Here is a 50,989-nt window from a genome sequence, read left to right on the forward strand (position 1 = left end):
TACAAGCTACAAGTGCCTTTCGGAACATAGCGCAGCTACTTGTAGCTTGTAGCTGGTAGCTCGTAACTAATACATTACGAATTACCCCCTCTCCCCACGTTTACAAATCTTAATCTTCTGCAAGCGAGACAAAAAAGATGTTTCATTTCAAGATTATTACGTATATTTGCAAGCTAAACAAGAGAATGGAAAGCGCCGCTACGGACTGAAATGAAATAAAAACAGCTTCGAGTTATTAACAAAATAGGCGACTTATCAACAGATTTTGCAATCTTTCTCTTTTTTAGTAGGCGCAATACGGAATTATCACTTATTTCGCTGCCAATAAACACTAAGAATATGGGAAAAATTATTGCTTTGGCAAATCAAAAAGGTGGTGTAGGAAAAACAACGACTACGATTAACCTCGCAGCCTCCCTCGCCACCCTGGAAAAGAAAGTGCTCGTTGTGGACGCAGACCCGCAGGCAAACGCCTCTTCCGGTTTGGGTGTCGACATCAAGCAGGCGGAATGTACTATTTACGAGTGCATTATTGACCGTGCCGATGTCCGCGAAGCTATCCATGACACGGAGATTGATACACTGAAAGTGATCTCCTCCCACATAAACTTGGTAGGCGCCGAGATAGAGATGCTCAACTTGAAAAACAGGGAAAAGATATTGAAGGAAGTGCTTGCACCGTTGAAGGAAGAGTTTGATTATATCTTGATAGACTGCTCACCTTCACTGGGACTGATTACCATCAATGCCCTCACCGCAGCCGATTCTGTGATTATCCCCGTACAAGCGGAGTATTTTGCATTGGAAGGTATCAGTAAGCTGCTGAATACCATCAAGATTATCAAGTCGAAACTGAACCCGGCACTCGAAATCGAAGGTTTCCTGCTGACGATGTACGACTCGCGCCTGCGCCAGGCCAACCAGATTTACGACGAAGTGAAACGCCACTTCCAGGAATTGGTGTTCAATACCGTCGTGCAGCGCAACGTCAAACTGAGCGAGGCTCCCAGCTACGGTCTGCCCACCATCTTGTATGATGCGGACTCCACCGGGGCCAAGAACCATATGTCGCTTGCCAAAGAACTGATTAGCCGTAACAATTAAATTTAAAACGAAGAACCATGGCACAAAAAAGAAATGCATTAGGACGCGGGCTGGACGCCCTGCTCTCAATGGACGAAGTGCAGACCGAAGGCTCTTCTTCCATCAACGAAATAGAGTTGTCGAAGATTGTCGTCAACCCTAACCAGCCTCGTCACGAATTTGACGAGACTGCCCTTCAGGAACTTGCCGACTCAATCTCTGAAATAGGTATCATTCAACCCATTACCCTGCGCAAGCTGTCGGACGATGAGTATCAAATCATTGCCGGAGAGCGCCGTTTCCGCGCTTCGCAACGGGCCGGTCTGGCAAGTATCCCCGCTTATATCCGCACTGCCGACGACGAAAACGTCATGGAAATGGCGCTCATCGAGAACATACAGCGCGAGGACCTGAACTCGGTGGAAATAGCCCTTGCCTACCAGCATCTGCTGGAACAGTACGGTCTGACACAGGAACGCCTCAGCGAACGCGTAGGTAAAAAGCGTACCACTATCGCAAACTATCTGCGTCTGTTGAAGTTGCCCGCCCCTATCCAGATGGCAATACAGAACAAGCAGATAGATATGGGACATGCCCGTGCGCTTGTCACCCTGGGTGACCCAAAACTGCAAGTGAAAATATTCGAAGAAATCATTGAGCACGGGTACTCCGTACGCAAGGTAGAAGAAATAGTAAAATCCCTGAACGAAGGCGAAACCGTGAAAAGCGGCGGACGCAAAATCGCTCCCAAACGGGCCAAACTGCCGGAAGAATTCAACATGCTGAAACAACAGCTATCGGGCTTCTTCAGCACCAAAGTGCAGTTGACTTGTTCGGAGAAAGGAAAAGGTAAAATCAGTATCCCGTTCAATAACGAAGAGGATTTGGAACGTATTATCGGTATACTCGATACTCTAAAAAAATAAATGACGAAAGGAACAAGAACATATCAATGGTGTATCGCCCTGCTGCTTTGCCTCGTGCAGACGGCAGGGATTGCTATGTATGGGCAAGACCGCCCGCGCGCCGCTGCCAAACGCCAACAAGCACAACAGGCAGATTCGCTACGGAAGCTGCCACAGATAGCATTGGATAGTCTGGATTCGCAAGCCGCCCCCGCTCTGCAACGGGGTTCGGCAGCCGTAGACAGCATTGCCGTAGCCGACAGCATTGCTGCCGAAAACAAAAAACGCCTGTTGGAGATGACCACTACTGCCACCCCGCAAGTGCCGCCCACACCGGCGGACAGTCTGCACGAGGCAGTCAACAAGAAAGTATTCATTCCCAATCCGACCAAGGCGACATGGCTCGCTCTCGTCATTCCCGGCGGCGGACAAATCTATAACCGGAAATACTGGAAGCTGCCTATTATATATGGCGGTTTTGCCGGATGTGCATATGCGCTCACGTGGAATGGCAAAATGTATAAAGACTATATGCAGGCCTACAAGGATGCCGCCCAAGGAAATTGGGAAGCCAGCAGTATCAATGACCTCCTGCCTCCCGGATACGTTGACCGTGTTTCCAAAACCCAGATAACAGAAACCCTCCGGAAGCGAAAAGACACATACCGTCGGTATCGTGACCTGAGTATCTTCGCCTTCATAGGCGTCTATCTGATATCGGTAATCGATGCTTATGTAGATGCAGAGTTATCTAATTTCGACATCACCCCCGACCTTAGCATGCGGATAGAGCCGGCTGTAATCAACAACCAATACAGTAGCGGCACCTCCAACAAGTCGGTCGGGCTGCAATGTAGTTTCCGTTTTTAATGAATAAATAAGCTATACCAAAGAATAATCACACATGAAAAATAAATCTGTAAACATGAAGAAGTTTATCGCTACTCCGTTCCTGTTTTGTCTATCACTTTTCACCTTTCACGTACAAGCGCAGGAAAGTGTGGATGTGCTCATCCGCGACAACGGAACAGAACGAAAGGAAAGTATCGAGCTTCCCCAAAGTATGACATATCCGCTGGACAGCTTGCTCAACGACTGGAAAGCGAAGAATTATATCGACCTGAGCAAAGATTGCAGCACTTCTACAGAGAATCCTCTTTTCAGCGACTCTGTCTATATCGACCGCCTGAGCCGCATTCCAGCCGTAATGGAAATGCCATACAATGAAATTGTACGCAAATTTATTGATATGTACACCGGACGCCTGCGCAATAATGTAGCATTTATGCTGAGCGCCTGCAACTTCTACATGCCTATCTTTGAAGAAGCACTCGATACCTACGGTCTGCCGCTCGAACTCAGGTATCTGCCCATTATCGAGTCCGCCCTCAACCCTTCCGCCAGGTCGCGCGTAGGCGCCTCCGGCTTGTGGCAGTTTATGCTGGCTACCGGAAAGATGTACGGGCTGGAAAGCAACAGCCTCGTTGACGAACGCTGCGACCCGATAAAAGCCACTTGGGCAGCCGCCCGCTACCTGAAGGATTTGTATGCCATTTATCAGGACTGGAACTTGGTGATTGCCGCCTACAACTGTGGACCGGGCACCATCAACAAGGCTATACGCCGCGCCGGAGGGAAAACGGACTATTGGGAAATCTACAACTTCCTGCCAAAGGAAACCCGAGGATATGTGCCTGCATTTATTGCAGCCAACTATGTTATGACGTATTACTGCAAGCACAACATCTGCCCCATGGAAACCAATATTCCTGAGGCAACGGACACCGTTCTGGTGACAAAAAACTTACACTTCGAACAACTTGCCGATATCTGTGGCGTCAGCCTGGAAGAAGTCAAAAGCCTTAACCCCCAGTACAAAAAGAGCATTATTCCCGGTGAAAGCAAAGCACAGACTCTCCGCCTGCCGATGAACTCCATCAGTACATTTATCGACAACCAAGATACAATCTATGCCCATCGTTCTAACGAACTGTTCAAGAACCGCCGAACGGTAGCCATCTCCGAAACCCGTTCTACAGGACGGCGCGCCACCACTGGCAGCGGCAACCTGACGCGTCATAAGATACGAAACGGAGAAACACTGGGAAGCATCGCACGCCGTTATGGTGTCACCGTCAAACAACTTCAAAGTTGGAACGGACTGCGCAACACCAACATTTCCGCCGGAAAGCAACTGAAGATATATAAATAAACCCACAAACGCTTGCGTGATGTTGAAATTTGCTTATTTTTGCAGCAATTGAAGAAAGGAGAACAGGTTATGGAAGAGAATGTGAGCCAGAAAGATAAAGAAAAAGTCGAAGAGGAAATGATAGAACAGGCTTTCCAGCAACTGTTGAACGACTATTTGGCAACCAAACACCGTAAGCGTATTGAGATTATTACAAAAGCATTCAACTTTGCCAACCAGGCGCATAAGGGCATCAAACGCCGTTCGGGCGAGCCTTACATTATGCACCCGCTTGCTGTGGCACAGATTGTATGCACCGAAATAGGTTTGGGCTCTACGTCCATTTGTGCCGCCCTGCTGCACGATGTGGTAGAGGACACAGACTATACCGTAGAAGACATAGAAAATATATTCGGCCCGAAGATTGCCCAGATTGTGGACGGGCTGACTAAAATATCCGGTGGTATCTTCGGTGACCGCGCTTCGGCACAGGCAGAGAACTTCAAAAAGTTACTGCTGACGATGTCTGATGATATACGTGTGATTCTTATCAAAATAGCCGACCGTCTGCATAATATGCGCACGTTAGGTTCCATGCTGCCCAACAAGCAATTCAAGATTGCAGGTGAGACATTGTATATCTATGCCCCCCTTGCCAACCGCCTGGGGCTTTATAAAATAAAAACTGAACTGGAAAACCTGAGTTTCAGATACGAACATCCCGAAGAATATCACGAAATCGAAGAAAAGCTGGCGGCCACAGCTACCGAGCGTGACAAGGTATTCAAGGAGTTCACCGCCCCGATTCGTGCCCAACTGGACAAAATGGGGTTGAAATACCGTATTCTTGCACGTGTAAAATCCATCTTCTCCATCTGGAACAAGATGCAGACCAAGCATGTGCCGTTCGAGGAAATCTACGACCTGCTTGCCGTACGCATCATTTTCGAACCACGCAATACGGACGAGGAACTGAACGATTGTTTCGACATCTACGTCTCCATCTCCAAAATATACAAGCCCCATCCCGACCGCCTGCGCGACTGGGTGAGCCACCCCAAAGCAAACGGTTATCAAGCCCTGCACGTCACCCTCATGGGCAACAACGGACAGTGGATTGAAGTGCAAATCCGCAGCGAGCGCATGAACGACGTGGCCGAACAAGGCTTTGCTGCACACTGGAAATACAAAGAAGGAGGTGGCGGTGAAGACGAAGGCGAACTGGATAAATGGCTACGCACCATCAAGGAAATTCTCGATGACCCACAACCGGACGCTATCGACTTCCTCGATACCATCAAACTGAACCTGTTTGCATCGGAGATATTCGTGTTTACTCCGAAAGGTGAAATCAAAACCATGCCGCAGAATTCTACAGCACTGGACTTTGCTTTCTCCCTGCACACAGACATCGGTAGCCACTGCATCGGTGCAAAGGTAAACCATAAGCTTGTACCATTGAGCCACAAATTGCAGAGCGGTGACCAGGTGGAGGTACTGACATCCAAATCTCAACGCGTACAACCGGAATGGGAAGTATTTGCAACGACTGCCCGTGCCCGTGCCAAAATAGCCGCCATCCTGCGCAAAGAGCAAAGAACAAGCCAGAAAGAAGGCGAAAACCTCCTGAACGAATTCTTCAAAAAGGAAGAACTGCGACCGGATGACATACTGGTAGACAAACTGGTAAAGGCTCATAACATGAAAAGCCGTGACGAATTACTCATAGCCATCGGCAACAAGAAAATCGTACTCGGAGATCTGGATAAAAACGCCTTGAAAGAAAAGCAGGGAACCAACTGGAAGAAGTTCCTCACATTCTCGTTCGGCAGCAATAAAGATAATAAAGAACCGGTCGAAGAGAAGGTGCCGCAAGAAAAGGAGAAAATCAATACGAAGCAAATTCTGAAACTGACGGAAGAGAATATCCAGAAGAACTATATCATGGCAGAATGCTGTCACCCTATACCCGGTGATGACGTGCTGGGTTACATTGACGAGAATGACCGGATCATCATTCATAAACGCCAATGCCCCGTTGCCGCCCGATTGAAGAGTAGCTACGGAAACCGCATTCTTGCCACAGAATGGGACACACACAAGGAGCTCTCTTTCTTGGTGAATATATATATAAAAGGTATAGATGCCATGGGATTGCTGAACGAAGTGACCCAAGTCATCTCCCGCCAGTTGAATGTGAATATCCGTAAACTGACAATTGAAACAACGGACGGCATCTTTGAAGGCAACCTGCAATTGTATGTACATGATGTGGACGACGTGAAAACCATTTGCAATAATCTGAAACAGATACAGAACATCAAGCAGGTGACCCGTGTAGAGGCGTAAATGGAATGAAAGTCAAACAATAAAAGCACACTATAATATGTTTAACTCTAAAAAAGGAATAGACGATAAAGTTAGTAACCAGTTAACCACCCTTTCCAACCAAAGTTTAATCAAGGGTGACTGTTCCATAGAAGGAGATATGCGTATCGATGGAACGATAGAAGGCAATATCCGATGCACCGGAAAAATAGTGATTGGTCCTGAAGGAAGAATAAACGGAAACATTTCCTGTACGCACGCCTGCCTGCACGGCACTATCATTGGCGATGCATACGTGAAGGAAGAACTCACCCTGAAAGCCAACTGTGTGATGCAAGGCAACATCTATACCACGAAACTGGAAATAGAATCGCAAGCCAAGTTCAACGGAAGCTGTAGTACAAATGACATGAATCATGAGGTAAAATTACTGGGAGCTATTACTGAATAACATTATTTACAATAGATTTAAGCTTCCCAAAACCATTCCGCTAATAAAAGTTTTATTTTGCATAGACATCTATTATTGATATAAAATAGCTATTTTTGCAGTCTATATCAATGAAGTATACTATGATAGTCGGCAAATATATAAATTTAGAGATACTCCGAAGGATACTATTTAATGATGAAGAAATAATAATTTCCGATGAATGTATCCAAGAAGTAGATAAAAGTTTTCACTTCTTAAGAGAGTTCTCAAGCGATAAAATTATTTACGGAATCAATACAGGATTCGGTCCTATGGCGCAATATAGAATCGAAGACAAGTCATTAAGAGAACTACAATATAATATTATCAGAAGCCACTCTACCGGAGCCGGACAACCATTGCCTTCACTCTATGTAAAAGCAGCAATGATTGCCAGATTATTCACCTTTCTACAAGGGAAATCAGGAATACACACGGAACTGGTAGAGTTACTCGTTAAGTTCATTAACCTGAATATTTTTCCATATATACCGGAACATGGCAGCGTAGGTGCCAGTGGTGACTTGGTGCAACTTGCTCACATGGCATTAGCACTGATAGGAGAAGGCGAAGTCTTCTATAAAGGAGAGCTACAACCTACCGCCCAGGTACTTGAGAAGAATCACCTCGAGCCTTTTTCCATACACATACGCGAAGGGCTCTCGGTAACCAATGGCACTTCTGTCATGACAGGCATTGGCATTGTGAATTTGCTTTATGCCCGCCAATTGCTCAATTGGTCGGTTTGTGCATCGGTAATGATGAATGAGATTGCTGCATCGTATGACGATTTTATCTCCCAGCCGCTCAATGATGCCAAACTCCACAAAGGCCAGCAGAAAATAGCTGAGGCCATGAGAAAACAAATGGCAGACAGCAAGTGCACACTCAAAAGGGAAATTGAATTGTACGGACAAAAACATGAGGAGAAGATTTTTGAACATAAAGTACAACCTTATTATTCATTAAGATGTACTCCGCAGATTCTGGGGCCGGTATATGATGCTTTAGCCAATGTGGAAGAAGTGCTCATCAATGAAATCAACTCTGCTTGTGATAACCCGATTGTCGATCCTGAGACACAGAATGTATACCATGGTGGTAACTTCCATGGAGATTATATATCTTTTGAGATGGATAAACTGAAAATAGCCATCACGAAACTAACTATGCTCAGCGAGCGTCAATTGAACTATCTGTTTCATGATAGAATCAATGGCATCCTCCCTCCTTTTGTCAACTTAGGAGTATTAGGATTGAATTATGGACTGCAAGCCTCACAATTCACGGCAACCTCTACAACTGCCGAATGCCAGACTTTGTCTAATCCGATGTATGTGCATAGCATTCCCAACAACAACGATAACCAGGATATTGTGAGCATGGGAACCAACTCTGCATTAATGGCAAAAACGGTTATTGAGAATTCTTATCAAGTCATGAGTATTCTGTTTATGGGTATTGTACAGGCAGTGGATTATTTAAAGATACAGGAGAAGTTGAGCACAGAGTCACGTTGTGTATACAATGAAATCCGGGCATTTTTCCCCGTATTTACCCAGGACACTCCCAAATACAAAGAGATAGAAGCAATGGGTAAGTACTTGAAGAATAAGAAATTTAATTTATAAATGAAATACGCGTTAATAACAGGCGGAAGCCGGGGTATAGGACGTACTGTCAGCATAAAGTTGGCAGAGATGGGATATACAGTGCTGATTAATTATCAAAGTAACGATAAGGAAGCAGCAAAGACCCTACAATTGGTTCGTGAAAAAGGAGGAGACGGAGAGTTATTGAAGTTTGACGTCACCAACCCGAATGCAGTAACCGAAGCCATAAACTCCTGGAGTACCCGACACCCGGAAGAATATATCGAAGTACTGATAAATAATGCAGGCATACGTAAAGACAACCTTATGCTCTGGATGACCGGAGAAGAATGGAATAGTGTATTGGATACCAGCCTGAACGGATTCTTCCACGTTACTCAGGCATTACTTAAAAACATGTTAGTCAAACGCTTCGGACGTATAGTCAACGTAGTTTCACTATCAGGCATCAAAGGCATGCCCGGACAGACCAACTATTCTGCAGCTAAAGGCGGTGTCATTGCCGCTACCAAGGCATTGGCCCAGGAGGTAGCAAAGAAACATGTGACAGTCAATGCCGTAGCACCGGGATTCATCCGTACGGAAATGACTGAGGATATCAATGAAAACGAGTGGAAAAAACACATCCCTGCCGGACGCTTCGGTGAACCGGAAGAAGTGGCAGCTCTTGTTGGCTTCTTGGTATCCCCCAACGCCTCTTACATTACGGGTGAAGTGATTTCAATCAATGGAGGACTGTATACATGAGAAGAGTTGTCATCACAGGAATGGGAATCTACTCGTGCATCGGTAAAAACCTGGACGAGGTAACCGACTCCTTATACAATGGAAAATCAGGGATTGGCATTGATCCTGAACGAAAAAAAATGGGATATTTATCCTCATTGACAGGCCTGTTGGAACGCCCTGAGCTCAAAAAACTACTGGACAGGCGGAAACGTCTCTGTCTGCCCGAACAGGGTGAATATGCATATATGGCAACAGTAGAAGCATTCAGAAACGCTGGTATAGATGAGGCATTTCTGGAAGCAAACGAGGTAGGAGTTCTTTTTGGAAATGACAGCAGTACTGCACCCATTATCAATGCGGTAGATATTATACGGGAAAAGAAAAATACGGTTCTGGTAGGTTCCGGTTCTATCTTCCAGTCCATGAACTCGACTGTATCCATGAACCTGTCAGTCATATTCAAGCTCAGAGGGGTAAACTTCACCATCTCCGGTGCCTGTGCAAGCGGATCACACGCCATTGGCATGGGATACTTGCTCATCAAATCGGGATTGCAGGATTGCATATTATGCGGAGGTGCGCAAGAAGTGAATCCTTTCTCCGTAGGTAGTTTTGATGGGCTAAGTGCCTTCTCTACCCGGGAGGCCGAACCACAAAAAGCATCCAGACCTTTTGATAAAAACAGGGACGGACTCGTGCCCAGTGGTGGTGGTGCCAGTCTGGTTCTGGAAAGTTATGAATCGGCAGTGAAACGTGGGGCTCCCATATTGGCAGAGATTATCGGTTATGGTTTCTCTTCAAACGGAGAGCATATATCCGTGCCCAATATAGACGGTCCGAGGCGTTCATTGGAAATGGCTATCAAAGATGCAGGAATTGCATTGGATGAAATTAAATATATCAATGCACATGCAACATCCACTCCGATAGGGGATTTGAATGAGGCAAAAGCCATATCAGAGGTATTTGAGGGGCACCGCCCATACGTGACTTCTACGAAGTCCATGACCGGTCACGAAATGTGGATGGCAGGCGCCAGTGAAGTTATCTACTCTACTTTAATGATGCAGAACAATTTCATTGCCCCCAACCTGAATTTCGAGGAGCCGGATGAAGCATCGTCCCTGCTAAAAATCCCTGCCCTACGAGTAAATACTGAATTTGATACCTTCCTGTCGAACTCCTTTGGATTCGGCGGAACAAATTCTACATTAATTATAAAAAAAGTAAAGTAATATAAGTATGACCAACGAAGAAATCATTGAAAAGATAAGAGAAACCTTATCAGAAGAATTTGAAGTAGATATCGATCTTATCCAGTCTGATGCTCCGCTCATGCAAACATTGGAGTTAGACAGCCTGGACCTGGTAGATATGGTAGTGTTGATTGAGAAGAACTTCGGTTTCAATGTTACCGGGCAGGACTTTGTGGGAATCAAAACATTCCAAGACTTCTATAATCTCGTCATCACCCGTATGGCAGAGAATAAAAACGAATAAGTAAGATGTGGAAAGGTAAAACCCGTGGCGGTGTATCCGGATACCTGTTTTTCATTTATATGATCAGGTATCTCGGGGTTAAGGTCGCTTATGGTTTTCTGACTCTGATTGTTCTTTATTTCATTCCATTTGCTCCGAAAGCAACAAAGAGTATCTGGCAATACTCCCGCCGCATATTGAAACGAAACCGTATGCGCTCGGTGGGATTATTGCTGACTAACTATTACCGTCTGGGACAGATACTCATTGATAAAGTAGCTATCGGAAATGGGATGGTCGGTAAGTATCATTTCAAATTTAACCACTATCAGGAATTTCTGAATGTATTGGATGGCAACCAAGGAGTAATTATGATTGGCGCCCACGTTGGAAATTGGGAGATAGGAACTCCCTTTTTCAATGATTACAGCAAGAAAATGAACGTAGTGATGTACGATGCCGAACACCAGAAAATTAAAGAAATACTGAAGAAAAACGGTCAGCAGCAACCCTACAAGATAATACCGGTCAATGAAGACAACCTTGCCCACATATTCAAAATCACAGAAGCACTGGACAATAAAGAGTATGTTTGCTTCCAGGGAGACCGTTATCTGAATGCAGACAAACTGCTGACGTGTACATTCATGGGACAGGAAGCATCTTTCCCAATCGGCCCCTTCCTGCTGGCAACGCGGATGAAAGTTCCGGTAGTTTTCTATTTTGCCATGAGAGAGGCAAAGCAAACCTACCATTTCCACTTTGTATTGGCGGAGAAAGTGTCCGGTTCAAGAGAAAAGAGAGCTGAACAGTTATTGCTGGAACAATATGTGAGTGCCCTGGAAAAAATAATAAGCCAATATCCCGAACAATGGTTCAACTACTACCCCTTCTGGAAATTGCCTGAATAAAATAAAATCAATAGAATGAAACTATTCCCTTCATTACAAAAGAGATATACCAAAGAGCGGTTCACCGCTGTGCAGGCGCAACGCCTGGCACAGGAAATAGCCTTTGGGCCCATTGTGTTTCAGGTTTCACGCCTGATGCTGAAATTCGGCATTTTCCGTTTGCTTTCCGATAACCGGAAAGGCATGTCATTGGAACAGATAAGTCAGGCCACCGGATTATCACCATATGCAGCACAAGTTCTACTGGAAGCCTCACTCACAATTGGCACTGTATTGGTGAAAGAAGACCAATATGTACTGGCAAAAGCAGGCTGGTTCCTGTTGAACGATGAAATGGCACGGGTGAATATGGACTTCAATCAGGATGTGAATTACAAAGGTCTGTTTCATTTGGAAGAAGCGTTGGTCAACGGTCGTCCGGCAGGTTTGAAAGAATTAGGAGATTGGCCTACCATTTATGAAGGGTTGTCCGCTTTGCCCGAACAAGTACAGAAAAGCTGGTTTGGATTCGACCATTTTTATTCAGACAATTCGTTCGACCAGGCACTCGAAATTGTATTCAGCCACTCTCCCCGAACTCTGCTCGATGTAGGAGGAAACACCGGAAGATGGGCTACCAAATGCGTACAGTACAATAAGGAGGTGAAAGTTACCATCATGGACCTGCCCCAACAGTTGGAAATGATGAAGCAGAAAACGGAAAATACACCCGGTCATGAACGCATTCATGGACACGGTGCAAACCTCCTCGACAAGAATGTACCTTTCCCGAAAGGATTTGATGCCATTTGGATGAGTCAATTTTTGGATTGCTTTTCCGAGAAAGAAGTCAAGAGTATTCTGTCTCGTGCCGCCCGGTCAATGTCTACAGATGGACGACTTTATATTATGGAGACTTTCTGGGACCGGCAAAAGTTTGAGACAGCCGCATATTGCCTGACACAAATCAGCATCTACTTTACTGCCATGGCAAACGGTAACAGTAAGATGTACCATTCGGATGATATGGCACGATGCGTCCATGAAGCCGGTCTGAAAATAGAAGAAATATATGATAACCTAGGATTAGGTCATAGTATCGTAAAATGTAAGTTGAAATGAGAAAAGCTAACATCATACACGGTAAAGGAATCCTGAACCTGATACCACAACGACCTCCAATCGTCATGGTAGACTCATTTTGCGGCATAGAAGGCAATTGTTCTTATTCAGCGTTGACAATCACCGCTGAAAATATCTTTTGCCTAGGAAATGAACTACAAGAATCCGGCATTATCGAACATATCGCCCAATCGGCAGCAGCCAGAATAGGATATCTCTATTTACAAAAAAATGAACCGGTGCCATTAGGTTTTATTGGTTCGGTAGATAAGCTGACCCTTCACCGTTTACCCAAAGTCGGGCAGGAACTATATACTGAAATTACGATTATTCAGGAGGTATTCGACATCACCCTGATATCTGCTTGCGTAAGCGCTGCAGAAGAAATGATTGCAGAATGCCGGATGAAAATATTTTTAGATAAGAAATGAGGCAGAAAACAAATCTACATACGGCAGCACTCACAGACCGCACCACCGTGAAGATACGATTCAGCGAAATAGACTCCATGCAAATCGTATGGCATGGTGAATATGTACGCTATTTTGAAGATGGCAGGGAATCTTTCGGTAAACGCTACGGCTTAGGATATATGGATATCTACGACGAAGGCTACATGGTGCCCATTGTTGACTTGAACTGCCAGTTTAAACAACCGTTATCGTTCGGTGAAGAAGTAATCATCGAAACCCGGTATATCTCTTGTGAAGCTGCAAAGATCAAATTCGAATATGTGCTATATCGGGCTACTAATAATAATATTGTTGCTACCGGCAGCACAACTCAGGTTTTCCTGAATAAGGACAGAGAGTTAGAGTTAGTAACCCCGGCTTTTTATCAGGCTTGGAAGAAGAAATGGAACATCCTATAAGTGTATATATCACGGCAGATGCCCTTATCAGTTCTTTGGGTTCAAATACTCAGGAGAATATAGAGGCAATCTGGAAGTACCGGAGCGGAATCACGATGCATGAAGCAGGAGTTATATCTGATAACCCGATATTGGCTGCTACTATTAATACGGATATTTGGAATATTGCAAAGGGTCTGGATGCTTATACACGCTTGGAACAGTTATTCATACTTGCTATTCAAGATATTCTTTCTCATTCCGGCATCAGTCTGGCAGATAAAAATTGCGGCCTCATCCTCTCCACCACAAAAGGCAATATCAATCTATTAAGCAAGCATTCCGATGAACCTGACATTAAAGCCTACCTATGGGAAATGGGAAGAAGAATAGGTGACTATTTTCAGGCCAGCGACCGGATTGAGGTTATCTCCAATGCCTGCATATCAGGAATATCTGCCCTAATTGTAGCCAAACGATGGATAGAGACCGGAAGATACCAGAAAGTCATAGTAGCAGGTGGAGACATCCTCTCCCGCTTCATCACCAGCGGATTTCTCTCTTTCAGATCCATCAGTTCACAGATATGCCGCCCTTACGATGCCCGGAGAGATGGACTTAATCTGGGAGAGGCTTGTGGTGCTATCTTATTGAGTTCAGAAGGGAAAGATACGGACATCATACTTTCCGGAGGAGCCATCAGCAATGATGCCAACCACATTTCCGGTCCATCGCGCACAGGAGACGGATTGTATTTTGCCATCCGCCAGGCTATGGAGGAAGCATCAATCACCGCCAGAGACGTCAGTTTCATTAATACACATGGCACCGCTACTGTTTATAATGACGAGATGGAATCCAAAGCCATTCATTTAGCCGGATTGGAGATGGTACCGGTCAATAGCATGAAATCCTATTTCGGCCACACCTTGGGAGCGTCGGGAATAATAGAGTCTATTATCTGTATTCACGAATTAAAAGAGAAAATGTTATTCGGCACGTTAGGCTATGAAGAAGCAGGTGTCAGTATGCCTGTCATAATTCAAGCCAAGCATCAGGAAATACCAATGAAGCATTGCATTAAAACAGCATCCGGTTTTGGAGGTTGTAATGCGGCGATTGTATTAACAATTCCCGAATATCAACAACAACCTCAAAAAGAACAGGCATCAGTAACCGTCCACACCACTGCAACTGTTTCCATTGAAAACGCCAACTTATACATGAATGGGAAAAGCATTTTTTCATCATCTTCCCCTGACTTTGCGCAATTTATCCGCGAAGCATACAAAAACATAGGCGGAAGTAGCATGAAATTCTACAAAATGGACGACCTTTGCAAATTAGGATACACCGCTGCCGAATACTTACTGAAAGGGAAAAACTTCCAACCGGAAGAAATAGGCATACTGCTGGTAAATTCCGCATCTTCACTCGATACGGACATTCATCATCAGACTATCATCAATCAGGAAGGCGACCATGCGGCCAGTCCTACAGTTTTTGTATATACGCTACCAAACGTTGTAGCCGGTGAAATATGCATTCGCCATAAAATACAAGGAGAAAATACTTTCTTCATAGAAAAAGAGTTCGATGCGGACAAGTTGGAAGAATACGCACGAATGATAATGAAGAAAGGAAAATTGAAAGCGTGTATCACTGGTTGGTGTAACCTTTTGATGGGAAAATATAAAGCTGATTTTAAATTAATTGAAGTACAATATTGATATGGAAGAATTAATAGAAAAACTAAAAAAAGAGCTTATAGAAGAACTGAATCTTGAAGAAATCACTCCGGAGGATATTAATCCCGATGAACCTCTGTTTGGTGACGGCGGTTTAGGGCTTGACTCCATTGATGCCCTCGAAATCATTCTTATTTTAGAACGTAATTACGGAATCAAAATAAAGAATCCTGCAGAAGGGAAACAGATATTCTACTCGATACGCACATTAGCGAACTATATCTCTGAGAATCAAAAGTAATGAAGATATACGTAACCGGTTTAGGCGTTGTTTCCGGCATAGGACTGGGGGTTGAAGAGAATATCACTTCACTCAGAAAGCATCAGCATGGCATGGGAAAAGTCACTCTTTTTCCCACAAAGTTAGATGTACCCGTATCAGAAGTGAAATACAGTAATGAAGAATTAAAACGGTTACTCTCTTTAAATACACAAAAAACATTCTCACGGACAGCTTTGCTGGGTATGTTGGCAGCAAGAGAAGCCATAAATGATGCCCAACTGGATACGACCTCTATGCGTACCGGGCTTATCTCTTCTACCTCAATAGGAGGCATGGACTTGAGTGAACACTTCTACGCTTCATTCAAAAAAGACAATAAAAAAGGACGATTGCGGGAAGTCATCTCTCACGACTGCGGTGCAAGCACTGAAATGATAGCGGATTATCTGAACGTAAACGACTTTGTGACGACTATAAGCACAGCTTGTTCGTCAACTGCCAATGCCATCATGCTGGGAGCCCGTATGATTAAGAATGACCTGCTGGATGCCGCCATCGTAGGAGGTACAGATGCTTTATGCAAGTTCACCCTCAATGGTTTTAATTCACTCATGATTCTAGACAAGGAGCATTGCCGTCCTTTTGACGAATCACGCGCAGGTCTCAATTTAGGAGAAGGGGCCGGATACCTTGTTCTTCAATCAGAAAAGTCGCTTCGAAAAGAGGCATATTGCCTGTTAAGCGGATATTCTAATGTGAATGAAGCTTTTCATCAGACCGGCAGTTCTCCCGAAGGAAACGGGCCTTTCTGGTCTATGCAGGAAGCCATAGCGAAAAGTAACATTCCGCAGGAGGAGATTGATTATATCAATGTACATGGTACAGGAACACCAAACAATGACCTCTCAGAGGGTCTTGCCATTCGACGGATTTTTGGTGATAAAATTCCACCATTCAGCTCCGTCAAAGCGTTCATTGGCCACACATTAGGTGCTTCGGAAGGCATTGAAGCCGTTTACTCAGTTCTCTCGGTGCGTTATGGTTTTATCTACCCTAGCCTGAATTTCGAGACCCCCACAGAAGAGACCGGGCTGATACCCGAAACCTCCTTTCGTGAAGGGGTGCCTATCCGTAACGTATTATCAAATTCATTCGGGTTCGGTGGAAATAATTCATCGTTACTGTTTTCCACATTAAAATAAAAACGATGCAACCTGTTTATATCAACCATATTGCCTCTATTCATGCGGATGCAGTTTCTAAAAAACATTCTTATTTATCTGCCAATGAACCGGATTATAAGAGTATTATCACCAATGCCGCACTCAGAAGACGCATGAGCCACATTATTAAGATGGGGGTTGCTTGCGGTTTGGAATGTATCAATGCCCTGCCTTCCGGAAAAGTAGATGCAATCATCACAGCTACCGGACTGGGATGTCTGGCAGATACAGAGAAGTTTCTGAATACAATTATTGAAAACAAGGAACAACTACTGAATCCAACGCCGTTTATCCAGTCGACCTTCAATACCATCGGAGGTCAAATTGCATTGCTTTGCCAGATACATGCTTATAACATGACATATGTACACCGAGGATTAAGCTTCGAAAGCGCACTATTGGATGGCATGATGAGAATCCGGGAAGGCGACGAAAATGTTTTGGTAGGTGCAATTGATGAGATTACACCTAACAGCTATATCATACAACAACGGTTGGGACTGCTAAGAGACATACAGGCAGGCGAAGGTGCCCAATTCTTTCTGTTGGGAAAAGAAATCACCCAATCCACTTTGGCAGAATTGATTGGTGTATCTACCTTTATCCATGCACACTCCACACAGGAAATAGCTAAAAGAATTCATCGCTTCCTGCAAAACAATCAATTAAGTCCCGAACAAATAAGTTGGTTCGTCACCGGTAAAAACGGAAACAAAAATGAAGATGCCATATATACTGCTTTAGAAAACGACCTGTTTTCCAAAGCAAAATGCATTACCTTTAAAGATGAATGTGGTGAATACCCTACAGCTTCTTCTTTTGCTGTATGGAAAGTGGCTAAAGCCCTTGGAAAAAGCCAGAGTTCAGGACAAATAGCCTTGATATACAATCACCACCATTCCATTAATCATTCACTTATTCTAATCCGGAAAAGACAATGATAATAGAAGGTCTAATTATATTAATAGTCATTTTCCTCGTCTATGCCTCTTGCAGTATCCGCTCCAACATCTATCTCAAGGTGTTTTGCAAGAAACAGACAGAAGAGAAAATTGTAGCCATCACTTTTGACGACGGACCGGACCCGATACAGACCCTTAAAGTATTGCAGGTTCTCAAAGAACAGCAAATTCCCGCTTGCTTCTTCTGTATCGGTCATAAAGTGAAGGGCAATGAATCATTGATACGGCAAATAATTGATGATGGGCACCTGATTGGCAATCATTCTTTTACCCATACCAATCATTTTCCCTTATATAGTCTGTCACGAATGAAAAAAGACCTGCAAGCTTGCCAGTCTGCATTAGAACAAGTAACTTCGCAGAAAATCAAATTATTTCGTCCGCCATTCGGAGTCACGAATCCTACGATAGCAAAAGCTGTACGCATATTAGGATATACTCCCATTGGCTGGAATATCAGAACATTTGATACACAGCATCCCTCCAAAGAGAAGGTTTTGCAGCGCATTCAAAACAAGTTGCGACCCGGTTCCATCATCCTCTTACACGACCGGATGCCAGATAGTGACCTGTTATTAAAAGAGATACTTAACTTAATTAAAGAACAAGGATATACAGTTGTCCGCTTGGACAAGATGCTATAATCAGAAACCATTATGAGAGCAATACTTATAACACTATTGATGACATTGGGAATTTCCTATGGCCATGCCCAGACGATGAAAAGACTAATCCAGACTCAGGATTTTGAAAATCGTCTGGCAAAAGAGGCACAAACCATACAATCCATTGAAAGCGATTTCACCCAGGTGAAGTATCTGGATATTCTGGACGAGAAGGTCACTTCCAAAGGAAAGTTCTATTATCAGAAGAGCGGTAAGATACGCATGGAATATGCCCAACCTGTAAACTACTTAATCGTGATAAACGATTCACGCCTTAAAATTGTGGCGGACGGTAAAAAGAGCACCATGAGTTTAAGTGCCAATAAAATGATGAACCAGATGCAAGATATGCTCACTGCATGTATGATAGGTGACCTCAGCAAAATATCTTCCGACTATAAACTGGAATATTTTGAGAATACCCCATACTATATGGTGAAGATTAAGCCAGTCAATAAAGCCATACAAGCCTATATTTCAGAAATTGAAATATATCTGGATAAAAAAGATATGTCAGTCTACAAATTGCGTCTTTCGGAGACTGACACCAATTATACAGAATATGAGTTCTATAACAAAAGCTTTAATGCGCTGAAAGATGAAACCAAGTTTTCTACTCGCTAATCTGGTTTGTGTGCTGTGTCTGCTCACTTCCTGTGCTTCCCCAAAGGTAGTGGAGGGAGATGCCTCTGTACATTCGGCCCCCATCATCTGTGCCCAAGAATTTTCGCAGAAATATAATATGCAACTCGATTTCATGAAGCATCATTTCAGTGGAATGCTAATTGTGAGGGAACTTCCAGATAATGAAATTAGAATACTAGCGTCTACCTACTTCGGGCTCAGCCTTTTTGACTTCTCACTTCGCAACGAAGAATTCCAAGTCAATAGTTGCATAGAACCTATGAAGAAAAAGAAAATACTGCAATTATTGGAAACAGACTTCAAGAATTTATTTTTAAACGGGAAGAATATCCGTATCAAAAAGAAAAACAGTACCTTTGAAAAAAGAGTCACAGGTAGCGGGTTCGGTAAATCAGTATTCTATCTGTCAGAGTTCGTATCAGGACATCCTAAACAGATAAAAATAAAACATCCCTGGCTGCGGCTAAGTATACAATTGGATAAACTAAAAGAGAAACAAGATTAATATGGCTGAACTTCTTTCTAATTTCTATCATATCACACTGTCTGAGAATATTAATGAAACAGATTGGATGGTGCGGGTCATGCTCAACCCACAACATTCTGTCTACGCCGGACACTTTCCACAACAGCCTGTGGTTCCGGGAGTCTGCATGCTACAAATAATAAAGGAATGCTTAGAGAAAATACACCAAGCTCCTTTGCAATATAAGCAAATAGCATCGTGCAAGTTCCTCTCAGCCATTAATCCGAATGAAACACCCGAATTGAAATTCTCAATTACGATAAAGAGAAGTGAGACAGACACCCTCCTGGTTCTGGTTGAAGGTGCATCTTCAAAAGATATTTGTATCAAGTTAAAAGCGCAATTAATCGACAAATGAACATAGAGGAATGTAATGCGGAACAATGGCATGAAAAGGCCGGGCAACTTGGGATTGTAGTGATTATACCTACCTACAATAACGGGACGACACTGGCTACTGTGATTGAAGATGTACTCTTCTACACAGAAAACATCATTGTTGTCAATGACGGCTCCACCGATAATACCCCTGTTCTTCTGGAAAACTATCCGAACCTAAGCATCATCACCCACCCTACTAATAAGGGAAAAGGAACAGCCTTGAAAAACGGATTGAAACAAGCCAAAGAAGCCGGATACCGATATGCCATCACTATCGATTCGGACGGACAACATTTTGCATCGGATATTCCCATATTCATTGAAGAAATAGAAAAGGAACCGGATGCCTTATTAGTAGGTGCCCGTAACCTGACTTCGGACAATATGCCAGGTAAGAACACATTTGCCAATAAGTTCTCCAATTTCTGGTTTAAACTTGAAACCGGAATAAAACTTCAAGATACTCAATCGGGTTACCGGCTCTATCCGTTACATAAAATCAACGTTCAGAGATTCTACTATACTGCCAAATATGAATTTGAACTCGAAGCACTGGTCTTTGCCGCATGGGGAGGAACCACAGTTCGGAACATACCTATACATGTATATTATCCGCCTCAGGAAGAACGTATTTCGCATTTCCGTCCTTTCCGGGATTTCACCCGCATCAGTATATTAAATACTCTATTAGTATTTATCACTTTCCTCTGGATATATCCGCGTAACTTCTTCCGGAAACTAACCTGGAACAATTGCCAGAAATTTTTCCATACCCACATTACTCATTCCAATGAATCGAACCTGAAAATCACTTATGCCATCATGCTGGGTGTTTTTATGGGAATAGTTCCCATTTGGGGATACCAGATGCTCGCCACACTTTTTTTAGCCCATTTGCTCAAGCTCAACAAAGTAATAGCCATCGTAGCCGCCAATATCAGTATCCCTCCCATGATTCCTTTCCTGCTGTATGGCAGTTATCTGACAGGGTGTAAGGCTCTGGGCAGACCAGTCGAACTTTACCTTACCGACATTTCATTTGAAAATGTGAAATCAGTTTTAGAGCAATATTTAATTGGAAGTGTTATCTTTGCAACCGCTTGTAGTATATTGGCAGGTATTATTGCTATCAGCCTGCTTACCGTATACAGAAGGTCCAGAACAGCATGACTCAATTCTTTATCAAACTATATAATTATTTCAGTAGACACAAAGTCCTCTTCTATTTGTCACTCTGTGCCTGTGTACTCTTTATGGGGTACTTCGCTTATCAGGTTAGGTTTGAAGAGAATGTGACACGCTTCTTTCCCGACACGAAAAATAGCCAAAACATCACTAAGGTATTTGATAATCTAAAGATAAAGGATAAAATTATCCTTTTAATCTCTCCTATTGACTCTACAGCAACTCCCGAACTGATGATAGAGGCAGGCGACCAGCTTAAACAAAACCTGTTAAAGAAAGCCAACCGAACCTGGATTAAAGACATCTTTTCGGAAGTGGATGAAACCACTATTGAGAAAGCCAGTAATTTTGTTTATGATAATCTCCCTCTGTTTCTAACAGAGAAAGACTACCAGCACTTTGATTCACTTCTAACTCAGGAAGGGATAGAGACCACTATGCGGAAGAATTATACCAATCTTCTCTCTCCCGCAGGTATAGCACTGAGAAGTTATATACAAAGAGACCCGTTAGGACTTGGGAATAACATCTTAAAACACTTACAAGATTTTCAGTTGGAAACCAACTACGAAATCAATAACGGGCATATCTTTTCGAAAGACGGCAACACTTTGCTAATGTTTGTAACGCCGGTATTCGGAACAGGAAGTACAGGTGAAAACGACAAGCTCATCCGGATACTTGAAGACGAATTGCAACAGGTGCACAAAGAACATCCCTCAATCAGTGCCTCTTACTTCGGAGGTCCTTCGGTAGGAGTCTACAATGCACGGCAAATAAAGAAAGATACTATCATCACTTCTTCGATTGCACTGCTGATTATCATTGTTTTTATCTCATTAGTATTCAAACACAAGAAGTCAATTCCCCTTATTGTCACTCCGGTATTATTCGGTGGACTGTTTGCTTTATGCTTGATTTATTTCATTCAGGGCTATATTTCCGCAATAGCCGTAGGGGCCGGGTCGGCCATTCTGGGTATTGCATTAAGTTACTCCATACATATGCTGGCACATCAGAATCATGTTTCCACCGTCCAGCAGTTAATTAAAGAAATAACCTATCCGCTTACAGTAGGCAGTTTCACTACCATCGGCGCATTCTTCGGACTCACTTTCACTACTTCCGAACTTTTACGAGATTTTGGATTGTTTGCCTCCCTGGCACTGATCGGCACTACCCTTTTCTGCCTCATCTACCTTCCGCATTTTCTGAAAGGGCAAGCTGATGTGAAACAAGGCAGAGTATTACGATTCATTGAAAAGATTAATGCCTATCCGTATGAAAAAAACAAATGGCTGGTGGGAATCATCGTCATTATTACACTGGTTAGTCTGTTTACTTCACAAAAAGTGCGGTTCAACGAAGATATGATGAGCCTCAATTACGAGCCTCAACATCTAAAACAAGCAGAAGCCAAACTGGAACAGCTTTTCAACACTCAGGAGAAAACTGTTCTCTTTGTCAGCATAGGCAAAAACATGCCCGAAGCCCTTGAACGTTATGCAAACACCAATCGCCATTTGTCGGTTTTTAAAGACCAGGGACTTATCAAAGCGTATGCCTCTGCCGAACAGTTCCTTATCTCACCGGAAGAACAGCACAAACGGCTGGATCAGTGGAATCGATATTGGGGAGAGCCGGGAAAAATATCGGCTATCCGTAAATATATGGAAGATGCCGCCCGTACTTATCATTTCCGAAAAGGCAGCTTCGATGCATTTTACCAGTGGTTAGAGCATCCCTTCCAACTTTACAATTATCAGGATGACACCAATAGTGTTGCCACCACTTTACTGAACGAATGGCAAACGAGTGCTGACTCCATCACTATGCTCGTCACCCAAGTACGTATCAATGACGATAATAAAGAAGAGGTATATCAACAATTCAAAGATGACACTGATGTCGTTGTTTTCGACCGGAGCTATTTTACCAACCAATGGGTTTCCGCCATTAACAATGACTTTTACCTGATACTTTATATTTCATCATTCCTTATATTCTTGGCATTGTTGATTTCGTACGGGCGTATAGAACTGACTCTGATAAGTTTCCTGCCCATGCTTATCAGTTGGACGATTATCTTAGGATTGATGGGGATTCTGGGAATAGAGTTCAATATCATCAATATCATTCTTTCCACTTTTATCTTCGGCATTGGAGACGACTTCAGTATTTTCATCATGGACGGACTTCAAAATAAATACCGGACAGGAAAGACAATTCTCAATTCTCACAAAACGGCCATTTTCTTCTCTGCATTCACCGCCGTTGTAGGAATGGGAACGTTAGTATTTGCCAAACACCCCGCCTTGCAATCCATTTCGTTGATTTCTATTCTTGGAATGGCCGCCGTTGTATTAGTAGCCTACACCATACAGCCTATCATTTTCCAATTCTTTATTGCCAAACCGGCTTCAAAAGGATTACCCCCGTACACACTGATAGGATTACTCCGTACCATTATTCTTTTCATGCTCTTTGTTATAGGATGCATCATTCTGAGAGTTCTCATTTTCTTATTATACTTCATTCCGATACGCCGCGTCTATAAGCAACAGTTCATTTGCCGGATTATCAATATCACTTGCAAAGGAATACTGGCAGTAGCTACATTCGTACGTAAAGAACATATCAACTCAGCCGGTGAAACATTCAGGAAACCGGCTATTATTATAGCCAATCACCAGTCTTTCATTGATATCCTGGAACTATTATCTTTCTCCCCGAAGATCATCATGATTACCAATCACTGGGTATGGAATTCTCCGGTATTCGGAAAAGTTATCCGGTACGCAGGTTTCTTCCATGTGGACGAAGGATATGAGCTTTGTGTAGAACGGATGCGTGAAAAAGTCAGAGAAGGATATTCCATTGCCATCTTCCCGGAAGGAACGCGAACTTATGACGGTAAGATAAAACGTTTCCACAAAGGAGCTTTCTACTTATCAGAAACACTTCAACTGGATATTATTCCTATCCTTTTATACGGGAACGGAAAGATTATTGCCAAAGCCCAACCCTTCTACATCCGCAAAGGCATTATTTTCTCAAAAATATTACCGCGTATCCCTTATAATGACTATTCGTTCGGAACAACTTATCAGGAACGCACCAAACGTATTTCTTCTTATATGAAAGAAGAATATGCCCGTATCTGCTTGGAAAAGAATACACCAGCAAATCCCGCATTTTATGAAGCTTTAGTTTTGAATTATATCTATAAAGGTCCCATCATCGAATGGTACATCCGCATCAAAGTGAAGATGGAACAGAATTATCAACTGTTCAACCAACTGATTCCGATGAGAGGACAAATTACGGATATCGGTTGCGGGCTCGGTCCTTTGTGTTACATGCTGTCCATGATATCCAAAGAAAGGCAAATATTAGGGGTTGACTATGATGAAGATAAGATAGCCATTGCACAACATGGTTGGCTTCGCGGTGAAAATCTCCGCTTTGAGCATGCCGATGCATCAGTTTATGAATTTCCAGAAAGCGATGTATTCATCCTGAATGACATATTGCATTATATGGGTTATCAGCATCAACATGACTTGTTGGTGAAATGTACTGCCCTACTTCGTCCCGGAGGAATGATTATCGTACGTGACGGAAATGCTGCCGATACCCACAAACATCGGTTGACCCGCCTCACGGAAGTACTTTCTACCCGAATCGTAAACTTTAATCGAACCACGGAAGCACTCTGTTTCACTTCCGAAGATCAGATTCAGAATATAGCCCGGAAATGCGGAATGAAAGTAGCAACCATTCAGAATGACAAATACACATCGAATACCATCTACATACTAAAAAAGAGCAATGAACATGAGTAAGTATGACATCATCATCATAGGAAGCGGATTAGGTGGTCTTGAATGTGGAACCATACTCAGCAAGGAAGGATACAACGTATGTGTGCTCGAGAAAAACGAACTGTTCGGAGGATGTTTTCAAACCTACCGCAGGAAAGGGCATTTGCTCGATACGGGTATTCACTATATTGGCAGCCTGGATGAGGGACAGATGATGCACCAGTTCTTTCAGTATGCAGGAATCATGAACAATCTGAAAGTCCGTAAGCTGGATGAAAATGCCTTCGATAAGATTTACTACAAAAATCGTGAATATGATTATGCCATGGGATATGCCCCCTTTGTCGACACCCTTTGCAAAGCATTTCCTCACGAAAGAGAGAATCTTCAGCAATACACAATGTTGCTGAAAGAAGTAGGCAGTCTGATTAGTGTAGAGAATCTGAAGAAGGGAATCATATCTACTGAAGGAATGAAGTATTTCAATACTTCAGCAGCAGGCATGATAGCTCAGACCACTTCCAATCCGGAGTTACAATCAGTACTGGCGGGTTCGGCACTCCTGTATGGCGGACTGAGGGAACACTCCAACTTCTATGAGCACGCCATGATTAACAACTCCTACATACAAGGAGCCTACCGGTTCATTGACGGAAGCATGCAGGTGGCCTCTGAAATGATTTATGTCATCCGCGCCAACGGAGGTACAGTACTGAATAATAGTGAGGTCACCCGTATCATTGTAGACAACAACCAAGTACAAGGTGTAGAAATAAACGGCACAGAACGGATAGACAGTAAATACGTCATCTCTAATGTACATCCCAAACAAACATTAACTTTACTGGATAAGAACCGTTCTATCAAGAATGCCTATATCTCACGCATCAATTCGTTAGAAAACACCTATGGTATATTCACTCTCTATTTAGTGATGAAAGAGAAAAGTTATCCATATCTGAATCAGAACCTCTATTTGCATGGAGATAATGACGTATGGTATGACAAAAAGGCCAATATGGGATGCACCACCAATTGCATGATTTCTACACAAGCTTCTTCCCGAAATAGTGACTATGCAGAAGTAATCTCCATCCTGACTCCCATGTATATAGAAGAATTATCTGCCTGGCTACATACACTACCCGAACAAAGAGGTGAAGAATACAAAGCCTTCAAAAAGAAAAAAGCCACACAGCTATTGGAATTCATCAAAAGTCATGGGATAGACTTCACTGACCATATTGAAGCAATGTACACCACTACTCCGCTAAGTTACAGAGACTTTACGGGTACTTGCGACGGCTCTGCCTATGGTATTATCAAGGATTATAAATGCCCACAGGTAGGATTTGTCTCCACACGAACAAAACTGGGTAACTTATTTCTTACCGGACAAAACTTGAACGTCCACGGTGCTTTAGGGGTAACATTAACCTCCATCATTACTTGTGGTGAACTACTAGGACACGAATATTTAGCTAAAAAGATAGGCCATGCATAAGATTATAAAGAAAACAATCAAATATACGGCATGTGGTATAGGGCTACTTCTCCTTGCTATTATCCTCTGTATATCCGCACTCTATTTCTCTGCTGATATGCTGACTCCTGAATATACTTCCCAATCTACCGGAAAAGTAATACAAACCGACAGCCTACGGCAATATGAAGAAAATTACCTGCGGCACAGCAATAGTGGTTTATGGGAGTTGAAAGTGAGTGGTAATGCCTTCCAGCGTGGCGAAGCTATAGGAAAGCTTTCGCCTGATTTACTATATTATCAGGAAAAAGTCTTCGTGGATCAGATACGTGAGATTGTCCCCTCAGATAATTACCTCAAATTCCTGCGCTTCTTCATCGTGCTCTTTAACGGCAACTTAGGAAAGAACGTTCCGGAAGAGTTCAGGGATGAAATCTATGGCATTTCTCTCTCTTGCACACACGAATATGACTTTATCGGCACTCCCTACGAACGCCAACTAAATTACCACTCAGCACATGACCTGGGACATGCCATGCAAGACTATATGCTGGTAGGTTGCAGCTCCTTCGCCACTTGGGGAGAAAATAGTACCGATTCGTCCCTCGTCATAGGACGTAATTTCGATTTCTATATGGGTGATAAGTTCGCACACAACAAACTGGTATCGTTCTATCAGCCGGAACAAGGTTACAAATTCGCTTCCGTTGGCTGGCCGGGCATGATTGGCGTACTTTCAGGCATGAACGAAACCGGACTGACAGTAACCATCAACGCAGCCAAATCGACTATGCCGACAGCTTCCGCGACTCCCATCTCTATCCTGACCAGGGAAATCCTGCAATATGCTTCGACCATTGACGAAGCATACGCCATCGCCTTGAAACGAAAAACATTTGTTTCCGAATCCATACTGGTCGGTTCAGCCCGGGACGGGAAAGCAGCTATCATCGAAAAGTCACCGGAGAAGACCGCACTCTTTACAGGAAGTGGCAATCAGATTATTTGCACAAACCATTATCAATCGGATGCTTTCCGTAGCGATAAGCGCAACCGGGAGAATATAGCAACTTCTGATAGCCCCTATCGTTTTGCCCGTCTGCAAGAATTGCTGGAAGAAAACAAGCCCATCAATAGCATGAAAGCCGCCGCCATACTCCGCGACCGTAAAGGTTGGGATGATATAGATTTAGGAATGGGGAATGAAATGGCTATCAATCAGCTTATCGCCCATCATTCGGTCATCTTTCTGCCGGAACAGCAAATTATGTATGTATCCACTTCCCCCTGGCAATGCGGAAAGTACATGGCGTATGACCTCAATAAGATATTCAGTGATACAGTAGACTTCCACCACGAAATTGCAACCCCGGAACTGACCATCCCTGAAGATAACTTTATCAGGCAAGCAGAGTACAAGCAGTTCATGGCTTATAAAAAACTCACAAAGCTCATCCGGGAAAAGACGCAACGAAAAGAAACGCTGGAAGTCCAAGTATTGAATCTTTATGAAGCATCCAACCCCTCCTTCTATTACGTTTATGAGGTGTTGGGTGACTATCATGCCGCCACGCAACAAACCGATACAGCCATTACATATTGGCAAAAAGCACTGACAATGCCCATTCCCAAACAAGCGGAAAAAGAACGTATCCAACAAAAAATCAATAAGCACTCATAATATGGAAAAGAGCCCTAACATTCAGTTCCGTTCTCCGGAAGAAATCAAACTATATCAGGAGGCCAGACTTACCGAAACTCTGGCGTACCTTCAAGCACATTCCCGATTCTATCAACAGATGTTTCGTGAACACTCCATAGACATCTCCCGCATAAAGACGATAGAAGACTTGCAACAAATACCGGTCACCACCAAGACAGACCTGCAACTACATAATAATGAGTTCATCTGTGTGGATAGAGATGCTATCATCGATTATGTAACCACTTCCGGCACTTTAGGCGATCCTGTTACTTTCGTACTCACCTCTGCAGACCTCGACCGCCTGGCTTACAATGAATATTTGTCTTTCAACACCGCCGGATGCAGCCGGAAAGATATATTGCAACTGATGACCACCATAGACCGCCGCTTCATGGCAGGTCTGGCCTATTATCTGGGAGCCCGGGAACTGGGTATGGGAGTGGCACGCGTAGGCAACGGAATACCGGAATTACAATGGGACACTATCCACCGTATTCATCCCACCTGTGGGATGGTGGTGCCCTCATTCCTTATCAAATTGATAGAATTCGCCGAAAAGAATCAGATTGATTACAATAACAGCTCGATGAAAAAGTGTGTGTGCATCGGTGAAGCATTGCGTAATCCTGATTTTACCCTGAACACCCTCGGGCAGCGTATCAATGAGAAATGGCGGTCACTCCAGTTGTATTCCACTTATGCTTCTACAGAAATGCAATCATCATTCACCGAATGTTCCGAATTCCACGGCGGACACTTGCAACCCGAACTCATCATCGTAGAGTTCCTTGATGACAAAAACCTTCCGGTAAAAGAAGGAGAACCGGGTGAAGTAACCATCACCACATTGGGAGTTGAAGGTATGCCTTTGCTTCGTTTCAAAACCGGAGACATCTGCTATCACTATACAGAATCTTGCGCTTGCGGACGGAATACTATCCGGTTAAGTTCTGTTTTAGGACGAAAAGGACAAATGATAAAATACAAGGGTACCACCCTCTACCCACCCGCATTATTCGATATATTGGACGATATACCTAAAGTGAAAAACTATGTTGTTGAGGTATATACCAATAAATTGGGTACGGATGAAATACTAATCCGCATTGGTAGTGAAGAGAACAGCGAAAGTTTTGCAAAAGAAATAAAGGACCTGTTCCGTTCTAAAATACGGGTAGCTCCTACCATCCGGTTCGAACCGGCTGACTACATTGCCCAGATACAAATGCCTCCTATGAGCAGAAAAAGTATAAAATTCTTTGATTTACGGTAACTAATTTCTACTTTTGACAGTAAGAATAGACTTAGTACTCACTCTAAATTATTAATTGTATGAAAAAGTTATTAACCCTTTTCCTTCTGGCAACAAGCATGGTTTGTTTCGGACAAAACAGAGACTTCCTGAAAGAAGTCTCAGGTATCAATTTCTATGGAGTGGATTATTCTGCGGCAAAGGTGTTCGGTGCGGCTGAGGCTCCCGAAGAATTCAGAATAGCATTTGCCAGAATCAACCGTCTGTTCATCACTGAGGCAAAAAAATATGATGTAAGTAAGAAGCTGAAAGTTAAAGTCAACGAGATTTCACTCAATGCCGTTGATAAAGTGAATCAGGACATTGACCTCAGCCAACTGATGACGACCAGTGCAGACTATACACTGAGCGAACAAGACATTAAACGAGTTGTGGAAGCACTCCCTATACAAAGTCAACCGGGTATTGGGCTGGTTATCATCGCTAAGTTACTGAACAAGGCAGAGGGATACGGTTCCTATCAGGTAGTATTCTTCAATACTGAAACCAAAGAAATAGTAGAAGACTGGGCAATCGGTGGAAAAGCCAAAGGTTTCGGACTTCGTAACTATTGGGCCGGTTCCATTCATAAGGTTATCAACAACCTATAAACTAAATATTTACTAAATAAAAAAATGAGAAAATTACTATTATTGTGTGCCCTATTAGTGGGTGCTTGCCTTCACTGCATGGCACAAAACTACACCGAAGTCGTTTATTTGAAAAATGGAAGTATTATCAGAGGCATTATCATCGAACAAGTGCCCAACAGTTCTTTAAAAATACAAACTGCTGATGGAAGTATCTTTGCTTATTCAATGGATGAAGTTGTGAAAATTACGAAAGAAGTAGGTACTTCTAAAAGCAATTACGAAAGATTTGGAGAAAAGAAATCGCTAAGAGGTTACAAAGGTTTTGTTGAAACCGGTTATATCTTTGATCTTAGTGATTGCGATGCCAACCGATTCGAATTATCAACGACACACGGTTATCAGTTTAATAACTATTTGTTTATCGGAGGTGGTGCCGGAATAAACTTCTATACAGATGCAGATTTATATTCCGTTCCTTTATTTGCCAGTTTCAGAGCAAACTTCATGAATAAAAAGGTTACCCCGTTTGCCGATATTAAAACTGGCTATACAGTCGGAGATGTTGAAGGAGCCTTCGTTACAGTAGGCTTTGGTGTACGCTTCGCCCTTGCTAACAAAATGGCACTGAATCTTAAATTGGAATATGCATATCAAGAGTATGATTACGGATATTATTATATTGGTAGTAGTTCATATTATTATGATAATGAATCCATAAATGGTATAGGAATCAAGCTCGGCTTTGAATTCTAAATGATATAACCCCTATAAACAAGAAAAGCGGATTGAAGGTGGTAATAGTCTTCAATCCGCTTTTCTTGTTTATCCGGTTCGTTTTCCAAATTACGTTTATTCTCCTATCTCCTGAATATCTTTCTTTAATTCATCAACCTGTTCATAAGTGAAGCCGTCAAGAGCTTTCTTCATACTGAGCAGTTCCTCACGAACGGCTTTCAACCGCTCTACGATTTCAAAGTTACGAAGGGTGTTTTCTTTATTATCTTTCATCCGCTGGCGCGCACCGGGCAGCGTCATACCCCGCTCCTTCACCAGATGATAAATCAATTTCACCGTTTCTATATCTTCCTTGCGATATTGCCGTACGCCACGACTACCCTTCTTCGGGGAAAGTTGTGGAAACTCTTTCTCCCAAAAACGTAGTAAGGACTCATTGACATCAAACATCTGGGCCACCTCACTGATGGAATAGTATAACTTCAGATTCTTATCCATAATTAATCAAGGACTTTACCATGATTGGCGGCAATCTGTATCATGCGGTCATAATCCTCGGCGCTCAAATCCATAAAGTAATAGTTGACGGGATTGACCACCTGCCCTTTAACGTGAACTTCATAATGCAAGTGGGGGCCGGTACTCTTTCCAGTGCTACCCACTCCGGCAATAACCTCGCCACGCACTACCTTTTTCCCGAGTTTCGTCCGGTATTCCTTTAAATGACCATACAAAGTCTGATATCCAAAGCCATGATCTATCACGACAGTATTGCCATAGCCGGTTTCCCAGCCCATCTTCACCACCGTACCGTCTCCTGTGGCATAAACGTCCGTGCCAATAGGTGCGGAGAAGTCCATACCGGCATGGAATTTCGTAGTACCATAAATAGGGTCGATACGCGTGCCATAACCGGATGCCGTTTTACGAAGATCTTTATTGGAAATAGGTTGGATAGCAGGAATACAACGCAACATTTCGTCATGACTTTTACACATATCCACCACATCGTCGAAAGAACGGGACTGGATATAGAGCTGTTTACTGAGCATATCCATCTTCTGAGTAGTATTCACCACGAGGGCGGAGTTAGCCATATCCATCAAATGCTCGTAACGATTGGTGCCGCCATACCCTGCCTGACGGATAGCCGACGGTATGGGGTCTGCCGCAAAAATAACCCTGTACAGGTTATCATCACGTTGCTGCACATCCTGCAACACGCCCATAGCCTCATCCAAACGACGGGAAAGCACATTATACTGCGCTAAAAGTTGGCTATTTTCCTTTCGTAATTCTTTCTCGGAAGGAGAACCGAAGATAATCAGCAGAACAATGAAACTGCCCGCACCCAAACCCATGCCGATAAATAAACGGCGTAAAAGACTCACCGCCCGTTGTCTGACGGTAGGGTAAATACGGTCATAAGTCTGCGTCTGTGGATTATAAATGTAGTAAACTTTGCGCATCTTTTGGAAATATTTCGCTCGTTAATACGGCAAAAGTAATAAAAACAAGCTATCTTTGCACAGTTTTTTCAAGATTATTAATACTAAGTAGCAAGTAGTTAGTAGATAACAGAGAGTAAAAGATAGTAATAGATTAAGATAAATAGATGAGTATGTTGACTGCAAATGAAATCCGGAACTCCTTCAAGAGTTTCTTCGAGAGCAAAGGCCACCAAATCGTGCCTTCGGCTCCTATGGTAATTAAAGATGACCCTACACTGATGTTTACCAATGCGGGGATGAACCAGTTCAAAGATATAATTTTGGGTAACCACCCGGCGAAATATAAAAGAGTAGCGGACTCACAGAAGTGCCTACGCGTAAGCGGAAAGCACAATGACCTGGAAGAAGTAGGACATGACACGTATCACCACACCATGTTCGAAATGTTGGGTAACTGGTCGTTCGGTGACTACTTCAAGAAAGAAGCTATTGACTGGGCATGGGAGTATCTGGTGGAAGTGCTGAAAATAGATCCCAAGAACCTTTACGCTACTGTTTTCGAAGGCAGCCCCGAAGAAGGACTAGAACGCGACAATGAAGCCGCTTCCTTTTGGGAACAATACCTGCCAAAGGATCATATCCTGAACGGAAACAAACATGATAACTTTTGGGAAATGGGTGATACGGGTCCATGCGGCCCGTGCTCCGAGATACATATAGACTCGCGTCCGGAAGAAGAAAAAGCAAAAGTTCCGGGTAACCAATTGGTGAACAAAGATCATCCGCAAGTTATCGAAATCTGGAACCTCGTGTTCATGCAGTTCAACCGCAAAGCTGACGGTACTCTGGAAGGACTTCCCGCCAAAGTAATCGACACTGGTATGGGCTTTGAACGCTTGGTGCGCACACTGCAAGAGAAAACATCCAACTATGATACCGATGTGTTTCAACCGATACTGAAGGCTATCGCCGAGATGGCAGGTACTACTTATGGCAAAGATAATCAACAGGACATTGCTATGCGTGTAATTGCCGACCACATCCGCACAATTGCATTCTCTATCACAGATGGCCAGTTACCCTCTAATGCAAAGGCCGGATATGTAATTCGCCGCATTCTCCGCCGTGCCGTTCGTTACGGATATACATTCCTGGGACAGAGACAAGCATTCATGTACAAATTGCTCCCCGTTCTGATTGAAAACATGGGTGAGGCTTATCCGGAACTGAATGCACAGAGGGACCTTATCAGCAAAGTTATTAAAGAAGAAGAAGACTCTTTCCTCCGTACACTGGAGACCGGTATCCGCCTGCTAGATAAGACGATGGCTGACGCCAAAGCTGCCGGAAAGACAGAAATCAGCGGTAAAGACGCCTTTACTTTATATGATACTTTCGGTTTCCCACTCGACTTGACAGAGCTGATTCTCCGCGAGAACGGCATGACTGCCGACATCAAAGAGTTCGACGCTGAAATGCAACAACAGAAACAGCGTGCCCGCAATGCCGCCGCCATTGAAACCGGTGACTGGATTACACTGAAAGAAGGAACTACCGAATTCGTTGGTTACGATTATACGGAATATGAAACAAGTATTCTCCGCTACCGCCAGGTGAAACAGAAAAACCAGACGTTGTATCAGATTGTACTGGACTACACCCCGTTCTATGCTGAAAGTGGTGGTCAGGTAGGTGATACCGGCGCACTTGTCAGCGAATTTGAAACGATTGAAGTGATTGACACCAAGAAGGAGAACAACCTTCCGATACATATCACCAAGAAGTTGCCCGAACATCCGGAAGCTCCGATGATGGCCTGCGTGAATACTGATAAGCGTGCCGCCTGTGCAGCCAACCACTCGGCTACCCACTTGCTGGACTCTGCACTCCGTGAAGTGTTGGGAGAGCATGTAGAGCAAAAAGGTTCTTTGGTAACTCCGGATTCACTGCGTTTCGACTTCTCCCACTTTCAGAAGGTGACAGATGAAGAAATCCGTCAGGTGGAACACCTGGTAAATGCCAAAATCCGCGCCAACATACCTTTAAAGGAATACCGCAACATCCCTATTGAGGAAGCTAAGGAATTGGGAGCTATCGCACTGTTTGGTGAAAAGTATGGTGACCATGTACGTGTCATCCAGTTCGGTTCATCCGTTGAATTCTGCGGTGGTATACATGTTGCTGCTACGGGAAGCATCGGCATGATGAAGATTGTTTCCGAAAGTTCTGTTGCTGCCGGTGTACGCCGTATCGAAGCATACACAGGTGCACGTGTGGAAGAATTGATGGATACCATCGAAGACACCGTACGCGATCTGAAAGCACTCTTCAACAATGCTCCCGACCTGGGCGGAACCATCCGTAAATACATTGAGGAAAATGCCGGATTGAAGAAACAGATGGAAGACTTTATGCGAGAAAAAGAGGCTCAGATAAAGGAAAGACTGTTGAAAAATATACAGGAAATACATGGCATAAAGGTTATTAAGATTTGTGCTCCGATACCTGCCGAAAACATTAAGAACATTGCCTTCCAACTGCGTGGAGAAATCACGGAAAATCTGTGTTTCGTTGCCGGAACAGTGAATGAAGGTAAACCGATGCTGACAGTTATGCTGAGCGACAACCTCGTTGCAGGCGGATTGAAAGCCGGAAACCTGGTGAAGGAAGCTGCCAAACTAATACAAGGCGGTGGCGGTGGTCAGCCTCACTTCGCAACAGCCGGTGGCAAGAATGCTGACGGACTGAATGCTGCGGTAGAGAAAGTGCTGGAACTTGCCGGAATTTAACGACCGGGCTATGTGGGCGAGTGAATAATTATTCGCCCCTACAAGTAAATAGCTGGTGAAAAACTTGACTTCGGCATCCAAATGTCGTATCTTTGTCAAAGTAATCCTGATTTAGATTCGGGAAAATATATAGTAAAAGAGAAGAAGCGAATGTTTCTTCTCTTTTTTTGTATCTATAGAGGGAAATGAGTATAAGATAGTATGTTTTATACAATAACATACTATGTAATGGAGTAAAACAAACGATGTAATCATCCCAAACATACCATCTGTTTGAGTAAAACACATCATCTGTTTAAAGTAAACGCACCATCTGTTTGCAGAAAATAGAAACGGGAAAGCCGAAGCTCTCCCGTTCCGTTAAACATCCATAAATTCTCTCTTGACAAAAAAGGCCGGATTAGTATACCTTCTTAGTTCTTCTCCACATAATTATATTGTGATAGACGTTCTATATGATAGACTTTACATCCCTCCGGAACCTCTATCGGACAAATATCAGTAACATCCTCCCAAAGATCCCACTGTGCACTTTCTAAAGAAGTTCTGGTAGTTTCAGGAAGAGCACCGGCACGATAAAGATGTTTCTCTTCATTATAAGTAAATAGCCAACCAGCTTGTCCAGTCTCACCTTCAAGGATCGGTACTCTTTCATACTGTCCTATCATAGGAGCAATCGTAGAATCATCCGGACGGACACGCAATACTCCACCTTCCCACATTTCATATTCATCATCTGGTAATAACTCATAGCTTCCTCCCAGTTTCACGGTAAAAGTATTCACAAAAGCGTTCATGATTTCAGTTTTTTGTTCTTCCGTAACGTCTCCGGTAATTACTATACCTTCTTTCACTTTATACAAAACCAACTTCACACGCTCATCTACCGTCACCTGCAACGATGCAGAGTTACCACTACCATCCCTTACTATTATCACAACCTGCCCCTCCGTTTTAGGAGTTACCTGTATACGTTGATAACCATTCTCACTCTTTACAAAAACAGCAGTTGCTATGGAATTATCTCCATTTACTATAGAATAGTTATTGTCACCGCCATCCACACCGACAACTATACCATCAGGTTTAGTCAAGTAGAGATTTACGGAGCCAGTCAGGTTATCACACGTCCCTATCTGATAAATAGGAGCATCACCCGTAAAGAAGACCATATCACGGTAATCACTCTCACATGCAGTACCTACAAACAAGAGTGAAATCAACATTAGAATAGAGTAGATGTATTTCATTGTTTTAGTTTATTTAGTCTGACTTCATATAATGGAAATGCACGATTTAATTAATTACTGCATAGAAACCGATATTTTTTTTATTTTCAATACCTTATAATATCTGCTCCTTCGGATAGTTCACTAAATACAAAGTGCCTGTGGCACGAGTAAAAGCCGTATATAGCCAACGGAAATAATCCGGTGTCAGATACTCATCCGTCATATATCCCTGGTCGAGAAATACATTCTTCCATTGCCCGCCTTGGGCTTTATGGCAAGTGACGGCATAAGCGTACTTCACCTGCAAAGCATTATAATGTGGGTCTGCCTTCATCTTCTTCATTCGTTCGCGTTTCATAGAAATGTCAGCGTAATCTTCGAGTACGGCATAAAACAAACGGTCATTATCCGCTTTGGGCAAGGCAGGTGCATCCGTATGCAAAGTGTCCAGCAACAAATTGACTTCCAGTTCAAAATCCCCGTAATCAGGAAAGGCAAGCAATACCTCCGCAAAACGGAAACCATACAGTTCACGTGTCCGACGCATCCGGCGAAGAACAGCAATCTCACCATTGGCAATAAAATCCATCTCTTTACTTTTCTCTGTCCAGTAGTAATTATTCTTCGCCACCATCAACAAGTCGCCCGTGTTCAGTTCATCTTCCCGCCAGAGAATTTGCGCACGTATACCATTATTATATATATTTGCCCGCTTGTTTGAGCGGCAGACTACAATGGTTTCGTCCATCCCGTCACGGTCGTAGCAAGTGCCCAGCGTATCTATCAGTTCATCGCCCGGCACCACTTTTATATCGGCAAAACCCGATACCTTTATTTTAGGCAGACTTTCACAAGCATCTTCAGCTATGAGTTGACGCAATCGGGTAGCATTCCACAAGATACCCGAATCCTGCACTTGGCGCACCACCTGCGTCAAGTCAACCTCTATCACTTCCAGTCCATAACCTTTCAATGCCTCGGCAAACAAAGCAGGACTTTGTTCTTCTCCCACCGGAGGAAGCTGTGCAGTATCCCCCATCAATATCAGACGACATCCGGTGCCGGAATAAACAAACTGTATCAGGTCGTCGAGCAACCGCCCCGTTCCGAACACAGCACCGGACAATCCCTCATTCGAAATCATCGAAGCCTCGTCTACAATATATAAGGTGTGTGTAGTCAAATTATCATTCACAGAGAAATTGCTCACCTCATTGGAGAAAGATTGCTGACGGTAAATCTTTTTGTGAATGGTAAACGCCGGATGTCCCGCGTAAGCAGAAAATACTTTCGCTGCCCGCCCCGTAGGAGCCAACAGAACAGACTTCTGTTGTAACTTGTCCAACGTCCGTACCAATGCTCCTACCAGCGACGTTTTTCCCGTACCGGCATACCCTCGCAGCACAAAAACCGCATCATTACGGGGAGATAACAAGAAGGCAGCTAATGATTTTAGTACTATTTCTTGTTCAAAAGTTGGTTCATAAGGAAAATTTTCCTTAATTTGCGTTTCTAAATAGTTATTTATCATTTTTGTAATAGAAAAAAGTTACAGGAACTATCGCCATTAGAATTATTTATTTTATTTTTGCGGTACGAATATAACAACTAAAAAACATATTTATCATGAAAACAGTATTTAATGTCGTTTTAGGCTTGTGTGCAGTGGTATTGATTTACATTTGCTATGCGAGCATTATGGGTCCTATTAATTTCGAAAAGGCTAAAAAACACAGAGAGAAGGCCGTTATCGCCCGTTTAATGGACATCCGTAAAGCACAGCAGGAGTACCGTAACTTGAACCACCAACAGTACACGGCAAGTTTCGACACCCTGATTAACTTTGTTAAAAACCAGAAATTACCTTTCATCTACAAAGAAGGTGAATTGAATGACAAGCAGTTGGAAGACGGTATGACCGAGAAAAAGGCTATTGCTATCATCAACAAAGCTAAGAAAACAGGAAAGTATGATGAAGTAAAGAAAGCCGGTCTGGAAAACTTCAAGCGCGATACTTTGTGGGTTGCCGTATTGGATACTGTGTTCCCCAAAGGTTTCAATGCTGACTCTATGAGATATGTACCTTACGGTAACGGTGCACAATTCGAAATGGCTATCAAGAACGATACTGCTAAATCAGGTGCTCCTTTCTGTCTGCTCGAAGTGAAGACTCCGTATGAAACTTACCTGAACGGTCTGGATAAGCAAGAAATTGCCAATATGAAAGACGTACAAACTAAGTTGGGTAAATACTGCGGTCTGATGATTGGTAGTTTGGAAACAGCTAACAACAACGCAGGTAACTGGGAATAATCCCCCAACCTCAAAACATTGTATGATAGAAACGATTGACTTTAGTAAATCGGAACAATATACGTTATCCATCCGCCTTAGCGCGGATGGATTTTCTTTTTCTGTATTCAACCCTTTGGGTGAAGGCGAACTCTCTTTCTTTGACCGGAAAGTGGAAGAATCCTTATCCCTCACAGCCAATCTGAAACATACTTTCCGTGAAGTAGAATGGTTGAACCATCCTTACCGCCGTGTAAACGTACTCATGGCAGGCAGGCGTTTCACCCTTGTACCACTTGAGTTCTTCGAAGACGAACAAACGGAAATGCTTTTTTATCACAATCACCCGAAGCGGGAAAATGAAGTAGTGCAGTACAACATTCTGCGGAAAAACAATGCCGTAGTGTTGTTCAGTATGGATAAAAGCACCCGCTCCTTCTTGTGCGAACAGTATCCTGATGTAAGATTCTATTCGCAGGCAAGCTCATTCATCGAACATTTCTCCAGCAAAAGCCGTCTGGGCAACAGCCGGAAAATGTACGCCCACCTGCGGAAAAATGCTGTCGACCTGTATTGCTACGACCGCAACCGCTTGTTGCTTGCCAACTCTTTTGAATGCGGACAAACGGCAGACCGCATCTACTACCTATTATATATATGGAAGCAACTCGGCTTTGAACAGGAACGCGACGAACTGCACCTTACCGGTTACTTGTCCGACAAAGAAGTTTTGCTCAGTGAACTACGAAAATTCATCCGGCAGGTATTCGTCATGAATCCTGCCACTAACCTCGACCTACAGGCCATAACAGCATGCGAGTAATCAGTGGAATATATAAAAGCAGAAGGTTCGACGTCCCCCGCACCTTCAAGGCACGTCCTACAACGGATTTTGCCAAAGAGAACCTATTCAACGTACTTTCCAACTATCTGGATTTTGAAGACGGAGTATCTGCCCTCGACCTCTTTGCAGGGACAGGCAGCATCAGCATAGAGTTAGTGTCACGCGGTTGCGACCGGGTAATCAGTATTGAAAAAGACCGGGACCATCACGCATTCATCTGCAAAATAATGCAGGAGGTGAAGACTGACAAATGTATCCCCATCCGCGGCGATGTATTTAAGTTCATCAAAGGGGGACGCGAACAATTCGACTTCATCTTTGCCGACCCTCCTTATGAGTTGAAAGGCTTGGAAACCATCCCCGACCTTATATTTGAGAATAACCTCCTGAAAGCAGAAGGACTGTTCATACTGGAACATGGAAAGAAAGACAACTTCGAAGATCATCCGAACTTTGTGGAAAGGCGGGTTTATGGTAGCGTGAACTTCTCACTCTTCAAATTATAAAAGCGGCGCCATCAAGCGTACCACGCTCTCGGCTGCCTTTCGCCACCAAGGGCGTTTCACCCAGTTTTTAAGGAATATCTGCACACTGTCCCGTTGGTCCTGAAGGAAGACTTCACGCATCTGCAAAGCTGTTTCGGTATCGTAGATAAAGGCATTCACTTCAAAATTATGTTCGAAGCTGCGGAAGTCCACATTGGTGGAGCCGACGGTGGAAAGCTCATCATCCGATACCATCAGTTTGGAATGCAGAAAACCTTTCTTATAGAAATAAACCTTCACACCTGCTTGCAACACATCTGCCAGATAAGAACAAGAGCCTAAGTGCGTGAGGCGGTTGTCAGCACGCAGGGGCAGCATTAAACGAACGTCCACCCCTGCCAATGCGGCTGTTTGCATAGCAGCCAATATCTGCTCGGTGGGCAGGAAGTAAGGGGTTTGTATATAGAAGTATTTTTTCGCGCCAGATATTGCCATACTCAACCCTTGCATAATCTCTTTCCAAGGGCCGATAGGGTCACTTGTCACAATCTGCACGAGAGAAGTGCCGAAGGCTTCCAGTTTAGGAAAATAGCGGGAAGCACTAATCAATGTGCGGTCTACAAAATACCAGTCGAGCAAGAAAGCCGTCTGCAAGCCATGTACGGCTTTACCTTCCAGCAAAAGGTGTGTATCTCGCCAGATGCCCCACGAGAAGCCCCGCATATAACGTTCTGCCAGATTCATCCCACCCACAAAGCCTACACGCCCGTCAATAACCACAATCTTACGATGATTACGGTAGTTCACTTTACTGGTGAACACAGGAAAGCGCACTTTCAGGAAGCTGCGCACCTCGATACCCGCCGCACGCATCTCATCATAAAAGCGATTGGGGACGTGCCAGCAGCCTACATCATCGTAAATGACACGCACTTCAACACCCATCCGGACTTTTTCTATCAAGACATCGCGCACCATGCGCCCGATGGCATCATCTTCAAAGATATAGAACTCAATATGAATATGCTTCTGAGCTTTATCCAACTCGCGCAACAAGGATTGCAGCATGGAGACGCCACTGGTGTAAGTTTCCACACGGTTGCCGTCGAAGGGAAGTGCCTGATTGGTGTTACGGAACAAAGAGATCAGCCGGCTATAAGCCATAGGCAAGGTAGAGGCATCCTGTGCCAGATATTCTACCATCGGTTTATTAAGCAGGCGGTTATAAATCTTGTTCCCTATCACCCGCTCGCGCCTTTGGCTACGTCCAAAGAAGAAATAGAAGACTAGCCCCACAACAGGTAGAAACATCAGCACCAATATCCACGCAAGCGTCTTCACCGGATTACGATTGTCGAGGACGACGACGACAATAGTTCCGATAATAGCACCAAAGTAAATGATGTCAAAAGCAACAGTGGCTACCAGGTTAAGTATGGAGTTCCAATCAATCATGGAAGCAAATATAGAGAAAATTAAAGAATTCCTATTTTTTTATAAGGAAAAAAGGATTGACTTTAAAGTATTTACATATATTTGCAAAATATACACTAAAATAATAAAATATGAAAAGACAACTGCTAATCATCCTTCTATTGGGTTTATCCACGACTATCTGTTACTCACAAGCAAAGATTAACGTACAAGCCGGAACCGGATTAACCGGCATCACCAAGAACGAGAATTACAATGCAAACTTTGGATACCGCTTCGGTTTAGGGGTTGAATTCCCGATTGACCGGACATGGTCGCTACAAACGGGACTCCAACTTTTGAACAGGAGCTATTCTTTTGATGAAGGAGCAACTCAGATTCTCCATGTCCCGTCCGTAACCGGATTAGAAAAACTATATCACTGTTCTTTTAACTCAAAAGTAAATGCTCTTTACCTCCAGATTCCTCTTAAGATGGCTTTCTATTTGCCATTCGACAGCCAGTGCGGGCTACAATTCAGTGCAGGTCCGTATATCGCCTATGGCATTGGTGGAAAAAGTAGCCTCAACTGGTTGCTTGCTACTTCAGAATCTATCGACACCGATGACCTCACTGAAGGAAGCCCAAACACTTCGCTTGAGCAAGGAAAAGAATCACATAAGACATTCAGTAAAGACGGAGGGCTGAAACGCCTGGATATTGGATTAAGTATTGGAGTAGACTTCAAATACAAACGTTTCTTTGCAGGTATCGGTGCTGAATACGGTTTCCTTCCTATTGATAAGGAGTTTCCCAAAGATTTCTTTAAGTATATTTTCCAGGAGGATCAAAAACTGGTTTCTCCCCGCAATATCGGAGTAGAACTCCACGTCGGCTTCTGTTTCTACGCAGGCAAATAAACCGAAAAGTGCATCATTTGAAATAGAAAAAGGTTGTGCCACGCATATGACACAACCTTTTTGCCTTAAAATGGCAATATATATAATAACTGGTTAAGGGATTTAAAAACGTCGTCCACCGAAACCGCCGGGATGACGTCCGCCAGGACCTCCGGGGCCACCAAATCCACCTCTGTGCCCTTCACGAGAAGCTTTACCGCCAAAGATATTCAGGCGATAGATAAAGTGCACCATGCAGTAGCTATTGATACCATTATATTCGGAAACCGAACGGCCATCTGCCGTCAACGAACGGCTGATATTACTTTGTTGTTTCAGAATGTCATACACTTCAAAGCTAACAGTAGCCGCACCTTTCAGGAAAGTTTGCGAAAGTTGTGCATTCCAGATCAACTCGTTGCGATTCATGCTCGAATCCGTATAACCACGGCGGCTCTGGTTGGCGATGTTCGTGGTGAAAGTCATGTTCCAGGGAGCCATCAACTGGGTATTGGCACCATAAGAAAAAGTATAAGGCTCCTGATTGTTGTCCGGACGCAGTTTGTTACGCTCGGCAGTATAAGAGATAGAACCATTCAAGCCGAATTCAAACCAGTCATTACGGTAAGAACCATTCAGACGCTCGCTCAATGTCAGACCTGTTGTCGTATTCTTATCATCCATCTTGGTTTCCTGATTGTATAAGTAGGCCACATTGTTCTGATAGTTGATGTTTGAGAATGAATTAATGGTGTACTTCTTATTCTTCAATGCCGTATTGAAACCAAACATACCGAACGCGCTCCAGTTACCGTTGATATTCTTTGGGGTTGTGGTGCGTCCACCGGTTTCCTCATTATATTCGGTACTGTTACTGATGCTGTTCTGCGTAGCCGAGAAGCTGGCATGCGTCATGATTCCCCGTTGGAGTTCCGCATTATACGTATTGTAGAACAAACGCATGGAATGCGTGAAGGAAGGTTTCAGCCCCGGATTACCGACACGGATATTCAGCGGATTGGAGTTGTCAACAATCGGCAACAGATTTTCCATGCTCGGCTGACCTGTACGTCCGCGATAATTAAAACGCAACTGGCTTACTTTGGAGAAGCGGTAGCGGAAATCAATATTCGGGGCAAAGTTGAACACAGAACGGGTGGTATCAATCATATAGTCCCCCTTCTTATAAGAAAGCTTAGAACTCTGCGGCTGGAAAGACATACCGGCACTCAACTGATACTTTTCACGAATGAAACGCAATGATACGGAAGCATCATGGTTATAATATCTGTACTCAGCGTATTTACCCAGACTGTCCACAGCATGGTTTTGATAACCGACGGGCAACGGTTCGCCAAGCCCCCATTCCGGATTAATCTTATACAAATCATACGTCGTCTTGTCACTCTCACTATATTTATACTGGAACTGATAGCTGAATTGCAGGAAAGTGGCCCGTGCAATAGGCTCGCTATAAGTGATTTGCGCACTATAATTATAGTTATTTGTCGGAGTAGTGATAAACTGATTACGAATCAGGGTAGAATCCGGATTGGTAGGAATCTGATAGTAACGCGTCATAGACTCCGTGTACTGGTTATTGTCATTATCACCATAGCCGAAGCGCCCACGGAACGTAATATTACGCCCTTTGTCATTCAGCTTGCGGTTGACTTGCAAGGTTGCATCAGTCGAAATACTCTTGCTGTCAGAAAGCGTACCGCTGTTCGTGGCATTCACACGAATGTCCTTCAACGGATCTCCGGTGCTTATAGCATCGAAGTCAAGATAATCATTCGGATTGGCAACCAAGGCGAACGGGTCTGCATTGAAGGTTCCCGTCAATGAGCTTGAAGCATTATCCGTCTTTCCATAAGAGAAGTTCGGACGGAAAATGATGTTCGTCAGTGAGTCCGGCTTCCATTCCAAACGGAAATCGGCTCTGAATGTAGAATTCTTGTTCCGGTTGAGTGAATTGGAGTTGGAGTATGAATTACCGTTCTGCAAGAAACGCTCGGATGAATTGACATTGGCAATGTCGGCATCATTATAATTGTACTGGGCACTTCCTCCCAACTCTATCTTTTTATTCTCGGTAGCAAAGCTGATACCCAGTTCTTTGGGTGCATTCAAACCATTGTTGCGACGCCAGCGCGGACCACCGCCGCCACCGGAAAAGCCCTGGTTGTTCACGTTATTGGTAGAACCGATAAGAGTGACCTGCGTCTTATCCACAAAATGGTTTACGTTCATACGCGCTGCATAGCGGTCCTCAGTACCCACGGCAGCATCGGCATTACCAAACCATCCACGGTTCATTCCTTTCTTCACCGTCAGGTCGAGTACGGTTTCTTCTTCACCGTCGTCAATGCCTGTGATTCTCGCCAGGTCGGACTGCTTGTCATACGTCTTCAACTTATCAATCATCTCCACCGGCAGGTTCTTCAAGCCCGTCTTTACGTCTCCGCCAAAGAACTCTTTTCCGTCCACCATAATCTTTTTCAAGTCCTTACCGTTGATTTTCACGTTACCATCATCATCAATCTCGGCACCGGGGAGTTTCTTCACCAGCTCTTCGAGCATGGCGCCTTCCGGCGTACGGTAAGCGGTAGAGTTGTACACCAAGGTATCTTCCACTACCTGCACTTGCGGGGCCTCTGCGGTAACCACCGCTTCTGCCAGCATCACGGCATCCGTCTTCAGTGACAACGTACCTACATTCTTATTGGGAGTTTGAGCCGACAATTGCAAAGGAAGCATTGTGGGCTGAAAGCCGATATAGGAAACCTTCAATACATATTTCCCGGCTTGTACTTTAGGGAGAGTGAAATATCCCTGTTGAGTAGTTGCGATACCTGCTGCAAATGCACTGTCCGGCAACGAAAGCAACTGTACTGTGGCTTGTACGGCGGGCTCTTTCGTGTCGTCTTCAACGACACGCCCCGCCACTGTAATGTTTTTAGTCTGAGAGAAAACGGAAAGCGTTGTTGTCAGCAATAACGCTGTTCCGATGATTACTTTTTTCATGCGCCTGTTTTTTATGAAACAAAATGTCTGTTTTTACACTGATTCATTTGACAAGCTTTCCATTAAAAAGTTTAATGAGGATTAAATAAAAGATTCTAATTATCGACGTTCACGCTTAAATAACCCATCAATCCGCGCTTTCTTTATACCAAATTCCAGGCAAAGAATATTCAGTATCAGAAATATCAGGAAAGAGGAAGTATCCACACTCATAATATCTCCTTTTGCCAGTCGATAAAGCATACCGCCGAAGATGAACAGCACGGTCAGGAATATGGCATTGCGTGTAGCCTTATTACGTATTTCCTCCGTTTTTTTACTTTCGTCCTTCGTCAGGGCAAAGATAGTCATCAGCGCACCCAGCATCATCAGCAACTTGGAACACTCTTTATAGAACAGCAGGTTGGCATCCGTCATTTTCCCCATTACATAGAGCATTATCGGAATGAATAACGCTAATGCAATCACACCATATCCTAATAAACGGCAATATACCGGTAACAATGCTTTCATCTTATTTAAGAATTATAAGTTATACATTTATGGAAGTTGTAAGTTTTGTTGTCTGCAAAGATACTTCTTTCGGAGAGAAATCCTATCTTTAAAGAAGATAAGCTGCATCCCGGCATAACTTTTTCATGCAAGCATGAAAGTTCTGCACTCGATTTGCATTATCTTTGCGGAACTAAAAAAAGACAAATACATCATGAGTAAACAAGAAGTAATCCTCTGCGAGGAACTGGAAAGCAGCCTGACAAATGCCATCGGGAGATGTCCCCATGACAAGCTCTTCATCCTGACCGACGAGCACACCCACCGCCTTTGCCTGCCGCAACTCAACGGCATCCCGGCACTGAAAGAAGCTACAGAAATCATTATCGGTGCCGAAGACGTTCATAAGAACCTGGAAACCTTGGCTTCCGTATGGCAAGCCCTGAGCGAACAAGGCGCTACCCGCCATTCATTGCTCATCAACCTGGGCGGCGGCATGGTGACCGACCTGGGTGGTTTTGCCGCTTCCACCTTCAAGAGGGGTATCGCTTATATCAATGTCCCCACCACACTGCTGGCAATGGTGGATGCTTCTGTGGGAGGCAAAACGGGCATCAACTTCAACGGACTGAAGAATGAAATCGGTGTCTTCGCCCCTGCCGCCTCAGTGCTCCTCGAAACGGAGTTCCTGCGTAGCCTCGATGCACACAACTTCTTCTCGGGTTATGCCGAAATGTTGAAGCACGGACTTATCAGCACGCCTGAACACCTGACCGAACTACTGGCTTTCGATACAGAAAAGATAGATTACGCCGCATTAAAGTCAATGGTGGGCCGTTCCGTACAGGTAAAAGAGGATATTGTGGAACAAGACCCACTGGAACATGGCATCCGCAAAGCGCTGAACCTGGGGCATACCGTAGGCCATGCGTTTGAAAGCCTCGCCCTTGCCGAAGGCCGCCCGGTGCTGCACGGTTATGCCGTTGCATGGGGAATCGTTTGCGAGTTATACCTTTCTTATATAAAGGTAGGTTTCCCGAAAGAGAAGATGCGACAAACCATTCAGTTCATCAAAGAGAACTACGGGAGCTTCGCCTTCAACTGCAAACAGTATGACCAGCTTTACGAACTGATGAAGCATGACAAGAAGAACAGCGCCGGCGTCATCAACTTCACCTTGCTGAAAGAGGTAGGCGACATCAGCCTCAACCAGACTACGGACAAGGATACCATTTTTGAAATGTTCGACTTCTACAGAGAGTGCATGGGGGTATAATCCCCCCGCTTTCAACCTTTCTTTCGTTACAGTTCCATCACCACTTTGTCTACTACGTCAATATCTCCTCCCATAAGATATAGACCGGGAGCTTCGTCCCATATGTTTAGTCTCCTTTCTATCCTTATATAATGCAAAACCAGCAATGTTTTCCGTACTCTACAAAATGTCAAAAAGGAATCAAACCACCTATTTCCTCTATTATAGTAATGAGTCCTAAAGGCATTCTTTATTTCATCGCCTGCCTATCGGGATATAATTTGCCAGGCACTTTTTTTGCGGATAACTATAGTGCACTTTGCGTTCCACTATAGTTATCCGCAAGGAACACTATAGTTACCCTTGCGGAACACTATAGTGGAACGAAGAAAATGTAGGCAATGAAGAAAATCTAATTGGGCAATGAAAGATGTTTAAACAGCATCGTGACGAAGAATCTGTTCGTTTTGACCAAACCGATAAGAAATGAATGAAATCAGACAACAGATCTTATTTCTTCCCCCTTTTTACATTGCTGTTTCATTTTTTATCGTACCTTTGTGATGTCGAATATTTTTTTACCATGCAGCAGGGAAACCTGCCAAGAAACCGTGGCGGGCATTTTTATGCCCGTTCGCGACACTCCTATATGGCGGTCCCTGCACCCCCATGGGGAGTGTTAATGCACCTCCAACAGCTGCATGGTAGATGTTCGACAATGGGACAGGCGGGGATTGCCTCTTTTTTCTTTTTCTTCTCCTCTCCCATAAATCGAATTATTCACCTTTTAAAACTTAATGGTTTATGGAAAACAACACTCAAACGGTAGCCGTTCAGGAATTACCCAATGCAGCAATGCACCCACGCACAGACTTCCCATCAGAAGATGCAATGAAATCGTATTATTTGCAATTAGCCAACATCATGAATGTAAATTACACGGGAGGGGATTCAGAATACATAAATATGAAATGCCTACACCGTAAACTAAGACAATTCATCCATATTCTGCAACTAATAGGTACACATGAATGGGGACAGGGCATTGCCGAAATACAAAACGCCAGTGGAGCCTACATGATGCAAAGCAATACCCCTCCCAAAATCCTCCTGCAAAACAATCGGGAAATCGGCCTGCACCTGCAATTCGTGATGCAACTGGCAGGAAACGTGGGTTTTCTGAAACAACTGGAAGGCATCTTACGCTATCACTTTCAAAATATAGAAACCCTATTGAAAGGTCTGAAAGAAGAACTTGAATAAATAAAACTTCCCTCAGGAAAACATTATCCTTATCGGAACCATAACCGGAGGCATCATAGGTTACATCTATGAATACGTGAGGATATGAAACCAAGTTCTCATTGTTTGTCAAAGGAAGCATTCTGATATAGCCTAAGTTCCACTAGTACTTAGTGTTATGGTAGATGCAAAGATATGAATTTATATTAAAAAACAAACGTTTTGAATATTAAAAAGCAAATTTTCATTTAATAATTACCTGTTTCATACCTAAGTATATTGTCGTAATAAGCCTATTCTGACGAAGTGATATTATGACACGAATGCCTTTTCAAGTTCTCCGGGCAGTAGTTTTCTCGCATAAATATAAGTACTAGTGGAACTCGAGAAACAAAAATACTAACTTAAAAAGAGAACTTATGAAAAGGAAACTACTATTTGTCATGCTGGCCTATCTGTTTTTGTGGGCGAGCGCAACTATGGCCCAGGTTTCTAAAATTACCGGAGTCGTCATTTCAGAAGAAGACAACGAACCGGTAGTTGGTGCTTCCGTCTTGGTCAAAGGTTTTTCGCAAGGAGTGATTACTGATGTAAACGGAGAATTCGTCCTCAGCAATATTCCCAGTTCTGCTAAAACCCTTGTCATTTCATTTGTAGGAATGCGAACAGAAGAAGTAGCTATCAAACCTCAGCTCAAGGTTATTCTGGCAAATGATTCTCAAGTATTGGACGAAGTGATTGTAACGGTAGCCTATGGTACGGCAAAGAAATCTTCACTGACGGGAGCCATTTCAACCGTCGACCAGAAGCAAATTGAAATGCGCCCCACTTCCAGCGTAACTTCCGCTCTGGAAGGAACAACCTCGGGGGTACAAATCAATAGCACTTACGGTGCTCCAGGTAGCGACCCCTCTATCCGCATTCGCGGTATTGGAACCGTAAACGGCTCAAGTTCACCCTTATACGTTGTAGATGGCGTTCCCTTCGGAGGAAACATATCAGATATAAATCCGGCGGATATAGAAAGTATCTCAGTGCTGAAAGATGCCGCTTCGTGTGCACTGTACGGTAATCGCGCATCAAATGGTGTCATCTTGATTAGTACTAAAAAAGGTACTTCAAACAAAATCAGCTTCGACCTGAGAATTAACCAGGGAGTTTACACCCGTGGTATTAAAGAATACAAGCGCACCTCCCCCAACCAGTTCATGGAAGCCAGTTGGCAGAACCTGAAAAATGCACGCATATCAGCCGGTGACGATGCCGCCACTGCTGCCCGATATGCCACGGAGAACCTTATTTCCGAACAGTTGTACCTGAATATCTATAATAAAGCCGACAATGAATTGTTCGACCCAAACGGTAATCTGGTTGCGGATGCGCAAATACTGCCCGGCTATGCTGATGACCTCGATTGGTACTCAGATGCTATCCGAAGTGGATACCGCCAAGAATACTCCTTTAGTGGCAACACAGCCAACGAGAAAAGCAATTATTACTTCTCCATTGGCTATCTGGATGAAAATGGTTATGTCAAGAACTCCGACTTCAGCCGTATCTCGGCACGCACGTCCATGAGTTTCACTCCCAAGAAATGGTTCAAAGCGGGTATCAACCTATCCGGTACACACCAAAATTCCCAGGCAACCAATGGAAACAGCGATGCAGCATTTACCAATGCTTTCATGTATTGTCGCCAGATAGCGCCTATCTACCCTGTACACCTGCACAATGCAGATGGCTCTTATCGCCTGGATGATCTTGGCAACAAACAGTACGACCCGGGATTTTATACGGATGATGATGACGTGAGCATCTCTACGCGCAACCAGTATGTAGACCGCCACGTGATCTGGGAAAATGAACTGAATACCGACAAAACCGTACGAAACACCTTGCAGGGTATCGCTTTTGTCGACGTAAAGTTCCTGAAAGACTTTACATTCACCCTGAAAGGCGACCTTAACGTGCGCAATTCGGAACAAACATCTTATGACAATGCCACCATCGGTGACGGTAAAGGAAGCAACGGCCGCACCAAGCGTATCACTTATCGTTATAAGAACTATACTTTCCAACAACAGTTAAACTGGAACCATGTGTATGGAAAACATTACATAGATGCATTGGTTGCCCACGAAAACTATTCGAACAACTATGATTACCTGTATGGTTTCAAAACTACCGAGACGTTTGCCGGAAAACCTAATTTATCGAACTTCACGGATATAACCAGCCTGAACGGTTATGAAACAGACTACCGCACGGAGAGTTATCTGGGACGCATTCGCTACAACTATGCAGAGAAATACAATCTGGAAGTTTCTTTCCGCCGCGACGGTTCGTCACGCTTCTCTCCTAAGAATCGCTGGGGAAACTTCGGCAGTATCGGTGCCAACTGGCTCGTATCGGAAGAAGACTTTATGAAATCTGTCACCTGGGTGAACTCACTAAAGTTCCGTATCAATTACGGACAGGTAGGTAATGATGCCGGAACCGGATATTATGGTTACATGGGACTATATGCCGGTAGTCAGAATGCCAACATCGGCGCTTATTACTTATCACAGAATGAAGCCCTCGACCTGAAATGGGAAACGGGTGAGGCCTATGGCATAGCTCTTGAAGGCCGCCTGTTCAACCGCTGGAACATCAGTGTTGAATACTTCGACAAGCGGAATAAGGATCTTTTATTCGATGTCTACCTGCCACTGTCG

The 50,989-nt window shown here is 43.8% G+C and carries 44 protein-coding genes; 37 read left to right on the plus strand and 7 right to left on the minus strand.

Going from position 1 to position 50,989, the window contains the following annotated elements; translation table 11 throughout:
• The first annotated feature begins 339 nt into the window (after positions 1-339).
• The 29 genes from QZ135_RS13805 to QZ135_RS13945 all read left to right on the plus strand — a co-directional run bounded on the left by QZ135_RS13805 (position 340) and on the right by QZ135_RS13945 (position 30,869).
• Complete coding sequence (locus QZ135_RS13805) at positions 340-1,104, plus strand: AAA family ATPase (RefSeq protein WP_294610285.1); 765 nt, start codon at positions 340-342, stop codon at positions 1,102-1,104.
• Positions 1,105-1,121: 17 nt separating this feature from the next.
• The gene (locus QZ135_RS13810) at positions 1,122-2,009 is read left to right on the plus strand and encodes a ParB/RepB/Spo0J family partition protein (protein WP_294610287.1); all 888 of its coding nucleotides are present in this window, start codon (positions 1,122-1,124) and stop codon (positions 2,007-2,009) included.
• Positions 2,010-2,858: a DUF5683 domain-containing protein gene (locus QZ135_RS13815; protein WP_294610290.1), complete on the plus strand. Its 849-nt coding sequence runs from the start codon at positions 2,010-2,012 to the stop codon at positions 2,856-2,858.
• Between the two features lie 34 nt (positions 2,859-2,892).
• Positions 2,893-4,200 carry a lytic transglycosylase domain-containing protein gene (locus QZ135_RS13820; RefSeq protein WP_294610293.1) on the plus strand — a complete coding sequence of 436 codons (1,308 nt, stop codon included), beginning with the start codon at positions 2,893-2,895 and terminating at the stop codon, positions 4,198-4,200.
• Positions 4,201-4,269: 69 nt separating this feature from the next.
• Positions 4,270-6,528, plus strand: a complete 2,259-nt coding sequence (locus QZ135_RS13825) for a RelA/SpoT family protein (protein ID WP_294610296.1) — start codon at positions 4,270-4,272, stop codon at positions 6,526-6,528.
• A gap of 37 nt (positions 6,529-6,565) precedes the next feature.
• A complete protein-coding gene (locus QZ135_RS13830) occupies positions 6,566-6,958 on the plus strand; it encodes a polymer-forming cytoskeletal protein (RefSeq protein WP_294610299.1) in 393 nt (130 codons plus the stop codon).
• Between the two features lie 122 nt (positions 6,959-7,080).
• A complete protein-coding gene (locus QZ135_RS13835) occupies positions 7,081-8,610 on the plus strand; it encodes an aromatic amino acid ammonia-lyase (protein WP_294610302.1) in 1,530 nt (509 codons plus the stop codon).
• Positions 8,611-9,339 (plus strand): 3-oxoacyl-ACP reductase FabG, encoded by a 729-nt coding sequence (gene fabG, locus QZ135_RS13840; protein ID WP_294610305.1) that lies wholly within the window; start codon positions 8,611-8,613, stop codon positions 9,337-9,339.
• Positions 9,336-10,556: a beta-ketoacyl-[acyl-carrier-protein] synthase family protein gene (locus QZ135_RS13845; RefSeq protein WP_294610308.1), complete on the plus strand. Its 1,221-nt coding sequence runs from the start codon at positions 9,336-9,338 to the stop codon at positions 10,554-10,556. The genes fabG and QZ135_RS13845 overlap by 4 nt, the downstream gene beginning before the upstream one ends.
• A 7-nt stretch (positions 10,557-10,563) precedes the next feature.
• Entirely contained in the window at positions 10,564-10,821 is a 258-nt protein-coding gene (locus tag QZ135_RS13850) for a phosphopantetheine-binding protein (RefSeq protein ID WP_294610311.1), read from the plus strand.
• 5 nt (positions 10,822-10,826) lie between these two features.
• Positions 10,827-11,711: an acyltransferase gene (locus QZ135_RS13855; RefSeq protein WP_294610313.1), complete on the plus strand. Its 885-nt coding sequence runs from the start codon at positions 10,827-10,829 to the stop codon at positions 11,709-11,711.
• 15 nt (positions 11,712-11,726) lie between these two features.
• Complete coding sequence (locus QZ135_RS13860) at positions 11,727-12,812, plus strand: class I SAM-dependent methyltransferase (RefSeq protein ID WP_294610316.1); 1,086 nt, start codon at positions 11,727-11,729, stop codon at positions 12,810-12,812.
• Positions 12,809-13,243, plus strand: coding sequence for a hydroxymyristoyl-ACP dehydratase (locus tag QZ135_RS13865; protein ID WP_294610319.1), 435 nt, complete (start codon positions 12,809-12,811; stop codon positions 13,241-13,243). Before QZ135_RS13860 ends, QZ135_RS13865 begins: the two co-directional genes overlap by 4 nt.
• Positions 13,240-13,683, plus strand: coding sequence for an acyl-CoA thioesterase (locus QZ135_RS13870; RefSeq protein WP_294610321.1), 444 nt, complete (start codon positions 13,240-13,242; stop codon positions 13,681-13,683). The genes QZ135_RS13865 and QZ135_RS13870 overlap by 4 nt, the downstream gene beginning before the upstream one ends.
• Positions 13,668-15,392, plus strand: coding sequence for a beta-ketoacyl synthase N-terminal-like domain-containing protein (locus QZ135_RS13875; protein WP_294610324.1), 1,725 nt, complete (start codon positions 13,668-13,670; stop codon positions 15,390-15,392). The genes QZ135_RS13870 and QZ135_RS13875 overlap by 16 nt, the downstream gene beginning before the upstream one ends.
• 1 nt (position 15,393) lies before the next feature.
• Complete coding sequence (locus QZ135_RS13880) at positions 15,394-15,651, plus strand: phosphopantetheine-binding protein (RefSeq protein ID WP_294610327.1); 258 nt, start codon at positions 15,394-15,396, stop codon at positions 15,649-15,651.
• A complete protein-coding gene (locus tag QZ135_RS13885) occupies positions 15,651-16,835 on the plus strand; it encodes a beta-ketoacyl-[acyl-carrier-protein] synthase family protein (protein ID WP_294610330.1) in 1,185 nt (394 codons plus the stop codon). Before QZ135_RS13880 ends, QZ135_RS13885 begins: the two co-directional genes overlap by 1 nt.
• 5 nt (positions 16,836-16,840) lie before the next feature.
• Positions 16,841-17,797, plus strand: coding sequence for a beta-ketoacyl synthase chain length factor (locus QZ135_RS13890; protein ID WP_294610333.1), 957 nt, complete (start codon positions 16,841-16,843; stop codon positions 17,795-17,797).
• A complete protein-coding gene (locus tag QZ135_RS13895) occupies positions 17,794-18,462 on the plus strand; it encodes a polysaccharide deacetylase family protein (RefSeq protein WP_294610336.1) in 669 nt (222 codons plus the stop codon). The genes QZ135_RS13890 and QZ135_RS13895 overlap by 4 nt, the downstream gene beginning before the upstream one ends.
• Positions 18,463-18,474: 12 nt before the next feature.
• The gene (locus QZ135_RS13900) at positions 18,475-19,107 is read left to right on the plus strand and encodes an outer membrane lipoprotein carrier protein LolA (RefSeq protein ID WP_294610339.1); all 633 of its coding nucleotides are present in this window, start codon (positions 18,475-18,477) and stop codon (positions 19,105-19,107) included.
• Complete coding sequence (locus QZ135_RS13905; RefSeq protein WP_294610341.1) at positions 19,082-19,633, plus strand: hypothetical protein; 552 nt, start codon at positions 19,082-19,084, stop codon at positions 19,631-19,633. Before QZ135_RS13900 ends, QZ135_RS13905 begins: the two co-directional genes overlap by 26 nt.
• A gap of 1 nt (position 19,634) precedes the next feature.
• A complete protein-coding gene (locus QZ135_RS13910) occupies positions 19,635-20,012 on the plus strand; it encodes a hydroxymyristoyl-ACP dehydratase (RefSeq protein ID WP_294610344.1) in 378 nt (125 codons plus the stop codon).
• Positions 20,009-21,205: a DUF2062 domain-containing protein gene (locus QZ135_RS13915; RefSeq protein ID WP_294610347.1), complete on the plus strand. Its 1,197-nt coding sequence runs from the start codon at positions 20,009-20,011 to the stop codon at positions 21,203-21,205. The genes QZ135_RS13910 and QZ135_RS13915 overlap by 4 nt, the downstream gene beginning before the upstream one ends.
• Positions 21,202-25,065 (plus strand): trifunctional MMPL family transporter/lysophospholipid acyltransferase/class I SAM-dependent methyltransferase, encoded by a 3,864-nt coding sequence (locus tag QZ135_RS13920; protein WP_294610350.1) that lies wholly within the window; start codon positions 21,202-21,204, stop codon positions 25,063-25,065. Before QZ135_RS13915 ends, QZ135_RS13920 begins: the two co-directional genes overlap by 4 nt.
• Positions 25,058-26,548, plus strand: a complete 1,491-nt coding sequence (locus tag QZ135_RS13925) for an NAD(P)-binding protein (RefSeq protein ID WP_294610353.1) — start codon at positions 25,058-25,060, stop codon at positions 26,546-26,548. Before QZ135_RS13920 ends, QZ135_RS13925 begins: the two co-directional genes overlap by 8 nt.
• Entirely contained in the window at positions 26,541-28,208 is a 1,668-nt protein-coding gene (locus QZ135_RS13930) for a C45 family peptidase (RefSeq protein ID WP_294610356.1), read from the plus strand. Before QZ135_RS13925 ends, QZ135_RS13930 begins: the two co-directional genes overlap by 8 nt.
• A 1-nt stretch (position 28,209) precedes the next feature.
• Positions 28,210-29,505 (plus strand): AMP-binding protein, encoded by a 1,296-nt coding sequence (locus tag QZ135_RS13935; RefSeq protein WP_294610358.1) that lies wholly within the window; start codon positions 28,210-28,212, stop codon positions 29,503-29,505.
• Positions 29,506-29,564: 59 nt separating this feature from the next.
• Positions 29,565-30,134, plus strand: coding sequence for a hypothetical protein (locus QZ135_RS13940; protein ID WP_294610361.1), 570 nt, complete (start codon positions 29,565-29,567; stop codon positions 30,132-30,134).
• Positions 30,135-30,158: 24 nt separating this feature from the next.
• Positions 30,159-30,869: a DUF481 domain-containing protein gene (locus tag QZ135_RS13945; RefSeq protein WP_294610364.1), complete on the plus strand. Its 711-nt coding sequence runs from the start codon at positions 30,159-30,161 to the stop codon at positions 30,867-30,869.
• Positions 30,870-30,965: 96 nt separating this feature from the next.
• Here the strand turns inward: QZ135_RS13945 and QZ135_RS13950 are convergent, their stop codons facing one another.
• Positions 30,966-31,349, minus strand: coding sequence for a MerR family transcriptional regulator (locus QZ135_RS13950; protein ID WP_294610366.1), 384 nt, complete (start codon positions 31,347-31,349; stop codon positions 30,966-30,968).
• A 2-nt stretch (positions 31,350-31,351) separates the two neighbouring features.
• The gene (locus QZ135_RS13955) at positions 31,352-32,320 is read right to left on the minus strand and encodes a peptidoglycan DD-metalloendopeptidase family protein (RefSeq protein WP_294610369.1); all 969 of its coding nucleotides are present in this window, start codon (positions 32,318-32,320) and stop codon (positions 31,352-31,354) included.
• 152 nt (positions 32,321-32,472) lie between these two features.
• Here QZ135_RS13955 and alaS point away from each other — a divergent pair, with 152 nt between their 5' ends.
• A complete protein-coding gene (gene alaS, locus QZ135_RS13960; RefSeq protein WP_294610408.1) occupies positions 32,473-35,091 on the plus strand; it encodes an alanine--tRNA ligase in 2,619 nt (872 codons plus the stop codon).
• A 413-nt stretch (positions 35,092-35,504) separates the two neighbouring features.
• On the opposite strand, the gene QZ135_RS13965 is transcribed toward alaS, so the two are convergent.
• Both QZ135_RS13965 and QZ135_RS13970 read right to left on the minus strand, forming a co-directional pair.
• Positions 35,505-36,341, minus strand: coding sequence for a hypothetical protein (locus QZ135_RS13965; RefSeq protein WP_294610373.1), 837 nt, complete (start codon positions 36,339-36,341; stop codon positions 35,505-35,507).
• Between the two features lie 94 nt (positions 36,342-36,435).
• Positions 36,436-37,854 carry an AAA family ATPase gene (locus tag QZ135_RS13970; RefSeq protein ID WP_294610376.1) on the minus strand — a complete coding sequence of 473 codons (1,419 nt, stop codon included), beginning with the start codon at positions 37,852-37,854 and terminating at the stop codon, positions 36,436-36,438.
• Between the two features lie 95 nt (positions 37,855-37,949).
• On the opposite strand from QZ135_RS13970, the gene QZ135_RS13975 reads away from it, so the two are divergent.
• From QZ135_RS13975 to QZ135_RS13985, 3 genes are read left to right on the plus strand one after another with little or no spacing between them, the layout of a single operon-like run.
• Entirely contained in the window at positions 37,950-38,636 is a 687-nt protein-coding gene (locus QZ135_RS13975) for a hypothetical protein (RefSeq protein ID WP_294610379.1), read from the plus strand.
• Between the two features lie 22 nt (positions 38,637-38,658).
• Positions 38,659-39,438, plus strand: coding sequence for a DUF3822 family protein (locus QZ135_RS13980; RefSeq protein WP_294610382.1), 780 nt, complete (start codon positions 38,659-38,661; stop codon positions 39,436-39,438).
• Positions 39,429-39,965, plus strand: coding sequence for an RsmD family RNA methyltransferase (locus QZ135_RS13985; RefSeq protein WP_294610384.1), 537 nt, complete (start codon positions 39,429-39,431; stop codon positions 39,963-39,965). The genes QZ135_RS13980 and QZ135_RS13985 overlap by 10 nt, the downstream gene beginning before the upstream one ends.
• On the opposite strand, the gene cls is transcribed toward QZ135_RS13985, so the two are convergent.
• Complete coding sequence (gene cls, locus QZ135_RS13990; protein ID WP_294610387.1) at positions 39,960-41,399, minus strand: cardiolipin synthase; 1,440 nt, start codon at positions 41,397-41,399, stop codon at positions 39,960-39,962. The two genes, QZ135_RS13985 and cls, sit on opposite strands and share 6 nt — an antisense overlap.
• 110 nt (positions 41,400-41,509) lie before the next feature.
• On the opposite strand from cls, the gene QZ135_RS13995 reads away from it, so the two are divergent.
• Entirely contained in the window at positions 41,510-42,277 is a 768-nt protein-coding gene (locus QZ135_RS13995) for a porin family protein (RefSeq protein ID WP_294610390.1), read from the plus strand.
• A gap of 102 nt (positions 42,278-42,379) precedes the next feature.
• Here QZ135_RS13995 and QZ135_RS14000 read toward each other — a convergent pair whose 3' ends face one another.
• Together QZ135_RS14000 and QZ135_RS14005 are read right to left on the minus strand one after the other, a co-directional pair.
• Entirely contained in the window at positions 42,380-45,283 is a 2,904-nt protein-coding gene (locus QZ135_RS14000) for a TonB-dependent receptor (RefSeq protein ID WP_294610393.1), read from the minus strand.
• Positions 45,284-45,382: 99 nt separating this feature from the next.
• Positions 45,383-45,796, minus strand: a complete 414-nt coding sequence (locus QZ135_RS14005) for a hypothetical protein (RefSeq protein WP_294610396.1) — start codon at positions 45,794-45,796, stop codon at positions 45,383-45,385.
• A 193-nt stretch (positions 45,797-45,989) separates the two neighbouring features.
• Between QZ135_RS14005 and aroB the strand changes: the two genes are divergently transcribed.
• The 3 genes from aroB to QZ135_RS14020 form a co-directional block, all read left to right on the plus strand.
• A complete protein-coding gene (gene aroB / locus QZ135_RS14010) occupies positions 45,990-47,051 on the plus strand; it encodes a 3-dehydroquinate synthase (protein ID WP_294610399.1) in 1,062 nt (353 codons plus the stop codon).
• Between the two features lie 783 nt (positions 47,052-47,834).
• Complete coding sequence (locus tag QZ135_RS14015) at positions 47,835-48,293, plus strand: hypothetical protein (protein WP_294610402.1); 459 nt, start codon at positions 47,835-47,837, stop codon at positions 48,291-48,293.
• 398 nt (positions 48,294-48,691) lie between these two features.
• A partial coding sequence (locus QZ135_RS14020) for a SusC/RagA family TonB-linked outer membrane protein (protein WP_294610405.1) occupies positions 48,692-50,989 on the plus strand: 2,298 nt, incomplete at its 3' end.

The organism is uncultured Bacteroides sp., from assembly GCF_905207245.1.
Taxonomy (GTDB): Bacteria; Bacteroidota; Bacteroidia; order Bacteroidales; family Bacteroidaceae; genus Bacteroides.

Excerpts from the sequence above, each read along its gene's own strand:
- QZ135_RS13805 (WP_294610285.1), top strand. The coding sequence starts at position 340 with ATGGGAAAAATTATTGCTTTGGCAAATCAAAAAGGTGGTGTAGGAAAA.
- QZ135_RS13810 (WP_294610287.1), top strand. The coding sequence starts at position 1,122 with ATGGCACAAAAAAGAAATGCATTAGGACGCGGGCTGGACGCCCTGCTC.
- QZ135_RS13815 (WP_294610290.1), top strand. The coding sequence starts at position 2,010 with ATGACGAAAGGAACAAGAACATATCAATGGTGTATCGCCCTGCTGCTT.
- QZ135_RS13820 (WP_294610293.1), top strand. The coding sequence starts at position 2,893 with ATGAAAAATAAATCTGTAAACATGAAGAAGTTTATCGCTACTCCGTTC.
- QZ135_RS13825 (WP_294610296.1), top strand. The coding sequence starts at position 4,270 with ATGGAAGAGAATGTGAGCCAGAAAGATAAAGAAAAAGTCGAAGAGGAA.
- QZ135_RS13830 (WP_294610299.1), top strand. The coding sequence starts at position 6,566 with ATGTTTAACTCTAAAAAAGGAATAGACGATAAAGTTAGTAACCAGTTA.
- QZ135_RS13835 (WP_294610302.1), top strand. The coding sequence starts at position 7,081 with ATGATAGTCGGCAAATATATAAATTTAGAGATACTCCGAAGGATACTA.
- fabG (WP_294610305.1), top strand. The coding sequence starts at position 8,611 with ATGAAATACGCGTTAATAACAGGCGGAAGCCGGGGTATAGGACGTACT.
- QZ135_RS13845 (WP_294610308.1), top strand. The coding sequence starts at position 9,336 with ATGAGAAGAGTTGTCATCACAGGAATGGGAATCTACTCGTGCATCGGT.
- QZ135_RS13850 (WP_294610311.1), top strand. The coding sequence starts at position 10,564 with ATGACCAACGAAGAAATCATTGAAAAGATAAGAGAAACCTTATCAGAA.
- QZ135_RS13855 (WP_294610313.1), top strand. The coding sequence starts at position 10,827 with ATGTGGAAAGGTAAAACCCGTGGCGGTGTATCCGGATACCTGTTTTTC.
- QZ135_RS13860 (WP_294610316.1), top strand. The coding sequence starts at position 11,727 with ATGAAACTATTCCCTTCATTACAAAAGAGATATACCAAAGAGCGGTTC.
- QZ135_RS13865 (WP_294610319.1), top strand. The coding sequence starts at position 12,809 with ATGAGAAAAGCTAACATCATACACGGTAAAGGAATCCTGAACCTGATA.
- QZ135_RS13870 (WP_294610321.1), top strand. The coding sequence starts at position 13,240 with ATGAGGCAGAAAACAAATCTACATACGGCAGCACTCACAGACCGCACC.
- QZ135_RS13875 (WP_294610324.1), top strand. The coding sequence starts at position 13,668 with ATGGAACATCCTATAAGTGTATATATCACGGCAGATGCCCTTATCAGT.
- QZ135_RS13880 (WP_294610327.1), top strand. The coding sequence starts at position 15,394 with ATGGAAGAATTAATAGAAAAACTAAAAAAAGAGCTTATAGAAGAACTG.
- QZ135_RS13885 (WP_294610330.1), top strand. The coding sequence starts at position 15,651 with ATGAAGATATACGTAACCGGTTTAGGCGTTGTTTCCGGCATAGGACTG.
- QZ135_RS13890 (WP_294610333.1), top strand. The coding sequence starts at position 16,841 with ATGCAACCTGTTTATATCAACCATATTGCCTCTATTCATGCGGATGCA.
- QZ135_RS13895 (WP_294610336.1), top strand. The coding sequence starts at position 17,794 with ATGATAATAGAAGGTCTAATTATATTAATAGTCATTTTCCTCGTCTAT.
- QZ135_RS13900 (WP_294610339.1), top strand. The coding sequence starts at position 18,475 with ATGAGAGCAATACTTATAACACTATTGATGACATTGGGAATTTCCTAT.
- QZ135_RS13905 (WP_294610341.1), top strand. The coding sequence starts at position 19,082 with ATGAAACCAAGTTTTCTACTCGCTAATCTGGTTTGTGTGCTGTGTCTG.
- QZ135_RS13910 (WP_294610344.1), top strand. The coding sequence starts at position 19,635 with ATGGCTGAACTTCTTTCTAATTTCTATCATATCACACTGTCTGAGAAT.
- QZ135_RS13915 (WP_294610347.1), top strand. The coding sequence starts at position 20,009 with ATGAACATAGAGGAATGTAATGCGGAACAATGGCATGAAAAGGCCGGG.
- QZ135_RS13920 (WP_294610350.1), top strand. The coding sequence starts at position 21,202 with ATGACTCAATTCTTTATCAAACTATATAATTATTTCAGTAGACACAAA.
- QZ135_RS13925 (WP_294610353.1), top strand. The coding sequence starts at position 25,058 with ATGAGTAAGTATGACATCATCATCATAGGAAGCGGATTAGGTGGTCTT.
- QZ135_RS13930 (WP_294610356.1), top strand. The coding sequence starts at position 26,541 with ATGCATAAGATTATAAAGAAAACAATCAAATATACGGCATGTGGTATA.
- QZ135_RS13935 (WP_294610358.1), top strand. The coding sequence starts at position 28,210 with ATGGAAAAGAGCCCTAACATTCAGTTCCGTTCTCCGGAAGAAATCAAA.
- QZ135_RS13940 (WP_294610361.1), top strand. The coding sequence starts at position 29,565 with ATGAAAAAGTTATTAACCCTTTTCCTTCTGGCAACAAGCATGGTTTGT.
- QZ135_RS13945 (WP_294610364.1), top strand. The coding sequence starts at position 30,159 with ATGAGAAAATTACTATTATTGTGTGCCCTATTAGTGGGTGCTTGCCTT.
- QZ135_RS13950 (WP_294610366.1), bottom strand. The coding sequence starts at position 31,349 with ATGGATAAGAATCTGAAGTTATACTATTCCATCAGTGAGGTGGCCCAG.
- QZ135_RS13955 (WP_294610369.1), bottom strand. The coding sequence starts at position 32,320 with ATGCGCAAAGTTTACTACATTTATAATCCACAGACGCAGACTTATGAC.
- alaS (WP_294610408.1), top strand. The coding sequence starts at position 32,473 with ATGTTGACTGCAAATGAAATCCGGAACTCCTTCAAGAGTTTCTTCGAG.
- QZ135_RS13965 (WP_294610373.1), bottom strand. The coding sequence starts at position 36,341 with ATGAAATACATCTACTCTATTCTAATGTTGATTTCACTCTTGTTTGTA.
- QZ135_RS13970 (WP_294610376.1), bottom strand. The coding sequence starts at position 37,854 with ATGATAAATAACTATTTAGAAACGCAAATTAAGGAAAATTTTCCTTAT.
- QZ135_RS13975 (WP_294610379.1), top strand. The coding sequence starts at position 37,950 with ATGAAAACAGTATTTAATGTCGTTTTAGGCTTGTGTGCAGTGGTATTG.
- QZ135_RS13980 (WP_294610382.1), top strand. The coding sequence starts at position 38,659 with ATGATAGAAACGATTGACTTTAGTAAATCGGAACAATATACGTTATCC.
- QZ135_RS13985 (WP_294610384.1), top strand. The coding sequence starts at position 39,429 with ATGCGAGTAATCAGTGGAATATATAAAAGCAGAAGGTTCGACGTCCCC.
- cls (WP_294610387.1), bottom strand. The coding sequence starts at position 41,399 with ATGATTGATTGGAACTCCATACTTAACCTGGTAGCCACTGTTGCTTTT.
- QZ135_RS13995 (WP_294610390.1), top strand. The coding sequence starts at position 41,510 with ATGAAAAGACAACTGCTAATCATCCTTCTATTGGGTTTATCCACGACT.
- QZ135_RS14000 (WP_294610393.1), bottom strand. The coding sequence starts at position 45,283 with ATGAAAAAAGTAATCATCGGAACAGCGTTATTGCTGACAACAACGCTT.
- QZ135_RS14005 (WP_294610396.1), bottom strand. The coding sequence starts at position 45,796 with ATGAAAGCATTGTTACCGGTATATTGCCGTTTATTAGGATATGGTGTG.
- aroB (WP_294610399.1), top strand. The coding sequence starts at position 45,990 with ATGAGTAAACAAGAAGTAATCCTCTGCGAGGAACTGGAAAGCAGCCTG.
- QZ135_RS14015 (WP_294610402.1), top strand. The coding sequence starts at position 47,835 with ATGGAAAACAACACTCAAACGGTAGCCGTTCAGGAATTACCCAATGCA.